General features: G+C 57.7%; 50 protein-coding genes. 33 read left to right on the top strand and 17 right to left on the bottom strand.

All coding sequences use genetic code 11. The features are described 5' to 3' along the window. The first annotated feature begins 167 nt into the window (after window positions 1-167). Window positions 168-812 carry a class I SAM-dependent methyltransferase gene (locus QMX84_RS11505; RefSeq protein ID WP_262126833.1) on the top strand — a complete coding sequence of 215 codons (645 nt, stop codon included), beginning with the start codon at window positions 168-170 and terminating at the stop codon, window positions 810-812. On the opposite strand, the gene ampC is transcribed toward QMX84_RS11505, so the two are convergent. Beyond that, window positions 809-1,966, bottom strand: a complete 1,158-nt coding sequence (gene ampC, locus QMX84_RS11510; protein ID WP_262126834.1) for a class C beta-lactamase — start codon at window positions 1,964-1,966, stop codon at window positions 809-811. The genes QMX84_RS11505 and ampC overlap by 4 nt on opposite strands. 290 nt (window positions 1,967-2,256) lie before the next feature. Between ampC and rnd the strand changes: the two genes are divergently transcribed. The 3 genes from rnd to QMX84_RS11525 all read left to right on the top strand — a co-directional run bounded on the left by rnd (window position 2,257) and on the right by QMX84_RS11525 (window position 4,715). Then, window positions 2,257-3,390: a ribonuclease D gene (rnd, locus tag QMX84_RS11515; protein WP_048368653.1), complete on the top strand. Its 1,134-nt coding sequence runs from the start codon at window positions 2,257-2,259 to the stop codon at window positions 3,388-3,390. Then, on the top strand, window positions 3,387-3,680 hold the full coding sequence (locus QMX84_RS11520; protein ID WP_282363845.1) for a YcgL domain-containing protein: 294 nt from the start codon (window positions 3,387-3,389) through the stop codon (window positions 3,678-3,680). Before rnd ends, QMX84_RS11520 begins: the two co-directional genes overlap by 4 nt. Window positions 3,681-3,782: 102 nt before the next feature. Then, complete coding sequence (locus QMX84_RS11525; RefSeq protein ID WP_262126837.1) at window positions 3,783-4,715, top strand: D-2-hydroxyacid dehydrogenase; 933 nt, start codon at window positions 3,783-3,785, stop codon at window positions 4,713-4,715. Between the two features lie 567 nt (window positions 4,716-5,282). On the opposite strand, the gene QMX84_RS11530 is transcribed toward QMX84_RS11525, so the two are convergent. After that, the gene (locus tag QMX84_RS11530) at window positions 5,283-5,876 is read right to left on the bottom strand and encodes a nitroreductase family protein (RefSeq protein ID WP_262126838.1); all 594 of its coding nucleotides are present in this window, start codon (window positions 5,874-5,876) and stop codon (window positions 5,283-5,285) included. A gap of 156 nt (window positions 5,877-6,032) precedes the next feature. Here QMX84_RS11530 and QMX84_RS11535 point away from each other — a divergent pair, with 156 nt between their 5' ends. The 11 genes from QMX84_RS11535 (at window position 6,033) to QMX84_RS11585 (ending at window position 21,330) form a co-directional block, all read left to right on the top strand. Then, on the top strand, window positions 6,033-6,482 hold the full coding sequence (locus tag QMX84_RS11535) for a YcgN family cysteine cluster protein (protein ID WP_048368649.1): 450 nt from the start codon (window positions 6,033-6,035) through the stop codon (window positions 6,480-6,482). A gap of 27 nt (window positions 6,483-6,509) precedes the next feature. Then, on the top strand, window positions 6,510-7,742 hold the full coding sequence (locus tag QMX84_RS11540; protein ID WP_282363846.1) for a hypothetical protein: 1,233 nt from the start codon (window positions 6,510-6,512) through the stop codon (window positions 7,740-7,742). Window positions 7,743-7,860: 118 nt separating this feature from the next. Beyond that, window positions 7,861-8,865 (top strand): RHS repeat-associated core domain-containing protein, encoded by a 1,005-nt coding sequence (locus tag QMX84_RS11545; RefSeq protein ID WP_262126840.1) that lies wholly within the window; start codon window positions 7,861-7,863, stop codon window positions 8,863-8,865. A 406-nt stretch (window positions 8,866-9,271) separates the two neighbouring features. Further along, window positions 9,272-11,656 carry a hypothetical protein gene (locus QMX84_RS11550; RefSeq protein ID WP_262126841.1) on the top strand — a complete coding sequence of 795 codons (2,385 nt, stop codon included), beginning with the start codon at window positions 9,272-9,274 and terminating at the stop codon, window positions 11,654-11,656. A gap of 75 nt (window positions 11,657-11,731) precedes the next feature. Next, window positions 11,732-13,144: a hypothetical protein gene (locus QMX84_RS11555; RefSeq protein WP_262126842.1), complete on the top strand. Its 1,413-nt coding sequence runs from the start codon at window positions 11,732-11,734 to the stop codon at window positions 13,142-13,144. 284 nt (window positions 13,145-13,428) lie between these two features. Next, a complete protein-coding gene (kdpF, locus tag QMX84_RS11560) occupies window positions 13,429-13,518 on the top strand; it encodes a K(+)-transporting ATPase subunit F (protein ID WP_048368646.1) in 90 nt (29 codons plus the stop codon). An 8-nt stretch (window positions 13,519-13,526) separates the two neighbouring features. After that, window positions 13,527-15,221: a potassium-transporting ATPase subunit KdpA gene (kdpA, locus tag QMX84_RS11565; protein WP_282363847.1), complete on the top strand. Its 1,695-nt coding sequence runs from the start codon at window positions 13,527-13,529 to the stop codon at window positions 15,219-15,221. A 10-nt stretch (window positions 15,222-15,231) separates the two neighbouring features. After that, a complete protein-coding gene (kdpB, locus tag QMX84_RS11570; protein ID WP_262126845.1) occupies window positions 15,232-17,304 on the top strand; it encodes a potassium-transporting ATPase subunit KdpB in 2,073 nt (690 codons plus the stop codon). Window positions 17,305-17,325: 21 nt separating this feature from the next. After that, a complete protein-coding gene (gene kdpC, locus QMX84_RS11575) occupies window positions 17,326-17,874 on the top strand; it encodes a potassium-transporting ATPase subunit KdpC (protein WP_262126846.1) in 549 nt (182 codons plus the stop codon). 66 nt (window positions 17,875-17,940) lie between these two features. Next, the gene (locus tag QMX84_RS11580; RefSeq protein WP_282363848.1) at window positions 17,941-20,607 is read left to right on the top strand and encodes a sensor histidine kinase KdpD; all 2,667 of its coding nucleotides are present in this window, start codon (window positions 17,941-17,943) and stop codon (window positions 20,605-20,607) included. A 36-nt stretch (window positions 20,608-20,643) separates the two neighbouring features. Beyond that, on the top strand, window positions 20,644-21,330 hold the full coding sequence (locus QMX84_RS11585; protein WP_262126848.1) for a response regulator: 687 nt from the start codon (window positions 20,644-20,646) through the stop codon (window positions 21,328-21,330). 7 nt (window positions 21,331-21,337) lie between these two features. Here QMX84_RS11585 and QMX84_RS11590 read toward each other — a convergent pair whose 3' ends face one another. Next, window positions 21,338-22,396: a patatin-like phospholipase family protein gene (locus QMX84_RS11590; RefSeq protein WP_262126849.1), complete on the bottom strand. Its 1,059-nt coding sequence runs from the start codon at window positions 22,394-22,396 to the stop codon at window positions 21,338-21,340. 165 nt (window positions 22,397-22,561) lie between these two features. Between QMX84_RS11590 and QMX84_RS11595 the strand changes: the two genes are divergently transcribed. The 3 genes from QMX84_RS11595 (at window position 22,562) to QMX84_RS11605 (ending at window position 24,596) form a co-directional block, all read left to right on the top strand. After that, a complete protein-coding gene (locus tag QMX84_RS11595) occupies window positions 22,562-22,840 on the top strand; it encodes a hypothetical protein (protein WP_153334620.1) in 279 nt (92 codons plus the stop codon). Between the two features lie 28 nt (window positions 22,841-22,868). Continuing rightward, window positions 22,869-23,618, top strand: coding sequence for a CHAD domain-containing protein (locus QMX84_RS11600; protein WP_153334618.1), 750 nt, complete (start codon window positions 22,869-22,871; stop codon window positions 23,616-23,618). Window positions 23,619-23,798: 180 nt separating this feature from the next. Then, a complete protein-coding gene (locus tag QMX84_RS11605) occupies window positions 23,799-24,596 on the top strand; it encodes a thioesterase family protein (RefSeq protein WP_123750347.1) in 798 nt (265 codons plus the stop codon). On the opposite strand, the gene QMX84_RS11610 is transcribed toward QMX84_RS11605, so the two are convergent. From QMX84_RS11610 to QMX84_RS11620, 3 genes are all read right to left on the bottom strand, one after another. Beyond that, complete coding sequence (locus QMX84_RS11610) at window positions 24,593-24,859, bottom strand: DUF3040 domain-containing protein (protein WP_123750348.1); 267 nt, start codon at window positions 24,857-24,859, stop codon at window positions 24,593-24,595. The genes QMX84_RS11605 and QMX84_RS11610 overlap by 4 nt on opposite strands. Before the next feature lie 100 nt (window positions 24,860-24,959). Next, window positions 24,960-26,441 (bottom strand): methyl-accepting chemotaxis protein, encoded by a 1,482-nt coding sequence (locus QMX84_RS11615; protein ID WP_282363849.1) that lies wholly within the window; start codon window positions 26,439-26,441, stop codon window positions 24,960-24,962. Between the two features lie 165 nt (window positions 26,442-26,606). Continuing rightward, entirely contained in the window at window positions 26,607-27,416 is an 810-nt protein-coding gene (locus QMX84_RS11620; protein WP_282363850.1) for a TatD family hydrolase, read from the bottom strand. A gap of 237 nt (window positions 27,417-27,653) precedes the next feature. Here QMX84_RS11620 and QMX84_RS11625 point away from each other — a divergent pair, with 237 nt between their 5' ends. Beyond that, a complete protein-coding gene (locus QMX84_RS11625; protein WP_123750351.1) occupies window positions 27,654-29,072 on the top strand; it encodes a transglycosylase SLT domain-containing protein in 1,419 nt (472 codons plus the stop codon). A gap of 100 nt (window positions 29,073-29,172) precedes the next feature. Further along, window positions 29,173-29,607, top strand: a complete 435-nt coding sequence (locus tag QMX84_RS11630) for a DoxX family protein (RefSeq protein WP_262126855.1) — start codon at window positions 29,173-29,175, stop codon at window positions 29,605-29,607. Window positions 29,608-29,686: 79 nt separating this feature from the next. Here QMX84_RS11630 and QMX84_RS11635 read toward each other — a convergent pair whose 3' ends face one another. Continuing rightward, window positions 29,687-31,363 carry an acid phosphatase gene (locus QMX84_RS11635; protein WP_262126856.1) on the bottom strand — a complete coding sequence of 559 codons (1,677 nt, stop codon included), beginning with the start codon at window positions 31,361-31,363 and terminating at the stop codon, window positions 29,687-29,689. Between the two features lie 331 nt (window positions 31,364-31,694). Here QMX84_RS11635 and QMX84_RS11640 point away from each other — a divergent pair, with 331 nt between their 5' ends. Continuing rightward, on the top strand, window positions 31,695-32,003 hold the full coding sequence (locus tag QMX84_RS11640) for a class I SAM-dependent methyltransferase (protein ID WP_153334603.1): 309 nt from the start codon (window positions 31,695-31,697) through the stop codon (window positions 32,001-32,003). A 48-nt stretch (window positions 32,004-32,051) separates the two neighbouring features. Here QMX84_RS11640 and QMX84_RS11645 read toward each other — a convergent pair whose 3' ends face one another. The 4 genes from QMX84_RS11645 to QMX84_RS11660 all read right to left on the bottom strand — a co-directional run bounded on the left by QMX84_RS11645 (window position 32,052) and on the right by QMX84_RS11660 (window position 36,186). Beyond that, the gene (locus QMX84_RS11645; RefSeq protein WP_262126857.1) at window positions 32,052-32,339 is read right to left on the bottom strand and encodes a hypothetical protein; all 288 of its coding nucleotides are present in this window, start codon (window positions 32,337-32,339) and stop codon (window positions 32,052-32,054) included. 127 nt (window positions 32,340-32,466) lie between these two features. Further along, window positions 32,467-32,964, bottom strand: coding sequence for a transcription elongation factor GreB (gene greB, locus QMX84_RS11650; RefSeq protein WP_153334599.1), 498 nt, complete (start codon window positions 32,962-32,964; stop codon window positions 32,467-32,469). A 34-nt stretch (window positions 32,965-32,998) separates the two neighbouring features. After that, on the bottom strand, window positions 32,999-35,503 hold the full coding sequence (locus QMX84_RS11655) for an ABC transporter permease (protein ID WP_282363851.1): 2,505 nt from the start codon (window positions 35,501-35,503) through the stop codon (window positions 32,999-33,001). Beyond that, the gene (locus tag QMX84_RS11660; RefSeq protein ID WP_048368628.1) at window positions 35,503-36,186 is read right to left on the bottom strand and encodes an ABC transporter ATP-binding protein; all 684 of its coding nucleotides are present in this window, start codon (window positions 36,184-36,186) and stop codon (window positions 35,503-35,505) included. The genes QMX84_RS11655 and QMX84_RS11660 overlap by 1 nt, the downstream gene beginning before the upstream one ends. Window positions 36,187-36,196: 10 nt before the next feature. Between QMX84_RS11660 and QMX84_RS11665 the strand changes: the two genes are divergently transcribed. From QMX84_RS11665 to QMX84_RS11675, 3 genes are all read left to right on the top strand, one after another. Continuing rightward, complete coding sequence (locus QMX84_RS11665) at window positions 36,197-36,802, top strand: arylesterase (RefSeq protein WP_048368627.1); 606 nt, start codon at window positions 36,197-36,199, stop codon at window positions 36,800-36,802. Between the two features lie 58 nt (window positions 36,803-36,860). Continuing rightward, complete coding sequence (locus QMX84_RS11670; RefSeq protein ID WP_003446817.1) at window positions 36,861-37,154, top strand: hypothetical protein; 294 nt, start codon at window positions 36,861-36,863, stop codon at window positions 37,152-37,154. A gap of 108 nt (window positions 37,155-37,262) precedes the next feature. Further along, complete coding sequence (locus tag QMX84_RS11675; RefSeq protein WP_262126861.1) at window positions 37,263-38,291, top strand: L,D-transpeptidase family protein; 1,029 nt, start codon at window positions 37,263-37,265, stop codon at window positions 38,289-38,291. 133 nt (window positions 38,292-38,424) lie between these two features. Here the strand turns inward: QMX84_RS11675 and oprI are convergent, their stop codons facing one another. Beyond that, on the bottom strand, window positions 38,425-38,676 hold the full coding sequence (oprI, locus tag QMX84_RS11680; RefSeq protein WP_003172710.1) for an outer membrane lipoprotei OprI: 252 nt from the start codon (window positions 38,674-38,676) through the stop codon (window positions 38,425-38,427). 477 nt (window positions 38,677-39,153) lie between these two features. On the opposite strand from oprI, the gene QMX84_RS11685 reads away from it, so the two are divergent. Beyond that, window positions 39,154-39,435, top strand: a complete 282-nt coding sequence (locus QMX84_RS11685) for a GNAT family N-acetyltransferase (RefSeq protein WP_048368625.1) — start codon at window positions 39,154-39,156, stop codon at window positions 39,433-39,435. Window positions 39,436-39,491: 56 nt separating this feature from the next. On the opposite strand, the gene QMX84_RS11690 is transcribed toward QMX84_RS11685, so the two are convergent. Both QMX84_RS11690 and QMX84_RS11695 read right to left on the bottom strand, forming a co-directional pair. Continuing rightward, window positions 39,492-40,568, bottom strand: coding sequence for a 3-deoxy-7-phosphoheptulonate synthase (locus QMX84_RS11690; RefSeq protein WP_048368800.1), 1,077 nt, complete (start codon window positions 40,566-40,568; stop codon window positions 39,492-39,494). Window positions 40,569-40,699: 131 nt separating this feature from the next. After that, on the bottom strand, window positions 40,700-41,146 hold the full coding sequence (locus QMX84_RS11695; protein ID WP_123750359.1) for a PilZ domain-containing protein: 447 nt from the start codon (window positions 41,144-41,146) through the stop codon (window positions 40,700-40,702). A 58-nt stretch (window positions 41,147-41,204) separates the two neighbouring features. Here QMX84_RS11695 and QMX84_RS11700 point away from each other — a divergent pair, with 58 nt between their 5' ends. The 4 genes from QMX84_RS11700 to QMX84_RS11715 all read left to right on the top strand — a co-directional run bounded on the left by QMX84_RS11700 (window position 41,205) and on the right by QMX84_RS11715 (window position 44,729). Then, window positions 41,205-41,531 carry a thioredoxin gene (locus tag QMX84_RS11700; RefSeq protein ID WP_262126862.1) on the top strand — a complete coding sequence of 109 codons (327 nt, stop codon included), beginning with the start codon at window positions 41,205-41,207 and terminating at the stop codon, window positions 41,529-41,531. A 110-nt stretch (window positions 41,532-41,641) separates the two neighbouring features. After that, the gene (locus QMX84_RS11705) at window positions 41,642-42,142 is read left to right on the top strand and encodes a universal stress protein (protein ID WP_262126863.1); all 501 of its coding nucleotides are present in this window, start codon (window positions 41,642-41,644) and stop codon (window positions 42,140-42,142) included. A gap of 114 nt (window positions 42,143-42,256) precedes the next feature. Continuing rightward, entirely contained in the window at window positions 42,257-43,231 is a 975-nt protein-coding gene (cysB, locus tag QMX84_RS11710; protein ID WP_048368621.1) for an HTH-type transcriptional regulator CysB, read from the top strand. Between the two features lie 172 nt (window positions 43,232-43,403). Beyond that, window positions 43,404-44,729, top strand: a complete 1,326-nt coding sequence (locus tag QMX84_RS11715) for a DUF4329 domain-containing protein (protein ID WP_282363852.1) — start codon at window positions 43,404-43,406, stop codon at window positions 44,727-44,729. Window positions 44,730-44,808: 79 nt separating this feature from the next. Here the strand turns inward: QMX84_RS11715 and QMX84_RS11720 are convergent, their stop codons facing one another. Next, window positions 44,809-45,945: a catalase family protein gene (locus QMX84_RS11720; protein ID WP_282363853.1), complete on the bottom strand. Its 1,137-nt coding sequence runs from the start codon at window positions 45,943-45,945 to the stop codon at window positions 44,809-44,811. 19 nt (window positions 45,946-45,964) lie between these two features. Next, window positions 45,965-47,779, bottom strand: a complete 1,815-nt coding sequence (locus tag QMX84_RS11725; RefSeq protein WP_262126866.1) for a cytochrome c — start codon at window positions 47,777-47,779, stop codon at window positions 45,965-45,967. 267 nt (window positions 47,780-48,046) lie between these two features. On the opposite strand from QMX84_RS11725, the gene QMX84_RS11730 reads away from it, so the two are divergent. The 3 genes from QMX84_RS11730 (at window position 48,047) to QMX84_RS11740 (ending at window position 49,891) form a co-directional block, all read left to right on the top strand. Continuing rightward, window positions 48,047-48,766: an FKBP-type peptidyl-prolyl cis-trans isomerase gene (locus QMX84_RS11730; RefSeq protein ID WP_048368617.1), complete on the top strand. Its 720-nt coding sequence runs from the start codon at window positions 48,047-48,049 to the stop codon at window positions 48,764-48,766. A gap of 409 nt (window positions 48,767-49,175) precedes the next feature. Then, entirely contained in the window at window positions 49,176-49,526 is a 351-nt protein-coding gene (locus QMX84_RS11735; protein ID WP_123750366.1) for a helix-turn-helix transcriptional regulator, read from the top strand. Then, the gene (locus QMX84_RS11740; protein WP_153334579.1) at window positions 49,523-49,891 is read left to right on the top strand and encodes a hypothetical protein; all 369 of its coding nucleotides are present in this window, start codon (window positions 49,523-49,525) and stop codon (window positions 49,889-49,891) included. The genes QMX84_RS11735 and QMX84_RS11740 overlap by 4 nt, the downstream gene beginning before the upstream one ends. 116 nt (window positions 49,892-50,007) lie before the next feature. Here the strand turns inward: QMX84_RS11740 and QMX84_RS11745 are convergent, their stop codons facing one another. Next, the gene (locus QMX84_RS11745; protein ID WP_174479320.1) at window positions 50,008-52,089 is read right to left on the bottom strand and encodes a carboxy terminal-processing peptidase; all 2,082 of its coding nucleotides are present in this window, start codon (window positions 52,087-52,089) and stop codon (window positions 50,008-50,010) included. A gap of 138 nt (window positions 52,090-52,227) precedes the next feature. Between QMX84_RS11745 and QMX84_RS11750 the strand changes: the two genes are divergently transcribed. Continuing rightward, complete coding sequence (locus QMX84_RS11750) at window positions 52,228-53,190, top strand: zinc-binding dehydrogenase (RefSeq protein ID WP_282363854.1); 963 nt, start codon at window positions 52,228-52,230, stop codon at window positions 53,188-53,190. Window positions 53,191-53,265: the final 75 nt, after the last annotated feature.

The following is a 53,265-nucleotide window of genomic DNA, read 5'->3' on the forward strand; positions in this document are numbered from 1 at the left end:
AGCTTGCCTCGCGATCTTTTGATCGTTTAAAAGATCGCGAGGCAAGCTCGCTCCTACAAAATTGCGTGTTTAATCACGCTGCTTTTCATACTTTCCTAACATTTTTTTCACTGGTTGCCCCTTAACCTTTGTGTTGAATATCCCTAAACACAAGAGTTCGCGGGCCCATGTCATCGCAGCTACCTTCCACCATTGAGCTTGAGTTCGCCGAGCGTTACGACCGCGAACATGCGCAGGTCTGCCTGGCCGTGCGGCCATCAGGGCTCGTCCGGCGTCTGGCCGGGTGGCGTGAGCAACGACTGGTTCGCCGGGCACTTAAAGTGGCGGGGGAGCCGGGGCTGGTGTTCGATGTGGCCTGTGGCGTCGGGCGTTTTTGGCCGGTGCTGGCTGAGCACGGCAACCGGGTCATTCTGGCAGCGGACGCTTCGCAAGGCATGCTCGACCATGCACAAACTCATCATCCTGCCAGCCTGCTAAAACGCATCACGCTGTTTAAAAGCTCGGTGTTTTCCATCGATTTGTCTGAAAACGCCGTGGACAGCATTTTTTGCATGCAGCTGTTTCATCACGTCAGTGACAGCGAGCATCGCCTGGCCATTTTGCGTGAACTCTCTCGGGTAAGCCGCGACACGTTGATTGTGTCGGTGTCGGTCGGGCGCACCACCCGCCAGCGTGACAGCCAGCGGGTGGTCATCGGCAAGCATGAGCTTGAAACGCAGTTCGCCCTGGCGGGCTTCAGCATCCTCAAACATTACGATGTGCTGCCCGGCTTTGCGCAGGGCAGCATTTATGTGTTGCGCAAAGGCGCTTAGTTCAGTGCCTTGAAAATCGCGTAGGCCAGTTCTACGCGGGCACTGTTGGGGTAGTTTTTGTTGGCCAGGATGACCACGGCCTGCTGTTTGTCGGGCAGGACCGCGATGTAACCGCCAAAGCCTGAGGTAGAGCCGGTTTTGTTAAGCCATACGGCTTTTTGTGGCGCCAGCGGCGGGTTCAACGCCACAGCCTTGTTGGTCTCGTAGGCCATGGTGTTTGAGTTGCCTTGCAGCAAGTCTGCCTGTGTGACCGGGTAAGGGTATTGCTCCCAAATCAGGTCCTGGGTCATGGGGCCGATCTGGAAGTAGCCGGTGTGTGTGTTCTGCACTGCACGTTCGATCGCCGATGCGGGCTTGCCCGTGTTCAGGTTCAGTTGCGCGAAATGAATCAGGTCGCGAGCGCTGGTCCGCACGCCATAGGCTTCGTCGGCCAGCACGTCCGGGGTGAGCCTGCGCGGCTGGTTCTGCTTGTCATACCCTTGGGCATACAGCGGCATTTTGTCCTGCGGCACGCTCAGATAGGTGCTGCTCAGGCCCAAAGCGGGGTAGAGCATGTTTTGCATGGCCGACTTGAACGGCACCTGCAAGCTCTTGGCGGCGATCACGCCGAGCATGCCAATGCTGGGGTTGGCGTACGTTCGGTGGGTACCGGCTTGATAGGTCGGCTTCCAGTGTTTGAGGTAATCCAGCAGTTGCTCATCGTTTTTTACGTTGTCTGGCACTTGTAAGGGAAAACCCCCGGCCGTGTGCGTTGCCAGATGCAACAGCGGCACTTTGCCGAACGCACTGCCTTGCAACTTCGGCAGGTAGTGGCTGACCGGCTCGGTGAAAGACAGCTTGCCTTCGACTTGCGCGTAGGACGCCAGGGTGGCGGTAAACAGTTTGCTGATCGAACCAACTTCAAACAGCGTGTCGGGGGTTGTTCTGGCATCGGTTTCTTTGGAGGCCAGGCCGAAACTGTAGAACTGCTGTTTGCCCTTGTCGCTGATGGCAATGACCAGGCCAGGCACTTCGTACCGCTGCATCAGCGCTTTCGCGGCTTTTTGCACGCTGTCTTCAATGTCGGGGGCAAAGGGTTCGGCATGGGCAATGCTGGCAAGGGTGCTCAGCGCAAGGGCGCAGGCTGCAGTGGAGAGTGTTCGGGTAATACGCATAGAGGGAAATCCCGATTTATTAGTGTGGGGTGAAGCACAGGTTCAGTTAATAACCTTGTCACGTCATATTTCGTAACGACGCCACTGTGGGTGAATCTTACGGCCGCTATTTTAGAGGTTCCACCGGGCCGGGCCACGGTGGGTGGAAAACGTATCAACAAAAAATAGCGAAGTATTGAAGGTCATCGGCTTTTAACTTGTAGGCTTTTTCGTCGACAAGAGGACGAGTCAATGCGCTGATTGCCACGGTGGCGATATATACTGCGCGCCATTCTTCAAGGGAGAGCCGTGTGGCCATCGATATTCACTGGATTCGCGACAACGATAGCCTCGGCCAACATTGTGCCGAATGGCAACATTTGCCATTCATAGCCCTCGACACCGAATTTATGCGGGTCGATACCTTTTACCCGATTGCCGGGCTGATTCAAATTGGCGACGGCGAGCGGGCTTTTCTGATTGACCCCTTGACCATCGACAACTGGCAGCCGCTGGCTGCACTGCTGGAAAACCCGGCGGTGGTCAAAGTGCTGCATGCGTGCAGTGAAGACCTGGAAGTGCTCTTGCGTCTGACGGGCAGCTTGCCTGCGCCGTTGTTCGACACCCAACTGGCAGCGGCCTATCTGAACCTGGGCTTCTCGATGGGTTATTCGAGGCTGGTCAAAGAGGTGCTCGACCTCGACCTGCCTAAAGGCGAAACCCGTTCTGACTGGTTGCAACGCCCGTTGTCGGAAACGCAGATCAGCTACGCCGCTGAAGATGCCCAGCATCTGGCTGAGGTGTATGTGCAGTTGCGTCCGCGCCTGTCGGATGACAAGTACAACTGGGTGCTGGAGGACGGCGCCGAACTGGTGGCCAACCTGCGCCGTGAGGTCGACCCTTACGAGGTGTACCGAGAGGCCAAACTGGCCTGGAAACTCTCGCGTCAGCAACTCGCGGTGTTGCGCGAAGTGTGCGCCTGGCGTGAGCTGCAAGCCCGTGCCCGGGACCTGCCACGCAACCGTGTGGTGCGTGAGCATGCGCTGTGGCCATTGGCCAAAACCCAGCCAGATAACCTAGTGACCCTGGCGCGCATTGAAGACATGCACCCGCGCACGGTGCGTCAGGATGGCGAGTTCCTGCTGGATCTGATCAAGCGGGCGAGCAGCCTGGGCCCGGACCAATGGCCCCCGGCCGTGCCCGAGCCGTTGCCGGTCGAGGCTGCTGCGCTGGTCAAGCGCCTGCGCGCCATCGGTCAGGCCGAGGCTGAGCGCCTGAACATTGCGCCTGAGCTGATGCTGCGCAAGAAAACCCTCGAAGCCCTGCTTAAAAGCGGCTACCCCGAGGGGCCTTATCAATTGCCCGATTCACTGCGCGGTTGGCGCCGTGAGTTGATGGGCCAGGCGCTGCTTGATTGCCTGGCCGACGCTGGAGAACCGTCTTGAAACATATTTGCTCGATCTACCGCAGCCCAAAACGCAACGGCATGTACCTGTACGTATTAAAAGCCGAAGCACTGGAGCGTGTGCCTGAAACCCTGTTGAGTGGTTTTGGCAAACCGCAGCACGCCTTCGACCTGGTGCTGACCCCGGCGCGCACACTGGCCCGTGAAGACATCGGCAAAGTCCTGGAAAACCTGGTCAATCAGGGCTACCACCTGCAAATGCCGCCGGCCGAAGACGAATACATCGAGCACTTGCCTGAAGAGCTGTTGCGTCGTAACGACCCTGTGTAAAGGCACTGGTGCAGAACAGACTCACTTTGATTGCTGGCGGCTGAACGCAATGGAGCAAACCCGGGCGCGGCGGCTGGCAATGGTTTTAATAAGGTTAGAAGCATGCGTGTCCTGATTGCCGAGCAAGATTACTCGCTGTACGCCCAACTCTTGCAACAAGCGGCCCCTGAACTGCAAGTGCACACCAGCGGCGACTCGGCGCAACTGGCGCAGTTGGCTGCCGACTGCCCGGTGTGGCTGGGCCAGCCAGATCTGATGGCCACCCTGTTGCGCCAAGGGCACACGCCGCAATGGCTGCAATCGACATGGGCCGGGATCACCCCACTACTCGCTGAAGGGTTGGGGCGCGATTACCGGCTGAGCCGTGCGGTCGGTATTTTTGGTCAGGTCATGGCCGAATACGTACTGACCTACATGCTCGGTCACGAACGTGAAGTGATGGCGCGGCTGGTCAGCCAGGTCGAGCGCAAATGGGACAATCGCACGGGCCAGAGCCTGGTCGGGCGCAAGGTCTTGATTGTCGGGGCAGGTGACATCGGCCAGACCGTGGCGCAGTTCCTGCAACCATTCGGCGTTGAACTGTTCGCTATTGCCAGCAGCGCACGGGAACAGGCGCCGTTCACCGAGGTTGCGACCTTGAATGATCTGCCGCGTTTGGTCACGCAGATGGACTACGTGATCAACCTGTTGCCCAACACCCCTGAAACCCACGATTTGTACGATGCCGAACTGTTTGCCCTGTTCAACCCCAACGCCGTCTTCATCAATGCCGGACGGGGTGTGGCGGTGGTGGATGCTGACTTGGTTGAAGCGTTGCGCCTGGGGCACCTGGCTGGCGCCATCATTGACGTCTGCCGTCAGGAGCCATTGCCGGCCAAACACCCGTTCTGGACTGCCTGGGGTCTGCTGCTGACCGGCCACAGCTCGGCACCCACCTCACCGCCGATGATGGTGCAACTGTTTATCGACAACCTGCGCGCGTACCAGGCGGGCGAGCCGCTGCGTGGAGAAGTGGACTTCGAACGCGGGTATTAACGGCTCAATTCACTGAAAACTCACCCCCACTGTAGGAGCGAGCTTGCTCGCGATCTTTTGATCTTGATCTGGCTTTTGATCTTGATCTAAGAGGCCCCGTTAAACCACGCTGGCCGAACGCAGGTGTTGCGAGTGGGTAACCCGGCAGGACGCCGGGTTAGCCGCGACACGGCCAGGGATGGCCGATCGCGGCGGGCCCACGTAGCAAGGCCTGTGGTGAGGGCATGCCGAGCCACAGCGAGGCACCGAGGGGTTGGGGCAAAAAGCGTTTGGTTACTTTGCGCTTTCAAAGTGACGCGCCGTAAGGGCGGAACCCTAAGTGGCCGTTGCCGCAGCAATGGATATGTACAAAAAATCCTCTCTAATCAAGAGCATCCCTCACCCTAGCCCTCTCCCGAAGGAGAGGAAACCGATTGGGGGATGCTGAAGATATTCGCTGTCATGTTTGCTGCGCGACAGCGCGGCGTCGAAGACGGGACGGCCGCTCCTACAGGGTATTGGTTCGACTTAAAAGCTTGGGCGTAGTAGGCCGTTGCGTAGCCAGAGGTGCAGTGCCCTCAAACTCCCTTACAGGCTGAAATCACCCTCAGCGACCAGCTTGCTCAACGGCTCGCGCTGGCTTGGGACTTCCTTGGCTTGCAGGTAGTCCACCAGGCTTGCTTTGTCGCCTATTTTGCCAATGGCAACCATGGCCTGAACCGCGTAACCCTCAGGGATCTTCAGCTCGGTGCGGGCCCGTTCAAAATCCAGACCGCTCATGCCGTGGGTGTGCCAGCCACTCAAGTGCGCTTGCAAGGCCAGTTGGCCCCACGCGGCGCCTGTATCAAAGGCGTGGGTGGGTGCAGGTTTTTCTTCTGTGCTGCCCGGTGCGGCGAAGGTGGTTTTCGACACGATCACCACCAATGCCGCGGCGTGCTTGGCCCAACCTTGGTTGAACTCAACCAGCAGGCTCAAGTAACGCTCAAACTCAGGGGTGCCGCGCAGGGCGAACAAAAAGCGCCAAGGCTGTGCGTTGTACGCCGACGGGGCCCAGCGGGCCGCTTCGAAAAAGCTCAGCAGGGTTGGCTTGTCCAGGGTTGCGTCGGTAAAGGCGCGCGGTGACCAGCGCTGGGTGAATTGCTCGTGAATCGGGTGTTCGGCAACGCGGTTGGAGGTTGGCATTCGAGTTTCCTGAGTGGATTTGACCAGCCGCAAAACTACTGTCATGTCTGCCAGCTGACAAGTCCTGTTACGCCGTCAGTCACAAGCGCTTGGCCCACGGCAGCTTGGGCACTAGACTGGCGGCCTTTTCCACTCCCTGATGTTGATGTTTGAGCCATGGCCGCAATCGTAAAACCCTTCTGGATCCGCAAAACCCTCGATCAACTCGATCAAGAGGAGTGGGAGTCGTTGTGCGACGGCTGTGGCCTGTGCTGCCTGCAAAAACTCGAGGATGAAGAGGACAACAGCGTCTACTACACCCGTATCGCCTGCAAATTGCTCGACATGAAAACCTGCCAGTGCAGCGACTATGCCAACCGCCGTGACAGCGTGCCTGATTGCATCCAGTTGTCACCCGGCAAGGCTGAAGAGTTCAAGTGGCTGCCGCCCACCTGCGGCTACCGGCTGGTCAGCGAGCGCAAGGACTTGCCGCTCTGGCACCACCTGGTCTGCGGGGACCCTGAGGCCGTGCACCATGAGCGCATCTCGCAATCCGGGCGCATGCTGGCCGAGGGCAGCGTGCCGGAAGACGACTGGGAAGATCATCTGATTTTCCGCGCCGGTTAAGTGCCGGAGCGGTGCAAAGGAGTGTGTATGCCGCTGTGTTTTAAATGGCCTTTGGGCGTGTTGCTGATCATCGCCAGCGGCCCGCTGTGGGCGGGCAAAAAAGTCGACCTGGATTACCACGTGCAACTGATGCCGCAGAGCAATCAGGCGCAGGTGCGCGTGACCCTGGCTGATGGCTCTGCGGTGCGTAGCCTGGACTTCGACCTGGGGGTGCCCGACAGTTACAGCGATTTCAAGGCGAACGGGCAATGGCAATTGACCCCGGACCCCGAGCACAGCCGTGGCCTGTGGCATCCGGGGCCGGGCAAGGCCAGCCTCACTTACCGCGTGCAGTTGAATCACCCGCTTAAAAATGGCAGCTACGACACCCTCATGACCCCGACGTGGGCCTTGTTTCGCGGTGAACAGTTGGTCCCGCCTGCAAGCCTCGATCAACAAGACGGTACCGAGTTGGTCTCGCGGCTTGAGTTCGAGTTGCCCAAGGGCTGGAAAAGTGTTGAAACCGCATGGCCACGTATCGGTAAGAACCGCTTTCGTATCGATGATGCTTCCCGGGTGTTTGACCGGCCTACGGGCTGGATGCTCGCTGGCACGCTAGGCACCCGGCGCACCACCCTGGGTGAAACCGAGGTGACCGTGTCGGCGCCAAAAGGGCAGGGCATGCACCGCATGGATGTCATCACCTTGCTGACGTTTGTGTGGCCGCAAGTGCAAGCCGTGTTCCCGCGTAACCCACCTAAACTGTTGATCGTGGGTGCGGCCAGCCCGATGTGGAGAGGCAGTACGGCTGACCACAACTCAATTTATCTCTCCAGCGTCCTGCCGCTGGTCAGCGAAAGCGGCAGCAGCCCGTTGCTGCGCGAAGTGGTGCAAGTGTTTGCCGGCATTAATGCCGAGCCGGGCCATGAGTGGATCGTTGACGGTCTCAGTGAGTACTACGCCATTGAACTGCTGCGCCGTGCGGGCGGCATGAGCGACGAGCGTTATCAGACACTGCAGCATCGGCTCAATGCAGTTGGTAAAGGCGTCACTCATTTGCGCGCAGCGACCGTTAACCAGGCGATGCAGGCCCGTGCGGTGACTGTGTTGCAGGCACTGGACCGCGAAATACGTTTGCAAACCCACAACAAGCGCTCGCTGGATGATGTGAGCCGGGCGCTGATGCGCATGGACAAGGTGAGCACGGGCTCATTTATCCAGCTCAGCGAAAGTGTGCTGGGTGGGAACTCCAGTGTGTTGGACAGCTCGTTATTGCGCTAATGCTCGCATAGCACTGATATTGATTTACATGTTTGGGCACACAACCTAGTCATACCGTCAGGTGTCCCATGCAACCACATGTTTGACACTTCAGTTTCATTTACTGGAGTGTCAAACGATGACGGTTTCAATCATCAGCTTTAACTACGATCCCCTTGATCGCTGCACAGTGTGCGCGCGTTCGGGTGAGCCTGTTAGGTTGCGTTTCTATCAGAGAGATCAGTGGGTAACGGCCATTCAGGGCAACGTGGTCACTTCGCTGTTGCGTAATAATCATCAAGCGCTTGCACAGCTTGACCCTACAGGGACCAGCTTACTGGCAACCGACTTGTCCGGTTCTACCATAAGCCTTGTCAAGCCACTGCATCCGGTTAATAACGTTGTCTCTAGCCCTTATGGTTATTCCCGGTCTCTCGACAGTGCGGGTGCGTTGGTGGGGTTTAACGGCGAATTGCCTGAAGCCATTACCGGTCATTATTTATTGGGCAATGGTCATCGGGCATATAACCCGGTACTGATGCGATTTAACAGCCCTGACTCGCTGAGCCCCTTTGCGAAAGGCGGTATTAATGCCTACGCGTATTGTTCGGGTGATCCGGTCAATTGGCGGGATCCAACGGGGCATATTCGTTTGCCTGCAAAACTGTTGAGTGTTCTTGGAGTGACGGCCTCAAGTGCGGCCAGTGACAATATTGGCTCATGGAAACAAGCTTTCGACCTTGTCAGAAAGTCATTGACACGCAGTGACGCTGTTCCAGAGTCAATTGCATATAGCAGGAATCTCCTGAGTAATGGGCTTGACGAAGTCCCAAAAAATGAACCCTTTATCAAGCGGCTATTCGAAACCAATGAGAACCTTATTTCACACGCAGATCAAAGTCTGAGTGTTCCTCACGCCCGTGCTTATCTGGGCGATGCACACTTAGTAGCTGATGGAAATCTTTCTAACGCCGGTGCACATTCACGTTCAGCCGGGCGTTGGTTCTCGGAAACGACGGGGACTGAACGTGTTGTGGGCACTTTCATGAATTTAGGTGGAGCTTTAATCGCGGGGGGCTTTGATCATCGATTACACATAACAGGTCGTTCGATTCGAAAGGCAGTGGTTAGCATTCGGGTATGAGTATTTGAAGTGTGTATGTTACAAGTAGTTAAGGGCTATATAAGGTGGTTTAAAAGCAGGCGATGTATCCCTCCGGCTAAAATTTACTGGGCGTTTTAAAAAGGGGGGTTCATTACGTTATCAGATTTTTGGTGGGAGCAAAGTACTCAATCTTTCACCTCTGCAGTTTAAACGTTCTGACTGAATTTTTGAAAAACCTAGTACTTCTGTTAGTGTTCAGGGCACGGTAAATAGCGTACAAGTGTCCTTGGTGATGCTTGAATAGTGCCTTGGCTGGGTGTTGATACTCTCTGTTTGTGTCCATAAGAGATGCGCTATGTTTTTTTTAGTTTGTACGATGTCAATATGGAGTGTCTGAACGTGTGCGACATCCTTTAGTGGGATTACTGTGTTTTAAGGGGTGAGTATGAGCAAAAGGCCATTGGGTGATTTGTTAAAGTCCATGCAGGGAAAATCCTGCACGGTAGGTTGGGATGCCGTGGTGATGTACGATCAACGTAAAACTAACGAACTCCTTTATCAGTTATATGTTGAGCGGTACAGCACGGGTGAAGGTATTATTGAACCTGCATCGATGGAGATGGTCTGGGGAGATGGAAGTTATATTGAACATCTTTTTGGTCTGAAATTAGGTGCCCCTAAACTATCCTTTGAAATATCCAGTCTTGAGCAGCCACCGCGCACACGTCTGACCCTGGATATGATCGGCGGTATGATTGTTAGCACTAACACACTCCCGGGTGGGGGTAGATATGTCTCGCGAATAAAACAGGTTTTACCGGTGGGAGGGCCGCAAATATGGATGGATCAACCGCTGACCAAAGGGGTGGTAGGTGCGGGTGGTGAAGTATTGATTGATATAGGTAAAGCCGACAACTTCAAAGCGAACTTTGTTGTCGGCAGCAGTTCTCAAGATGATGTCGGTAGGCTGTTTAAAGAATATTTTAAAGCGCTGAATGTAGAACAAAAGTGCTTTTCGCTGGGAACATTAAACTGTGTACCGAATGGTGTGTTGACACCTCAAAATTTTGAGATAAAAACGAGAGCGTCTGCGCCTTCTGCATTGATGCAGACCCCAGAGTATGGTGATGGGGCGATCATGTTGTTTATTACTTTGGCCGGTGGAAAGGATGGCGTTGCATTCCCAAATGAAACAAGCGACTACCTGATTCCAACGGATCAAAATGGGAATCTTTATACCGGTACTGTCTTGCTGTCGAGCAGCGTATTCATGACGAAAGTGATAAAGCCCGCATTGGAAGCGGCGATAGGAAATGGGCTTGTGTTGGCGCGCGAAGGTTTTGGTGCTGGCATCAGCAGTGGTTTGAAGGCGACTGCAGGTGGAGGTATAACCGGTATTAACTCTCCCTTTTCATACTGGGGGCAAGACAGTATAGGGGGGAACCCTATACTAAAATTTGCTTATGCGAATATTGAAACACTTGCTTATAGATTTCAGGGTGATAGTTCTCATAATTTACGTGTAAGCACCGGGGCTGAAGGTTTGGATGTGCGTGTCAGGTGGGGGACTGCTGGTGTAGATGAGTACATGATAAATAATAGTTGGCGGGTGGGGTATCAATATGACTTTAATATCGAATTGGTGTGTGATCTATTACTTAATACGCTGACGGGAATTGTTAGTTTTGGTGATGCAAGAGTTTTAAAAGAAAGCAGCGAGATCAATTTTCTAAATGATGGTGGAGATTATTGGAATGTGGACGGTAAGGCCGCTAATAAAGCGGCAATTGAAGGGTGTATCAAAGGTGTTCTTAAGAGCGTCATCAAAAAATTTGACATTCCGTCAGTGGATACTTATCTCATTCGAAACCTGTTGTTTCCAGGTCAAAATGCTTTGCAACTGACTCAGGCATTTGTCCCAGGGGATCTTGCCCTGTTTGGTCACATTGATCCTCTTCTGACGTCTGTCTCCATCTCCCCTTTGAGGCACACGATTGAAGCAGGCGGCCACATACAATTTAAGGTGTCTCAAGTATTAAGTAACCCTGGCTGGTCGGTACGAGACGTCGACGCAAAAGTTGAGCAGGTCGGCACAATCAGTTCAACTGGCTACTATACGGCGCCGACACAAGCGCACCTGGCCAGCGGGGTCCTGACAGTAATGATCACCGTGACAGGCGTCTTGCGGGGACAAATAGTGAAAAGCTCTGCATTGATATCGGTCATGCGCAGCCTTATTCAGGTTAGCGATTTATTTTTAACGTGTGATCTCAATAAAACCAAGGAACTGTCAGCCACCGCACTGGATAATGCACCGCTGACGTTTACTTTAATGACTCCCGAGTGGGGGTCTACATTGACCGAGGTATCAGGTCAAGTCAATCAACGGCTGTATACCGCCGGTGGCATAGTTAGTTCGGATGTATCTTACCCGGTGGATGTCATTGAGGTGAAAAATGGCAATGCAACGGCGTATATTCATGTGCTTATTCAGCATAATCCTTTAACTGCGCCAGTAGGAATAGAGGCGTTGAGTGAGTCGGAGCAGAGGAGTTTGAAATTTAACCTATTAGGGAGTAAGGGACCTTTAACACCTGCCCGTTGGACTTTATTGGCCGGCGAAGGCAGCCTTGATAAGGACAGTGGTGTTTATACTGAGCCGGACACGGTCGCTCCAGGCAGCTTTGCTGTCATAGCCGGAGTTTTTGGAACTGATGATGTGTCGGTGCATGGTTTTATGGCGGTGCCATTACCGTTGTCTCAGTATGTCGATATTATTAATTCTATGAATAATGCAGTTCAGCTGTCACACCTTGATATCAATAGATAGTGTTCTGTTGCTGTGCACCCAGTGAGTGTCATCGGTATCTCTGTGTAACCGGAAAATCTTCAGAGGGTATATACAATGAATGTGTCAATAGCCAATAGCAAGGCCGTGGAAAACCTGACTTCAGGTGACGTAGAACACTGGATGACAACGAATCATTCTGTGTTGGCTACGTTAAAATTACATGAGTTGAAAATCCCTTCAACTATGCATTCCGGTACGTTTGAATTCGATGCCCAAGCGTACACACGTAGTACTCCTGATTCATCTGGAGCGCTTTGGGGTATCCAGATTGAGGCCGGTGTCAGGGCTCTGGATTTACGTATTTGCCAAATCGGGGCCGGGCAGTGGGTATTTCACTACAACCACCAACCTTCCGCTAATACAGTGCAGAGCTTGATAGATTGGTGTAATGCCTATTACAGCGTGTCTGATTCAACTGCTATCAATGAAATCCTTGTTTTAAATATCCGTGATTGTTATTCGCTCAGCGGAGCATTCGATTATGTACAGCTGAAAAATCTTTTCGTCAATGGCTTGCAGGCAACGGGTTTGATACCCCGCAGTGCGGCTCTTTTAACCTTGGGTCAAATGACCCATGATTATGGGGGGAAAAACATAATTCTCAGTTGGGATAAATGTTCAGAGGATGATTTAATATGGCCTTGTCGTTGGCAAGGCTGGATCAATACAGTGGTGCCTGCAGGTGTCAATCAGAAAGCTATCATGCAGATGTATGTCATTCATAATACAGTGACACAGCTTTCATCAACATTGTTCGTGGCGAATGCCCATTCTCACTCTTTGAGTAATAGGCCGCCAGTGGCAGGGCTGGAGCTAGATCATGCTTTGATTCAAGCATGTATATCGGCCAATCTTAATCAGGCACCTCCTGCCCCTCCCGTTGTTGAAAGTAGTCAGTATGATTTCGCCTTGCAGACACTGTCTCTGACGATTACACCGGGTTTCAATACGTCACACTATCAGATCAGTATAAACGCTGGGAGTAATATTATTTATCCGCACACCTTGTCAGAAGGCCGCCATAGAATAACAGTGTCGCTCGCGCTTAATCGGATGTATCAACTGAGCATTAAGCGTGTAGATGCCCATGGGCGAACGCCGAATGGTATTTTAGTAGACATTGATACCAGTACAACCAAAGACACTGACAACCCTGGAAATATCGATGGCCCGGATGGGCCTTGGATAGTTGGGGCAACACGTAATGGCGACATTGCAGGTTACGCATACTGGGGTACTCATGACCTCAGCCCCTATGATCACGCCCTGATTAAAATATATCGCTCGCAAGATATAAATGAAGGCATAGCCACTGGTCCGGCCATTTTTGAAAAAACCCTTAATAACTCCGCAACCAGTGTTACCTTTTACCCACTGGAAGTCGGCACGGATTATGTAGTGACGCTGGTGGGTGTCTTTTCAAATCTGACTAAAACCAAGGCATCCTGGAAAAAAGTTTCTTACTAAACACTCACGGACCCAGCCTCGATTTCCGAGATTAGCTCGAAGAGTGTGAGTTGGCAGGCGTTATTTGCAGATCATTAAGGGGTTTGCGCAGGTCAGTATTTCTTCGGGATGAACGCGCCTATCGGCGTAGATAAATCTCCCTGACGTCAGAGTTTATTAAGTGTGGCGTTAAAGGATTTTTACACCTTCTTTACGCCCCCGCATCCCTCTCGATCTCGATCCTTTACGCCCACATTGCACACACTCTTCCTACACGCGGCAGGTGCCGCTTTGGGAGAGTTGTCATGGGCGTTCTGGATGGGGTGTCCCTGCTGCTGGCAGTGGGGCTGTTCGTTTATCTGTTGGTTGCGCTGTTGCGCGCAGATCAGAACTAGGAGCGGATATGCACAGTTATGACTATGCGCTGATTCTGGCCTTCTTCGTTCTGGTGTTACTGCCAGCACCGTGGCTGGGGCGCTTTTATTACAAAGTGATGGAAGGTCAGCGTACCTGGATGACCCCGGTACTGGGGCCCGTCGAAAACGTTTGCTATCGCATTGCCGGGGTTGACCCGAACAGCGAGCAAAGCTGGGTCAAATACATGCTGGCGCTGCTGGCCTTTAACCTCGCGGGCTTTGTCATCTTGTTCGCGATTCTGCTGTTTCAGCAGTACCTGCCACTCAACCCGCAGCATTTACCGGGGCAAGAGTGGACGCTGGCGTTCAACACGGCGGTGAGCTTTGTCACCAACACCAACTGGCAGAGTTATAGCGGCGAAGCGTCGCTCAGCTACCTCAGCCAAATGGTCGGCCTGACCGTGCAAAACTTTGTCAGTGCGGCCACCGGCCTGGCGGTATTGGTTGCGCTGTGTCGCGGTATCAGCCGCCGTTCAAGCAAAACGCTGGGTAACTTCTGGGCGGACATGACCCGCGCCACGCTGTATGGCCTGTTGCCGTTGTGCCTGGTGCTGGCGGTGTTCCTGGTGTGGCAGGGCGTGCCGCAAACCTTTGCGCACTATGTCAACGCTGTGACGATGCAAGGTGTCGACCAAGTGATCCCGCTGGGCCCGGCTGCCAGCCAGATTGCGATCAAGCAACTGGGCACCAATGGCGGTGGTTTCTTCGGTGCCAACTCGGCGCATCCGTTCGAGAACCCGACAGCCTGGAGCAACCTGTTTGAACTGGCGTCGATCATCCTGATCCCGGTGGCGCTGGTGTTCACCTTTGGCCATTACGTCAAAGACTTGCGCCAAAGCCGGGCAATCATGGCCTGCATGCTGGCGTTGTTCCTGATCGGCGGCGGCACCGCGCTGTACGCTGAGTACCAGCCTAACCCGACGCTGAACAGCCCGCTGGTTGAGCACACTGCGCCGCTGGAAGGCAAGGAAGTCCGCTTCGGCACCACCGCCACAGTGCTGTGGGCCGAGACCACTACCGCCGCTTCCAATGGTTCGGTGAACGCTATGCACGACAGCCTCAACCCTGTGAGCGGGATGGTGGCGATGGTCAACATGATGGTCGGCGAAGTGATCTTCGGCGGTGTCGGTGCCGGGCTCTACGGCATGTTGCTCAACGTGCTGATCGCGGTGTTCCTCGCTGGCCTGATGATCGGCCGCACCCCGGAGTACCTCGGTAAAAAGCTGCAAGCCAAAGAAGTGCAATTGCTGGTGGTGACCCTGCTGGTGATGCCGGTGGGTGTGCTGGTGCTGGCCGCTATTGCGGCGGTATTGCCCAGTGCAGTGGCAGCGGTGAGTAACCCCGGCCCACACGGTTTCAGCCAGATTTTGTACGCCTTTACCTCGGCCAGTGCCAACAACGGCTCGGCGTTTGGCGGGCTCAGTGGCAACACGCCGTTTTACAACCTGATGCTGAGCCTGGGCATGTTGCTCGGACGTTTCGGTTACATCCTCCCGGTACTGGCCCTGGCGGGCAGTCTGGCGATGAAGAAAACCGCACCGGTTGGCCAAAACACCTTCCCGACCCACGGCCCGCTGTTTGTGGCACTGCTGACCGTGACCATTTTGCTGGTAGGCGGCCTGACCTTCTTGCCGACGCTGGCACTGGGTCCCATCGCTGAACAACTGACTATGGGCTTCTAAGGAGACGATCATGACTATGCCTGCTCCTGTTTCAAAATTGACGCCTACGCCTGAAACCCAGGCGCCGCAAACCCCTAAAACGGCGTTTGCCGACCTCTGGCGCCCGGCGTTGCTGCAAGCCTTTGTCAAACTCGACCCGCGCCAGCTGAAACGCTCGCCAGTGATGCTGGTGGTTGAGCTGACCGCCATTTTTACCTCGGTGTTGTGCTTTATGCCCGAGGCGTCGGTGCCGACCACGGTGGCCGTGCAAATCGCCATCTGGCTGTGGTTCACCGTGTTGTTTGCCAACTTTGCCGAAGCCCTGGCCGAAGGCCGCGGTAAAGCCCGTGCCGACAGCCTCAAGGCCGGGAGCGAGGGCTTGAGTGCACGCCGCCGGACCACCACGGGCAGCTTTGAAATCGTGCCGGCCACCCGCCTGCGCAAAGGTGATGTGGTGCGCGTTGAGGCCGGGGAGATGATCCCCGGTGACGGCGAGGTGATCGAAGGGATTGCCGCCGTCAACGAGGCCGCGATTACCGGCGAGTCTGCGCCGGTGATTCGTGAGTCGGGCGGGGATCGCTCGGCGGTCACCGGCAACACTCGGTTGGTGTCGGACTGGCTGCTGGTGCGCATCAGCACCAACCCCGGCGAGTCGACCCTGGACCGCATGATTGCCTTGGTTGAAGGCGCCAAGCGGCAGAAAACCCCGAACGAAATCGCCCTGGATATTCTGCTGATCGGTCTGACCCTGATCTTCCTGATCGTGGTGGTGACCCTGCAACCGTTTGCCTTCTATGCCGGTGGCAGCCTGCCGCTGGTGTTTCTGGTGGCACTGTTGGTCACGCTGATCCCGACCACCATTGGTGGCTTGCTGTCCGCCATCGGTATCGCCGGTATGGACCGTCTGGTGCGCCTTAACGTGATCGCCAAATCGGGTCGTGCGGTTGAAGCGGCGGGTGACGTGCATGTACTGATGCTCGACAAGACCGGCACCATCACCTTTGGTAATCGCCGTTGCGCCGCTCTGTATGCCTCACCCGGTGTGACCGCCAAAGAGCTGGCCGAAGGGGCGCTGCGTGCTTCGCTGGCGGACGACACAGCAGAAGGCAAGTCCATCGTCGAATTCATTCGCGGCTTGCACAGCTTCACTGAGCCTGCGGCCGAGGAATTCACAGCGGTGCCGTTTACCGCCGAAACACGCTTGTCGGGTATCGACTACCACGGCCGGGTGTACCGAAAAGGCGCGGTGGATTCGGTGCTGGCGTTTGTTGGTATGAAACGTCACGAAGTGCTGCCTGCGTTGTCCCGTGAAATCGACAAAATCGCACAAAGTGGCGGCACCCCGTTGCTGGTCTGTGGCCAGGGCCGCTTGCTCGGCGCGATCCACCTCAAGGACGTGGTCAAACCCGGTATTCGCGAGCGCTTTGCCGAACTGCGCAAGCTGGGCATTCGGACCGTGATGGTGACCGGCGACAACCCGTTGACCGCCGCCGCAATCGCAGCCGAAGCCGGGGTGGATGATGTGCTGGCCGAGGCCACGCCTGAGAAAAAACTGGCGCGCATTCGCCACGAGCAAAACGACGGCCGCTTGGTAGCGATGTGCGGCGACGGCGCCAACGACGCCCCGGCGCTGGCTCAGGCTGACGTGGGCATGGCGATGAACGACGGCACTCAGGCGGCGCGTGAAGCGGCCAACATGGTTGACCTCGATAGCGACCCGACCAAGCTGCTGGACGTGGTGCAAATCGGTAAGGAACTGCTGGTGACGCGAGGCGCGCTGACGACCTTTTCGATCGCCAACGACGTGGCCAAATACTTCGCGATACTGCCGGCGCTGTTTGCCTCGATCTACCCGCAGTTGGGCGTGCTCAACATCATGCACCTGGCCAGCCCGCAGAGCGCGATTCTTTCGGCCATCGTGTTCAACGCGCTGATCATCGTGGTGTTGATCCCCTTGGCCCTGCGCGGGGTGCGGGTACAGGCGGCCAGCGCTGCACACCTGCTGCGTCGCAATTTGCTGATCTATGGCGTGGGCGGGCTGGTGGTGCCGTTTATCGGCATCAAGCTGATCGACATGCTGCTCACTGCGCTGCACTTGGTTTAAGCGTTTTCGGAGGGATTGATCATGGCAAATTTATTACGTCCGGCCTTGAGCCTGATGCTGTTGATGACCGTCATTACCGGCGTGGCTTACCCGCTGGTCGTGACCGGGATCGCCCAAGTGGCGTTCCCGCAACAAGCCAACGGCAGCCTGGTGCGTGACAGCACTGGGCAGGTCAAGGGCTCAGCATTGATTGCGCAAGACTTTACCGGTGATGACTGGTTCCACCCACGGCCTTCGGCGGGCGCGTTTGCCACGGTGTCGAGCTCGGCGAGCAACCTGGCGCCGAGCAACCCGGCCCTGGCCACACGGGTCAAGGAGAGTGCAGCGCAGCTTGCCATGCCGGACCAGGGCCCGGTGCCGATGGCCATGCTGACCACGTCGGGCAGCGGTCTGGACCCGCACTTGCCACCGGAGGCAATTCGCTATCAACTGGTACGGGTTGCAGCGGCTCGGCACTTGCCGGTACAAACGGTTGAACAGTTGCTTGAACAACACATCGAACAACCGTTGATAGGCCCGCCGGTGGTCAATGTGCTGTTGCTGAACCAGGCGTTGGCGCAGTTGCAGTAAATCTCCTGAAGGAGCGAACTTTAAAAGCTCGCTCCTGCAGTTTCAGGTATTCATCAGGACAAACCCATGAGCCATTCCGGTCGCGCCGATGCGTTGTTAGCTGACTTGCCACGCGCAGGCCGTGGCCGGCTCAAAGTGTTCTTGGGCGCGGCCCCCGGCGTTGGCAAAACGTACGCCATGCTGCAGGCCGCGCACACCCAATTGCGTCAAGGGGTCACGTTGTTGGCCGGGGTGGTCGAAACCCATGGCCGTGCTGAAACCGAAGTGTTGCTCAACGGCTTGCCCCAACTGGCCATGTTGCGCTCGGAGTACCGCGGCGTGCAGCTTGAAGAAATGGACCTCGATGGGCTGCTCGCGGCCAAGCCCAAGCTGGTGCTGGTCGATGAACTGGCGCACAGCAATGCCCCCGGCAGCCGCCATGCCAAGCGCTGGCAAGACGTGCAGGAACTGCTGGCAGCGGGCATCGACGTCTACACCACGGTCAACGTTCAACATCTCGAAAGCCTCAACGACCAGGTGCGCGGTATCACCGGGGTGCAAGTGCGTGAAACGGTGCCCGACTGGATCGTCCAGGAAGCCTATGAGCTGCTGCTGATCGACCTGCCACCCCGTGAGCTGCTGGAGCGGCTGCGCGAAGGCAAAGTCTATGTGCCTGAGCAGGCCCGTGCGGCCATCGATGCGTTTTTCTCCCAGACCAACCTCAATGCCCTGCGCGAACTGGCGATGCAGACCGCCGCCGTGTACGTCGACGATGAGCTGGACAAAGGCTATCGCCAGCAAGGGCAATCGGCCCCGGCGCTGCGTGGGCGGCTGTTGGTGGGCGTGGACGGTGATGTGCATGCCGAGCGTTTGGTCCGCCATGCCAGCCGGGTCGCAGAGCGGCGGCATTTGCCCTGGAGCCTGGTGCATGTGGACAACGGCACGGTGCGTGACGAGCAATCGCGTTTGCGCCTGCAGAGTGCTCAGCAATTGGCCGAGCGCCTGGGCGGCGAAGTGGTGTTGCTGCGAGCGGGCGAGGTGGCCAAAACCTTGATTCAGCACGCCAGCGAGCGTCGGGCCAGTCTGCTGCTGGTGGGCCAGTCGCGGTTGACCTGGCGCCGCCGGATGTTTGGCGGCGGGCTGGCCGCACGCTTGCTGCGCGATGCCCATGGCCTGGAAATCAACGTGCTCGATCACGAGCAATCGCCCGCGCCCGTGGTGACCCGTGGCAAGCACACGCTGGTGTGGTTTGACTATGGTCTGGCGCTGGTGGCCACGGTGCTTGCCAGCGCCTTGGCCTGGGGGGTTTCCAGTGTGCTGGCGCTGCCCAACATCTCTCTGGTGTTCCTTGCGGCGGTGTTGCTGGTGGCGGTGCGCAGCAGCCTTGGGCCAGCGCTGGCCTGTGCGGCGATGTCATTTCTGGCTTATGACTTTCTGTTTATCCCGCCCAATTTCTCGTTCAGCATCCAGCGCGAAGAAGACGTGCTCACGCTGTTGTTCTTTTTGTTGATGGCGGCCCTCACCGGTAACCTGGCCGCGCGCCAGCGTCGACAACTACAGGCCTTGCGCGACACCCAGGAAGAAACCACGCAGTTGCTCGACTTGTCGCGCAAGCTCACCGCCGCCACGGATCGCCAGGCGGTCATCAATGCCGCCGCCCAGCATTTGAGTGGCTGGAAAGAACTTAACATGTGCCTGCTCAAGCGCGATGACAACGGCGACTGGACCATCGAAACCGGTGGCCCTTTGCATTTCAACGAAGCCGAGCGCGCCGCTGCGGACTGGGCCTGGGCGCACCTTCAACCGGCAGGCAAAGGCACGGGCACGTTGCCCATGGGCAATTGGTGGTGGTGGCCGATCAGCGCTGAAGAAGGGCCGCTGGCCTTGCTGGGCGTCAGCCCCAAAGACGGGCAAACCCTCAGTGGCCAACGTCGGCGCCTGTTGATGGCCTTGAGTCAACCGCTGGCCCAGGCGCTGGCCCGTGCGCGGTTGGCGCAAGACCTGGAAGCGGCGCGCCTGCATGGCGAAACCGAGCAACTGCGCAGCGCCTTGCTGGCGTCGGTGTCCCATGACTTGCGCACCCCGCTGACCACCATGCGCGGCAGCATCGACACGCTGCTGGCGCTAGGCGAGGCTATCGCGCTGGAAGATCGACGTGAGTTGCTCGAAGGCACCCGCGATGAGGCTGAGCGTCTGGATCGCTACATCCAGAACCTGCTGGACATGACCCGCCTGGGCCACGGTGCCTTGAAACTGGCCCGTGACTGGGTGTCACCCGCCGACATCGTGGGCAGTGCCTTGAACCGGCTGCGCGCTGTACTGGCGCCGTTGCAGGTGCAAGTGGAGGTGCCGCCGCAACTGCCGCTGTTGCATGTGCATGCGGCGTTGATCGAACAGGCCTTGGTCAATGTGCTGGAGAACGCTGCACGCTTTTCTCCGCCCCATGGGCAGCTGCGCCTGAGCGCCGGGGCGCAAGACGCTGAGCTGTGGTTTGCGGTGAGTGATCAAGGGCCGGGCATTCCCGAAGAGGACCGCGCCAAGATTTTTGACATGTTTTATACCGCTGCCCGTGGTGACCGAGGCGGGCAGGGCACCGGGCTTGGCCTGGCCATCTGCCTGGGCATGGTCGGCGCCCATGGCGGGCGCATCACTGTGGCTGAAGGCATCGACGGGCAAGGCACCTGTATCACCCTGTATTTGCCGCTGCGCGATCAACCGGCCATGGATCAGGAAGAGGCGGAGCGTGAAGACTGATACTCTTTGGCCCTACTTTTGTTGCGATGAATTGCCATGAGCCAGCCTGCGACGATTTTGGTCATTGATGACGAACCTCAGATCCGCAAGTTTTTGCGCATCAGCCTGGTGTCCCAGGGCTACACCGTGCTTGAGGCGGCGACCGGAGCCGAAGGCTTGAGCCAGGCGGCGTTGAACAAACCGGACGTCATGGTGCTCGACCTCGGCTTGCCGGACATGGACGGCCAGCAGGTGTTATGCGAGTTTCGCGAGTGGTCGACGGCGCCGGTGCTGGTGTTGTCAGTGCGCGCCAGCGAAGCGCAAAAAGTCCAGGCGCTGGACGGTGGCGCCAATGACTACGTGACCAAGCCGTTTGGCATTCAGGAGTTTTTGGCGCGCATCCGCGCCTTGTTGCGTCAGGCTCCCAGCGGAGAAACCCGGCAAGCGGCAGTTGAACTGGGCCCCTTGATCATTGATCTGGCGTTTCGCCGGGTGCTGCTCGACGGCGTAGAAGTGGGCCTGACCCGCAAGGAATACGCGGTGCTGGCGCAACTGGCGAGCCATCCGGGGCGGGTAATTACCCAGCAGCAATTGCTCAAGGACATCTGGGGCCCGAGCCATGTCGAGAACAGCCATTATCTGCGGATCGTGATCGGGCATTTACGGCAAAAACTGGCCGATGATCCGACCTCGCCGCGTTTTATCGCCACCGAGGCCGGTGTGGGCTACCGGCTGTTGAGCTGACGCCGCGTCAGGGTTGCGAGCGCTGGTCAGCTTCATAGCGGTCCAGCGTGTCTTTGGCAATTTCCCGGCCTAGGGCGATCAGTTCGGCGGCCTTGTAAAACTCAAAGAAGCGGCACACCCGTTTTGGCACGTTGATCAAAATATCCGGCGGGTATCCGGCGATTTTGTACTGCGCCAAAGAGGTCTGCATCACCTCGAAGCTCTGGTTGATCAGATCCAGCAGCGACGCCGGGCCGACGTTGTCGATGATGACTGAACCCGTGGCGGACTTTGGCGCGCCTTGCGTGTTGGCCCCAAGGGTGGGCGCAGGCTTGGGGGTCGCTGAGTCGATCCAGGGATTAAAGGGCACTTCGGCTTCTGGTTCGGTGGCAGGCTTGAGCATCTCCTGTTCAAGGTCGAGCAGGTGCTCTGCCTGGCGGGTGCGAAACGGAATGTGCGAGCCCAGCGAATTCATCAGGTTGTTAAACCGGCCTTTAAAGGCCGCCGGACGCGGGATCACCGGGAGCTGGTAATGGTTTTGCGTGGTGGAGTTGAGGTTGACGGCGACAATCAGGTCGCAGTGGCTGGACACCACCGGGACGATGGGCAGCGGGTTCAGCAAACCGCCATCGACCAGCATGCGATTGCCCTGCATCACCGGGGTAAACAGGCTGGGGATGGCCGCCGAGGCGCGCATGGCCTGGTGCAGGCAGCCTTCTTGAAACCAGATTTCCTGCTGGTGGGTCAGGTCGGTGGCGACGGCGGTATAAGGGATGCGCAGGTCTTCAATATTGATCTCGCCGACAATGTTGCGAATTTGCCCGAAGACTCTCTCGCCACGAATGGCCCCGAGGCGGAAACTCACGTCCACCAGACGCAGTACATCCAGATAATCCAGGCTTTGAATCCAGTCGCGGTACTGGTCAAGCTTGCCGGCGGCATAAATCCCGCCCACCACGGCGCCCATCGAACAACCTGCAATGCAGGCAATCTCGTAACCCCGGCTTTCAAGCTCTTCAATGACCCCGATGTGGGCATAGCCCCGCGCGCCTCCGGAGCCCAATACCAGTGCAATACGTTTCTTCATGAGCCGGTCCTTTGCACGACAAGTGCTTACAATGCCTTTTTGTGTGAGTCAGTGACAGCTCAAAGCGGTTTGGCGAGCTAGTCTTGCTCCACGACGTTTTGCGTTACGGCACTTTTAGGCCGGTTGCCCGTCTTAGCACTGAACAATTATTTGAGGATTTGCCCCATGAAAGCTTGGATCTGTGTGCCATTAATGGCGATTGCTTTGGTCGGTTGCGCGGGCAAGAAGGTTTATCGTGACAGTTGCGGCACGCAGCTGGACGCGGCCTGGCACGAACTGGACCTGGCCAAGGCCGAAGGCTTTGCCGGTACGGTCAGCTATTCCAAAGCCCTGTCTTTGCTGACGGCGGCGAAAACTCAGCAACAATTCGAGGCCTTTGAAGGCTGCACGACCAAGGCCGAGAAGGCGCGCTTCTATATCCAGGAGTCCCGCGCCGGGCGTTGAGGCGCCAACCTGACGAGGGAGAGTAAGGATGTCTGATTTGGTTAATCGGATCGTAGCTAACTGCTTGCGCCTGGAGGTCAAGTTGTTGGCCTGCCAGGCGCGTTTAGAGGCCCAAACCGATCCTGAAGCACTGCATGACCTGCGCACCACGGTCCGTCGTTTGCGCAGCCTGTTACGTCCGCTGCGGGGGTTGCCGGGCGTGGTCCAGCTTGAAATGTCGGCCTCGCAGGTCGGCGTTTTGACAACCCCGCTGCGTGACCTTGAAGTGTTGGCGGCGCACCTGGAGCAACAGGGCCACCCGACCTTGGCCAAGCGCCGGTTAACCCAATTGGCCGGCAGCTACCCGCGGGTGGCGGCCAGTACTGAGCTGTCGCAATTGCTGATGATCCTCGAGGCGTTCCCACGCTTTTTGCGCGCCAGCGAGCGCGAGCGCTTGTTGCGCGGGTTGCGCCAACGCATTGAGGCGATTTTGGCCAAGCAATGGCAGGCGCTGCACAAAGCCCTGAAAGACCCGGCCCACGACCGGCATAAGGTCCGATTGTTGATCAAGCGTGTGCGTTATGGCGCCGAGGCCTATCCCGAGCTGGACCGCGTGCCCAAGGCCGTGATGAAACACCTGAAAGACGCGCAAAAGGCCTTGGGTGAATGGCATGACGCCTGGCAGTGGCTCGCTCAGGCAGAGCAACAGCCCGATCTGCAACCGTGCGTTGAGCAATGGCGCGCCACCTTGGCCCGAGGCGAGAAACGCGCGGACCGGGTGTTGGCCAAATTGCGCTAAGCACCTCTGTAGGAGCGAGCTTGCCTCGCGATCTTTTGATCTTTAAAAGATCGCAGCCTTCGTGCCTCGGCAGCTCCTACGGATTTGTGTTTTTCACTGCTTCATTTGGCGCATATAGGCGCTGTGCCGAGGCGGGCGGGTCAGTAGTATCACGGCCTATTGTTCAGCGTTGAGGTGTGTATGCAGTTTTCTGAATTGGTCGACGCTGTACGTAAAAACCCCCTGGATGTGACCATCACTGAAGATTGGGGGCAGGGGCGGGCCAGTTTTGGTGGGCTGATGGTGGCGTTGCAGTACGAAGCCATGCGCGCTCAAGTGTCCAGCGAGCGTGCGTTGCGCTCATTGGCGGTGACGTTTGTCGGGCCCGCCGAGCCGGGTGTGCCGGTGAGTTTTGAAGTCGAGGTGCTCCGCGAAGGCAAGGCGGTGAGCCAGGTGCTGGGCCGGGCCGTGCAAAACGGCCAGGTGGTGACTCTGGTGCAAGGCAGCTTTGGTGGCGCCCGCGAGTCTGCGGTGAAGGTGGACAGCTTGCCTGCCCCTGACATGAAAGCCCCAGAGCAATGCCCGCTATTGCCCTACATCAAAGGGGTGACTCCGGAATTCATGCGGCACTTGTCGATGGCGTTTGCCGTGGGCGCCATTCCGTTTACCGGGCGGGGCACACGTGAAATGGGCGGTTGGGTGCGTTTTGCTGGTGAGGTGGCAAAGCAACCGCTCACAGAAACCCACTTGCTGGCGTTGATCGACACCTGGCCGCCGGCGTTGTTGCCGTTGCTCAACAAACCCACGGCGGGCAGCACGCTGACCTGGACGGTGGAGTTTGTGCAGCCGCTGCCCGCCGCCAACACCCTGGACTGGTGCAAATACCTGGCGGTGATCGAACATGCCCGTGACGGCTACGGCCATGTGGCAGCCAATCTGTGGGCGCCCAATGGCGAACTGATTGCAATCAGTCGCCAGACCGTCGCCATCTTCGGTTAAAACGTTTTGCTGCGCTGTGCTTGCTGAGCCTTGGCATCCAGCTGGCGGCTCTGGCGCTGAATGGCCATGCCCGCAAACAGCGCCACCAGGCCAATCACCGCGCTTGAGGCGTTGTTGCTGAACACGCCGGTAGCCAATAGCAGGAACGCCAACACCATCATCGCCACAGCCAGCAGGCTCAGCGCCTGATGGCTGGCACTGTGGGTGCCTTGTGGGTTAGAGCGCCATTGCCAGGCGGGTAGATCAGGATGACGTTTGCCCATGATTTCTCTCCTTGGTTCAAGGGTTCAGTCTTGTCTGAACCGGATGAGCCAAGAATAGGGGCGAGCTCGGTGAACGGCGAATCAACTCTGGCTATAGGCCTTATAGCTTTAACTGACCAATGGCCCGGTTCAGCTCTCCGGCCAGGGTCGCCAACTGATTGCTGGTGGTTGCCGAATCGACGGTTTGTTGCACGGTGTCTTCAGTGACATCACGGATACTGACCACGGCGCGGTTCATTTCTTCGGCCACCTGGCTTTGCTGCTCGGCCGCGACCGCGATTTGCGTATTGCTTTCGCGCATTTGCGCCACCGCGTGGGTGATCTCGGCCAAGGCTGCGCCTGCTTCCTGAGCCTGTTGCACGCAATCATCGGCCTTGAACGAGCTCTCTTGCATAAAGTCCACGGCATCCCGGGTGCCGGCCTGCAAGGCTGAAACCATCGTGGTGATTTCGTCAGTGGAGGTTTGCACGCGCTTGGCCAAGTGCCGCACTTCGTCGGCCACCACGGCAAAGCCACGGCCCATGTCGCCCGCACGGGCGGCCTCGATGGCGGCGTTGAGCGCCAGCAGGTTGGTTTGTTCAGCGATGCTGTGGATCACACTGACCACGCTATTGATCTGCTGGCTGTCCTGGGCCAGTTGCTGAATCATCTCGGCGGTTTTTTGCACGCCATCGGACAGGTTGGCAATGGAGGTTTGCACGCGGCTGACCACTTGCTGCCCGCTGCCGGCCAGGTCGTCGGCGGTTTGCGACAAATCACGGGTGGCACCTGCGTGCTGAGCGATGTGATGGACTGTGGCAGTCATCTCATTGATGGCCGTGGCGGCCTGGTCCGTCTCGCTTTGCTGGCCGAGCATGCCGTGTTGCACTTCGTTCATGCTGCTGGCCAGGCGCGCGGCCCCGGCATCCAGTTGCGCGGCGGTGTCTGCCACGGTGTTGACCACCCGCTGATAACCGGCCTGCATGGCATTGAAGGCGCTGGCCATCTGGCCGACCTCATCGTTGCAGGCCAACGGCACACGGGCCGACAAATCGCCGGTTTTTTCGACATGCAGCATCACATCCTTGAGGGTGTTGAGCTGGCTGAGCAGAAAACGAATCAACAATTGAGAAGCGCAGAGCATGGCCAGCATCAGCACCAGGACGGCCGCTGCATAATTGGGCAAACGCTCGACGAACACTTGCGCCAGGCTGGGCGCATAGGCCAGCACGGCGACCTTCTGACCATTCTCGCGGCTGACCACCTCTGCCCCGGACAGCGGGTTTTGCCCGAACAAAGGCATGTGATTGAGCGATACCCAGCCGTTGGCGTCGCTTAATTGCGGCAACGCCTGACCGTTGACGGTCGGCACGGTATTGGGCACCAGTAGCAGCAGGTCTTGGGCTTCGGGCAGTGGCTGATTGGCCGGCCACACGCTGAGCAGGTGCGCCTGAGCCTTGGCATTGGCGTGGGCGGCGTTGCTGCGTGATTGCTGTTCGAGTTGAACGGCGTACAGCACCAGCAGCAACGTGGTGACGAAGGCCACCGCATTCACAGCCCAGAATTTGTATTTAAGCGAGATGTTGCTAAGCCAGGCACCCATGGAAGGTCTTCTCTGATGTGGCGAACACAATATTGGCAAGGTGCCATCATTGTGCCGCTACTTTATGAAGACAATGTTGATATGGGTCAAGCTGTCCGATACAAGGAGGACCCGGCTTGGGAAGATCAAAAGATCGCGAGGCAAGCTCGCTCCTACAGATTTGGGTTATGCGTCCGGCGCCGGCAACCTGAAGAATGCCCGGGCGCAGGCGGTGGTGTGGGCGGCCAGGTCGTCTTCGGATTCGGCGCGGTGCACGGCCACTTCGCGCAGCACTTCGGGCAGATAAGCCGGCTCGTTACGGCCACTTTTGGGCTTGGGGCGCAAGGTGCGCGGAAGCAGGTACGGCGCATCGCTCTCAAGCATTAAGCGACCGCGCGGGATGTCGCGGACCAGCGGGTGCAGGTGGGTGCCGCGGCGCTCGTCACAAATCCAGCCGGTAATGCCGATGTGCAGGTCCAGGTCGAGGTAGCTGAACAATGCCCGCTGCTCGCCGGTAAAACAGTGCACAACCGCTGCCGGCAGGTGGTCGCGGTAATTGCGCAGGATTTCCAGCAGACGCTGGTTGGCGTCGCGCTCGTGCAGGAAGACGGGCAATTGCAGCTCCACGGCCAGCGCCAAGTGCTCTTCAAGCACTTTCTCTTGTTGTGCACGCGGCGAGAAGTCGCGGTTGAAGTCCAGCCCGCATTCGCCCACGGCTCGCACGTTCGGCTCTTTGAGCAACGCGCGCAGGCGCTGGGCGCTGTCGCCGTTCCAGTCGCTGGCCGAATGCGGGTGAATGCCCGCCGTGGCGAACAGCCGTTGGCCGTTTTCGTCCAGTTCACGGCACAGTTGCAAGGCCTGTTCGCTGCCTTCAACGCTGGTGCCGGTGAGGACCAGTTGGGCGACGCCAGCAGCGTACGCACGGTCCAGTACGGCTTGGTGCTTGCCGTCGAAACTGGAGTTGGTCAGGTTGACGCCGATATCGATGAGTTGCATGGTTCTACCTCAGGCCACAGGCCGTGAAGCATATCAGAGCTGTAGTTTTATAAGAAAAACCAAGAACTACAGACGGTTATGGTTGTCTTTGAATGCCGCAACAACGCAATGCCTTTTTCATTTCAGGGTGCATTGGCTGTATTGCGCTCTGTTTCCAGCGCTGAAATTCCCCCAATGGGGTGACCGATTGTCGGGTAATCCGATGCGGCGCGGGACTGTATTCTTTCCGGAGAACGGATGACGAGACCTACGTTATTGATTGCGCTGTGCCTGTTGCTGTTGCCGCTCCCGGCAATGGCGCGATTGGCTGGGCCTCTGCAAGTCGGGCAGCCAAGCCAGGTCCGCGATCTGGCGCAGATTCGCAGCAGTCAGGTGTTGCGTGTGCTAGTGAATCAAAGCCGCAACAGCTCCGGCGAAGTGCAGGGCCAGGACATCGGTGTTGAATACCATCGCCTGCGCGCTTTCGAGCAATACCTGAATGCCAGCGCCCGCGACGGGCACGAAATCACCCTCAAGATCATTCCCAAGGCCAAGGATCAGTTACTCGGTGCGCTCATGCGTGGCGAAGGCGACTTGATGGCGCCGGGTGAGTTGCTGGACGTCAAGCCCAGCCATGCGGTGAGCCCGAGTGATCCTGTGGTCGATCGGGTGCCGTTGTTGCTGGTCGGGAAGAAGGGCGAGCGGCGTTTTACCCGGTTTGAACAACTGTCCGGGCGCACAGTGGCATTGACCACCGGCAGCGCGGCCGGTGAGTCCATCAGCCTGATCAATCAAAAGCTCGCGCTGCGCAAATTGCCCCCGGTGAAGGTGGAGTGGGTCGACCCGAGCCTTGCAGTGGAAGATGTACTGGAGATGGTCCAGGCCGGGATCTTTCATCTGACCATTGTCGAAAAGCCGATTGCCGAGCGTTGGGCCACGCTGATGCCCAAGCTGCGTTTTGACCGCCAGGTGTTGATTAGCGAGCCGGCCGCGATGCGCTGGTTTGTACGCCGCGATGCGGCCATGTTGCACGCCAGTGTCGACAAGTTCCTGGCCAGTTATAAAGCCCCGTCCAATCAGGATCTGGCGTTTGAGAAGGTTTACCGAGGCTTGTACCGGGTGCATTACCCGTTGGCCAAAACGGACCGGCAAAAACTTGAAAAACTGCGCCCGGTGCTGCAAAAACATGCACGGCAACAGGGTATGGACTGGCTGAACCTGGCCGCGCTGGCCTTCAAGGAATCTGCCCTGGACCCCGGAGCACGAGGCTCGGGTGGCGCGACGGGGCTGCTACAAATTACCCCTTCGGCGGCACAGCGGGTCGGGGTCAATGACATCAAGAATGTCGATAACAATGTGCAGGCCGGTGCCAAGTACTTATCGATGATCCGCCGTAAATTTTTTTCCAGCCCTAAACTCAATGAACGTGAGCGCATGGCCTTTGTGCTGGCGGCTTACAACATGGGCCCTGAGCGGGTGCAGGCCATGCGGGCGGAGGCCAAGCGCCGGGGTTTGAACCCCAATCAATGGTTTTTTCAGGTAGAGCGTATTGCCATGGAGCAGATGGGCATGAGCGCCGTCAGCTATGTTAATAGCGTGAATAAATACTATTTGGCATTCGACCGCGAGCGCGACTCTTTGGAGCCGGCAGCAGGGCGGGTTGCTTCTCGCAAGTAATCGAATAATTCGATTGTAATTCGGGGTTTATTCGACTTTTAACATGATAAAAACTGATTAATATGGCGTCCATTCCCCACCTGATTTGAAGGAACGCACCATGAGCAAATTGATCCAGACTGTTCTCGCCACCCGTGCTGGCTACGGCTTAACCGTGCTGAGGGTGTTTGTCGGCATCATCTTCGCGGCCCATGGCTCGCAAAAGCTTTTTGGCTGGTTTGGTGGGGGCGGCCTGGCGGGCACCGCACAATGGATGGAAAGCATCGGTCTGGCACCGGGCACCTTGATGGCACTGTTGTCGGGCGGGACTGAGTTCTTTGGCGGGCTGGCCTTGATTATCGGTTTGCTGGCACGCCCGGCGGCCTTGGGCTTGTCGTTCACTTTGTTGGTGGCCATTTTCTCGGTGCACATCCACAACGGGCTGTTTATGGCCAACAACGGCTATGAGTTTGCCCTGGCCTTGCTCGGCGGCACGCTGGCGGTGTTGCTTGAAGGTGCTGGCAAACTCTCGGCTGATCGGGCCATCGCTGGCTAATCGCGAGCTTTTCGCTGGCCATAAAAAATCCGCAGCCCGGTACAAGGGCTGCGGATTTTTTGTGTGTGGCGGGTCAGCTTCAGAACATCAGCGCGTTGGTCATATCGCCCATGGGCGTTTGGCCGCGGGCTTTCATGGCATCGTCACGGTGTTTAAGGCCGTCGAGGGTTTCCAGTTGGTGCACGCGGGTGATCAAGCGCAGGACCGACGCCGTGTCATAGACCGTGTGGTCGACCGTGCCTTTGCGCGCAAACGGTGACACCACCAACGCCGGGATGCGTGTGCCCGGGCCCCAGCGATCGCCCTTGGGCGGCGCAATGTGGTCCCACCAGCCGCCGTTTTCGTCCACGGTCAGCACGATGACCATGTTTTCCCATTGCGGGCTGTTGCGCAGCACTTTGAGTACGCGGTCCAGGTGCCGGTCTCCCGCCGCCACGTCGGCATAACCGGCGTGCAGGTTGAGGTTACCCTGAGGTTTGTAGAACGACACGGCTGGCAGCTTGCCGGCTTCGGCATCGGCGAGGAAGCGGTTGCTGCTGCTTTCGTCGCCCAGGCCGCCATCACGCAGGCGTTTGCTGCGCTCAGCCGGGTGTTCCGGGCCTTGACGGGTGAAGTAGTTGAACGGCTGATGGTGGTACTGGAAGTTCGGGATCTTGGGGATACCGCCGGAGTCTTTGTACTCGTCGAGCGTGGCTTGCCAGGCACCGGCGTACCAGGCCCAGTCGATGTTCTTTTTGCTCAGTTTGTCGCCAATGTGTTCATGGTTTTGCGGCACCAACACGCTGGGCAGGTCGGGCTTGGAGTAGTCCGGGCGCTCGGGGTCACGTATCCAGGTCGGCCAGTAGGGCGGGGCCATGGTGTTGACCGCGTAGCCGTCAGGCGTAATCGCGCTGGGGCCAAACTGCGGGGCGCCGGTCATGGCGCTTTCTGGGGATTTATCCAGCGGCTTGAGACGCGTGCCTTTGGGGTCGTCGCCTTGCAGGGTCGCGATCTGACTCTTGGCCACAGAGTTGGCGGCGTCCGGGTAAACCGGCACGGCGGCACTGATCAAGTACTGGTGGTTGAGGAACGAGCCGCCAAAAGCGCCCTGGAAGAAGTTGTCACATAGTACGAATTCACGGGCGACATCCCACAAGCGCAGGGAATATTGCGACTGCGCGTAGTGGCCCATGGGCAAACCACCGGAGTCGCCCCAGGCCACAAACTGGTCATTTTTGCCGTCGTTGATTTGCATTTGGTTTTGATAAAACACGTGCCACAGGTCACGGGTCACCAGGCTCAACGGCAGGTCTTCCTGATTCGGGCCTTTGAGAGCGAAAGGTGCGTTGGGCAGATTTTCCTGGAACTGCACGCCTTGTGGATACGTGACACCGTCAACCGTTTGCGGGCCTACCTGCAAGACGCCGCCCCAGGCCGGTGGCAGGGTGTTGAGCAGGCTGCCATCGCGGTCGCGCTGCTGATAGTCCGCAGGCTTGAGCGCCGACAAGGGTTTTTCGACGCCGGGGAAGTTGGCGAACAAGTTGTTGAAACTGCGGTTCTCGGCGTAAATCACCACGATGGTTTTCACCTGTTCGTGGAGTTTTTTGTCCAGCTCGGTAGGGGTCAGCGGTTCAGCCGCGACGGGGGTGTCATGCGGGGTGTTTGCGTACACGTTTAAGGTCGCCGCACCGACACCGAGCGCGGCTGCTCCGGCGAGGAAGCGACGGCGGCTGGCATCGGCAGGGAGTTGGGTGTCCTTGTCTTTTTCGTCGCTCATTACGGAGTCCTGTTAACTGTTACAAAACATTTTCGGCGGCAGCGTAACAAGGGATTATGACGGCGGGGTTTCAAATGATCGAATTCAACTTGGCGCAGACGCATTCTTCATCTAAGCGTGCATTAATTCATGGGGGCATCTGGTACGGGGTTTTCGCAGCATATGATTCTTGACAGTTGTAACCGGCTTTATCTAGGATGTTTCTTGCGCCGATTTAAACAGCTACTTGCGGGGCGCCAGGGTGTCAAAAGACGCTCGAAATACCGCTAAAGCGCTGGTTCGGTGTTGCCTCTCACCTGCCACGCAGAACCTTGAGGCGGAGAACCGATACATGAGTCAACCACGTCCTTTCGTTCGTCTAGCGCCGATCACGGCCAATCAGACTTCGCGCAACCCAAAAATCCTCCTGGGCGGTAAACATCAGCCAACGCTGCTGCGTTATCTGGACGGCTGGCCGCGTCGCAAAGGGCAAACTTCAGCGTTTTTGATTCAGTTTGTTGAGGTCGGCGACGAGCTGACGCGTTTTGCCGCCGACAGTTTTGACCTGGCAGTGATTCAGTCGCCTTCAAGCGAAAATGCCGAGTTGGTCATTCGCAACCTTATACGCGTGTCACGCCAGGGTTTAATCACGTTGCGTTAATGAACAGGGTCGCCATCAGCTTTGCTTAACAGGTAAAGCTGAAACGGATCAAGTTTCAAACTGGTGATAAGACGACCATCCAAACTTCACGCACTGTTCAAAATTCGAGTTGGCCATGAGTTCTTCTGCCGTCGAGTAAGTCGAACGAAACGGCAATGTTGGCACCCAATGCCCGCTAAACGGTGTGATGCAGTCTTTGTAAAGATAGGGCCCCTTGCCTGGTAGCCGTTTTATCTCAGCCTCAGTCCAGTCGGAGCTGCTTGCGCTTGCTGTTGCGGGGGTGATGACGAGCACACTCAATGAAAGTGCTGCGAAGAGGCGGGTTAAAAGTGTCATTAATTTATTCCATTAAATAATGTAAGTGGTTTGTAGTCCTCAGCTTAGTTTCGTGGGCTCAACGCTCAATGAGACAACTGCCACGCTGTTTGTAAGAAACGCCCCGGATAAACAGCGGTGCTGTTAATCAGGGGTACTCAATAGCCACGATATACACGCACTGTTCGCCGGTCGGCGTTTGTACCCGAACTTCGGCATCCAGCGCTTTGCCAATCAAGGCGCGGGCCAGGGGCGAGTCGATGCTGATCAGGCCCTGTTTAAGGTCCAGCTCATCGGGGCCGACGATGCGGTAGCGTGACTGTTTGCCGTCTTCATCTTCAATCGTGACCCAGGCGCCGAAATATACTTTGTTCGGGTCGCCGGGTTTTTCGCTGACCACTTTCAGGCTTTCAAGGCGTTTGGTGAGAAAGCGCACGCGGCTGTCGATCTCGCGCAGCATCTTTTTGCCATAAGTGTATTCAGCGTTTTCCGAGCGATCGCCTTGTGCCGCTGCTTCGCTGACCGATTGCGTGACCTGTGGCCTGCGCACATGCCACAGCTCATGCAGTTCGGCGCGCATCCGCGCTTCACCTTCCGGGGTGATCAGCGCGGTGCCAGCAGGGCGGGGTGGTCGATAGCGGCTCATGGTCAATCCGTTGGCAGAGAAGGGCGCGAGTCTATCAGCCCTCGCGCAGCACTGTCAGCGGGCTGGCATTGAGGGCGCGGCGTGTGCCAAACACTCCGGCGCCGCCAACCATTACGGCGCCGAGTAACGGCAACAGCAACAACCATGGATGCGGGTGCCAGGGCAGGTCAAAGGCATAGCGGTACAGCACCAGGCTGACCAGTTCTGCGCCCACCGCAGCCAGCAAGCCGCTGGTGGCACCGAGCAAACCGAACTCGATGCGCCGAGCCTTGATCAGCAGTTGCCGTTCGGCTCCCAATGCCCGCAGCAAGGCACCTTGGCGGATGCGTTCGTCGAGGGTGGATTGCAGGCCGGAAAACAGCACTGTCATCCCCGCCGCCAGAACGAACAACAGCACGTACTCAATGGCAATCGTGACTTGCGCCAGAATGCTGCGCAGCTGTTCGAGCAAGGCATCAATAGGCAGGATGGTCACCGCCGGGAAGCTGCGCGACAGCTCAATGATTTGCGTGTCGTGACCCGGGGCCAGGTAAAAACTGGTGAGGTAGGTGGTTGGCAAGTCCTGCAGGGTGCCAGGCTGGAAGATCATGAAGAAGTTGGGCTGGAAATTGTCCCAGTTAATGCTGCGCAAACTGGTGACTTGCGCCTCACGGTTAACCCCGGCAACCGTAAACACAAGATGGTCGCCCAGCTTGAGTTTCAGGCTTTCGGCCACTTTGGCTTCAACTGACACCCCTGGCACGCCCTGTGGCGGTTGCGCCGACCACCACTGGCCTGCGGTCAGCTCGTTGCCTTCGGGCAGGTCAGCGGCCCAAGTCAGGCTCAGGTCGCGCTGTACGGCCTTGTCGCCGCTGGAGTCTTTGGTGACGATTTCTTGCACCGGCTCGCCATTGATGCTGATCAGGCGCCCCGGCACCACCGGGTAGATCGGCGCAGCCTGGGCCTGGAGTTCGTGCAGGCGGGCACCAAAGGCGTCCTTGTCAGTGGGCAAGATATTCAGCGCAAAGTAGTTGGGTGCATCTTTGGGCAACTGGCTTTGCCAGGTGTCGAGCAGTTCGCCGCGCAACAAGGCAATCAGCGCCATCGACAGCAGGATCAAACCAAACGCCAGGGCCTGACCGGCTGCGGCCAGAGGCTGGCGCAGCAGTTGGCCCAAGCCCAGACGCCAAGGCAGGGAGGCACGGGCCAGCCCACGGCGAAGGCCCTTGAGGCCCAGCAGCAACAGGCCGCCGAGTATCAGTGCGGCAATCACGCCGCCGCCGAGCAGGGCGAAGGTCAGCACCAGGTCCAGGCTCATGCGCCACATGATCAGGCCCAGCGCGAGCAAGGCGGCCCCGTACACCGTCCAGGTGCTGGCCGGGATTGGCAGAATGTCACGGCGCAAAACGCGCAGCGGCGGCACACGGCCCAGGGCGGCCAGCGGCGGTAGAGCGAAACCGGCCAGTGCGACCAGCCCGGTACCCATGCCGGCCAGTGCGGGCATCACGCCACCGGGTGGTACATCCGCCGGGAGCAAGTCGTGCAGCAAAGCGAACAAACCCAGTTGCGCCAGCCAGCCGAGCAGGGCGCCGGTTACGCTGGCCAGCAGCCCGAGCATCGCCAGTTGCAGACTGAACAGCCAGAGTGTTTCGCGGCGGGACAAGCCCAGGCAGCGCAGCAATGCGCTGGCATCAAAGCGCCGATTGGCAAAGCGGGTTGCAGACAGGGCAACCGCCACCCCGGCGAGCAATACCGCTACCAGGCTGGCCATATTCAGATAGCGTTCGGCCTTGCCGAGTGCGCCGCCGATTTGCTGGTTGCCATCACGCCCGTCGAGCAAGCGCTGGTTGGCTTCAAGGCCCGGCTGGATGACGTCACGGTAGGACTGTAGCGCCGGTGCTTCGCCGCGCCATAGCTCGCGGAAGCTGACCCGGCTGCCGGGCTGTACGATGCCGGTCGCTTGCAGGTCATCCAGATTGATCAGGACCCGTGGGGTCAGGCTGTAAAAGTTACCGGCACGGTCGGGTTCGTAGGTCAGAACACGGGTGATCTTGACGGTTTTTGAGCCGACATCAATGTCGTCACCGACCTTGAGATCCAATGCAGTCAACAGCCGCGGCTCAACCCAGGCTTGCCCGGACTTAGGCCCGCCGCCGGGTTGTTCTTCGCCGTAGGGCTGCGCCGCGCTTTTGAGTTGGCCGCGCAGGGGGTAGGCGTCATCGGCGGCTTTGATGCTGGACAGCTGAATACCGTTGTCTGTGGCAATTACGCTGGAAAACTCGACGATTTGCGCGTGTTTGAGTCCCAGTTCGTTGCCCACGCGAATTTGCTCTTCGCGAGCCGGTGAGCTGCCTTCGAGCACAAGGTCGGCCCCCAGAAACTCGGTGGCACGTAAAACCATCGCGCCGTTGAGGCGAGCGCCGAAGTAACCGATGGCGGTGCTGGCGGCGACGGCCACCAGTACGGCAAAAAACAGCACGCGTAACTCACCGGCGCGCGCATCACGCAGGAGTTGGCGCAGGGCGAGACTGAGCAGACGGACCAGCGGCAAACGTGCCATCAAGGCTCCAGAGGGCCGACCAGATGGCCGGCGTCAAGACGGATCAGGCGTCGGCAGCGATGAGCCAGACGTTCGTCATGGGTCACCAGTACCAGTGTGGTGCCCTGTTCTTTGTTCAGCTCAAACAGCAACTCGGTAATGCGCTCGCCCGTGTGGCTGTCGAGGTTACCGGTCGGTTCGTCGGCAAACAGCACGTCCGGGTTGGCGGCAAAGGCCCGTGCGATGGCAACGCGTTGCTGCTCGCCGCCCGACAACTGGCGCGGTGAATGGCTCAGGCGCTGGCCCAGGCCGACCCGTTCAAGCAAATGCCGCGCCTGTTCGCGGGCGTCTTTGCGGCCATCGAGCTCCAGCGGCAACATGACGTTTTCCAGTGCGTTGAGGCTGTCGAGCAATTGGAATGACTGGAATACGAAGCCAACGTGTTCGGCGCGCACGCGGGCACGCTGATCTTCATCGAGGGTGCTGAGTGCATGCCCGGCCAGAATGACTTCGCCCTGGCTCGGCAGGTCCAGACCTGCGAGCAAACCGAGCAGGGTGGATTTGCCCGAGCCGGAGGCGCCGACGATGGCCAGGCTGTCGCCTTTGCGCAGTTCCAGGCTTAAGGGGTGCAGGATGGTTAACTCGCCTTCCGCGCTGAGAACCACTTTGCTAAGGTTCTGCGCGGTGAGAATACTTTCGCCCATGGAGAATCCAATGCGTACGTGGTTTTTAAGTGCTGCTCTAGCCCTGATGTGTATAGCGCAGAATGCAGCTGCAGGAACAATCTTGATCGTCGGCGATAGTATCAGCGCGGCTTTAGGCCTGGATACCCGTCTGGGATGGGCATCTTTGCTGCAGCAGCGGCTTAAGGAGCAAGGCTACGATGACCAGGTGGTCAATGCCTCTATCAGTGGCGACACCAGCGCAGGCGGGCTCGCGCGGTTACCGGCGCTACTTGCGGAGCATAAGCCGCAGGTGGTGATTATTGAGCTGGGCGCCAACGATGGGCTGCGCGGCCAGCCGCCAGCACAATTGAAACAAAATCTTGCCGCGATGGTCGACGACTCGCAAAAAGCAGGTGCCAAAGTGCTGCTGTTGGGCATGTTGTTGCCGCCCAATTATGGTCGGCGCTATACCGACGCTTTTGCCAAGGTCTACAGCGATCTGGGCAGCGAGAAAAAGGTCGCGCTGGTGCCGTTTTTCCTGGAGGGCGTCGGCGGGCATCCCGAGTTTATCCAGGCTGATGGCCTCCATCCGAAGGCCAATGCACAGGGCCGTTTGCTCGATAATGTGTGGCCAACCCTAAAACCACTGCTTTGATGCTTTTCTAGTGGCATGGTTTCGGCTAATGTGGCGCCCCCCCGATTTGGAGCCCCTGATGTCGCGTCCTGCCTGGTCTTTATATGCTTATCAACTGATCGAGCCCGATGAGCAGCTCGATTTGTTCGCCTGCCAGGAGGTACGGGTACATTTGGTCACGCGCCAATTGGAGCTGGGTGGCACGATTGACCGCACCCTGTGTGGTTCATTGCTGCCTGCGCAGCCGCGTTGGTCGGATGTCACGCGCAAGGTGTTTCAGGATCACCGGCTTTGCCCGCTGTGCCGGGCAATCATTGAGTCTCAACGCCGCGGCACTGAGCCGATCTGGCCTGAATTACGCTTTGAGTTGTGATGTAACCTGTCTGAAACCTTAAGACTCAATACGACGCCTCCCGGCTTTTCAAGGTGGCGTGTACACTCTCTTTTTTGTCCCCTGTTGATTATGCGAAGGGTCTTCCGGATGTTCTCGCGCTTACCTGCTGTCACCCGTTATCTGTCAGTTGCCGCACTGTGTGTTGCGGGTCCCGTTCATGCGCTTGAATTTCCGCTGCCGCCACCGGGTGAAGATGTGGTCGGGCAGGTGCAAGTCATCAAGGGCAAATACGAAGACTCTTTCTCGGACCTTGGCAACCAGTACGAACTGGGCTACTCCGAAATGATTGCCGCCAACCCCGGTGTGGATGCCTGGCTGCCCGTCAAAAAGAACCTCGACGGCTCGATCGTTGACACCGAAATTGTGTTGCCGACCCAGTTCATCCTGCCGCCGGGCAAGCGCGAAGGCATCGTGATCAACCTTGCCGAGTACCGCTTGTATTATTTCCCCAAAGGTCAGAACAAGGTGTACACCTTTCCGTTGGGGATCGGTCGTGAAGGCTGGGGCTCGCCTTTGGGTCTGACCAAGGTCACGGCCAAAACGCCAAATCCGACCTGGACGCCTCCTGCTTCGATCAAGGCCGAACACGCCGCCAATGGTGACCCGCTGCCTAACGTTGTGCCGGCAGGGCCGGACAACCCGCTGGGGCCGTTCAAGTTCACCCTGGGCATGCCGGGTTACCTGATCCATGGTTCCAACGCCAAGTTTGGCATCGGCACGGGTACCAGCCATGGCTGTTTCCGCATGCTGAACAAAAACGTGCTCGAGATGGCCAGCATGGTGCCGGTGGGCACGCCCGTTCGCATCATCAATGAACCGTACAAACTCGGTGTCAGTGGCGGCAAGGTTTTCCTTGAAGTGCACGAGCCGTTGAATGTCAAAGATGGCTCTTTGCTAGCCAAAAGTGACAAGTCGCATTTGACTCCGGAAGATCTGCAGAACAAGTACGCAGGCTTTATCAACTTCCTGCTTAAGCATAAAGACCTGGAAAAGGTCATCCAGATCGACAAAGACAAAGCGTTCCCTGTGGTCGGTGCCGAAACCGGCATACCTCAGGAGATTGGTGTCGCCAACACCACGGTGCAACAGGGTCAGTCGCTGGACTACGTTCAGTAGCGCACCCACGCACTAAAACAGCCGCCACGGTTAACGCCCTGGCGGTTTTTTATTGCCTGCTTAGTTGCTGACAGGCATAAAAAAAGCCGACCCATAAAAATGGGTCGGCTTCGATAATAATCCCGAGGGACTATTACTTGCGGCTAGCTTTTTCAAGCATACGCAGAGCACGTTCGTTAGCTTCATCAGCAGTCTGTTGTGCTTTTTGAGCAGCAGCCAGAGCTTCGTCAGCTTTGCGGTAGGCTTCGTCAGCACGAGCCTGGGAACGAGCTGCTGCGTCTTCAGTTGCAGTCAGACGGGCTTCAGTTTCTTTAGATACGCTGCTGCAACCGGTAGCCAGAACTGCGGCCAATGCCAGAGCAGAGAATTTCAGAACGTTGTTCATCGTGTTCCCCTTCAAGGACTTTCTAATTAAAGCTGCTCCTTCAACATGAGGAAACAGCCGGCGTACATACTACCCATTACTTGTAGTAAGTAAACTGACCTAGCGCAAGAACCAAAAAAAATATTTGGCAATCAATGCCAATGGGCTAGATTTAACAGATCGTGTCCGAGAAAACTGCCCGTATTTGGTCGTCTTGAGCAAGCGGCTTGCGAATATAAAGACCGCGTGAAGTGACTTCAAGAGGGCGCCTGCGTCATAGATAAGTCTTTTGCGTGCGTGCACACACTGAGCATCAATTGCGAGAGCGACTATTCTTAATTTTGCCTGTCGGCGTGCCTGCCGTTGTCAGTGTGCCTGTTGCAGAAGCTGTTCCGGTTGCTGTGTAACGGCAATGACACAGGGCCAGTATCTGGGTTCCCTCGGCACAAAAACATGAGTAAGGTAGAGGTCACAGTCCAAGACCCGCGAGGAGTAATGATGAGCGAGGCGCTGTCCATCCACCATGACCAGGCAGGTCACCAGTTTGAGACCACTGTCGACGGTCACCGTGCCTACCTGACCTACATGGACTTGGGTAAGCAGACTCTGGATATTTACCGCACCTTTGTGCCCAATGCGTTGCGTGGGCGAGGCATTGCGGCCGCGTTGACCGAGCAGGCGCTCGATTACGCCGAAAAAATGGGCTACGAGGTGATTCCCTCGTGTTCCTACGTTGAACGCTATATGGAGCGCCACAAGCGCACTCAGGCCAAAACCTGAAATAGCACTCATAAAAAACGCCGGGCTAGCCCGGCGTTTTTGTGTGCGCTTAAAAATCAGCCGCGAGCCCGCTTGGGCAGGACGTCCTTGAGCTTGGCGTGCATGCTGCGCAAGGTGTTTTCAGTGCTCGCCCAGTCGATGCAGGCATCGGTGATCGAGACACCGTACTGCAAATCTTCAAGGTTTTTAGGGATCGCTTGGCAGCCCCAGTTCAGGTGGCTTTCAACCATCAGGCCGATGATCGACTGGTTGCCTTCAAGGATCTGATTGGCCACGTTCTCCATCACCAGCGGTTGCAGTGCCGGGTCTTTGTTGGAGTTGGCGTGGCTGCAGTCGACCATGATGTTCGGAGTGATTTTAGCCTTGGTCAGGGCTTGCTCGCAGAGCGCCACGCTGACCGAGTCATAGTTTGGCTTACCGTTACCACCGCGCAATACCACATGACCGTAGGCGTTGCCTTTGGTGGTGACGATGGACACGCCGCCTTCCTGGTTGATACCCAGGAAACGGTGCGGGCTCGACACTGACTGCAAGGCGTTGATCGCAACGGTCAGGCCACCATCGGTGCCGTTTTTAAAGCCAACTGCCGAAGACAGGCCAGAGGCCATTTCGCGGTGAGTTTGCGACTCGGTGGTACGCGCACCAATGGCAGACCAGCTGATGAGGTCTTGCAGGTATTGCGGAGAAATCGGGTCCAGGGCTTCAGTAGCGGTTGGCAGGCCCATTTCGGCCAGGTCCAGAAGCAATTTACGGCCGATGTGCAGACCGTCTTCGATTTTGAACGAGTCGTCCAGGTACGGGTCGTTGATAAGGCCTTTCCAGCCCACGGTGGTCCGTGGTTTTTCGAAATAAACCCGCATGACCAGATACAGCGTGTCGCTGACTTCAGCCGCAAGTACCTTCAGGCGCTCAGCATATTCATGAGCCGCCTTGAGGTCGTGGATCGAGCAAGGCCCGATGACAACGAACAGGCGATGGTCTTTGCCATCCAGGATGTTGCGAATGACCTCACGCCCTTTGTTCACGGTCTGCAGCGCTGTAGCGCTGAGAGGGATCTCGCGCTTGAGCCGTTCAGGTGTGATCAGGGTTTCGTTGGAGGCAACGTTAAGGTCGTCGATCGGTAAATCAGCCATCGTGTTACTCGTCAGGTCACGGGTGCCGGCCGCCAGCGATCCCCGTGCGGCGGAGCACAGCTTGATTGAGCGCATCGGGGAGCGGAACCTTAACGCGTTAACCGGTTATTCGACAATGGGCATACAGCGGTTTAATCCAGTGCAGGTTGTGCCAGGGCCTGCTCCAGGGTTTCCTGAGAAAACTCCACCGCGTGCAGGTTGACCCATTCCAGGGCCAGCGCATCCTTGTTTTCGAAGGGCAGGTTGAGTTGATTGCGCTGGCGGCAATAGTGTTCGATCTGACACACCTGCTCACCCATGCGCGCACCAAACAGGGTCTGGTCATCGGTAAAGGCCACCCCGACGCGGTAACCGTCGGCATGTTTTTCACACCAGGCGATATAGCCCGGGTAGTGCGCGGTTTCGCCCAGGGTGGGCATGTACATGTCAACCGCCGTGCCGCGCCTCCAGCCTCTGTCACTGTTGCACGCAACACCACCGAGGCTGATAGAGTTCAGCTTCTGACGCGAAAGAGCGGGGTGCTTGCGAGGGGTGATCTGAACAGGAACATCATCTGGGTGAGGCAAAAAACGACCCATGTACACAGACTCCAAAGTGCCAGTATTTTGATCTTGTTAGCTGAGTATAGTGACTGAAATGGAACTGACAGACTTTGATGCGGACCAGCGCCTGCTGACACTGCCCGGCACGACCTTGCTGGTGTTCACCAGCACCGGGTGTTCGAGCTGCCGCACGGCGCGCAAAATGTTGCCCGACATGCAGTTACCTATTGATCAACTGTGCTGGATTGACGCCGGTGACAACGGTGGCCTGGTCGAGCGTTACGAGATCTTCCACCTTCCTGCGTTGTTTGTCGTGCGTGACGGTGCTTTTTACGGTGAATTGAAGTCGCGCTTGAGTGAAGGGGAGCTGGCCCATCACCTTAAACTGGCCTTGCTGCTTGAGCCCGACGAACTGCCTTGAACCCTGTGCGACCTCAACTGCGCGTGTAAGTCATCGCACGGGTCATCGAACTTGTCCGGGCGCTGCTAAGCTGAATTCATCTCGGCCATAACGCCTGTCGAGGAGGTCGTATGATTCGCTCGATACTGTTCGCCACAGACCTCGGTATTTATGCTCCGGTTGTGATGCAGCACGCTTTGGGGCTGGCCCGCAGTTTCAAGGCAGACTTGTATGTACTTCACGTTGTGGAGCCCATGGGGCTGTTCGCCGAATCGGTATTGCAAAGTTATCTGGATGAGCAGGCGTTGCAGGAACTGCAGCGCCAGGGTATGACCGCCATGCTGTCCAATATTGAACAGCGCGTGTTCGACAGTCTTCAAGATGAACTGGACGAAGGTGCGCAGGAGCTCGCCTTGATCCGCTCGGTCAAGGTGGTTCAGGGCGAACCCGCCCACGTCATTCTGGAGGAGTCGCGCAAGCTGGGGGTTGACCTGGTGATCCTCGGCAGTCACGGCCAGTCTACAGGCGCAAACAGCCACTTGGGGCACAACGCAAGCCGCGTCGTAGAGCAGGCGCAGGTGCCGGTGTACCTGGTACCGTTGGTGCAACGTCGGCGGCGCACTGATGGGTGAAGGTGACGAACTGCTAAAAACGATAAAAAAGTTCTAGATTTATTCTTCTGACCTTCCATATAGTTATATATCGCCGCCGATACTCATGGCGCCTATTTGCTCTGAGGGATGCATATGAAGCTTCAACAACTGCGCTACATCTGGGAAGTGGCGCACCACGACCTCAACGTTTCAGCTACCGCTCAGAGTCTCTACACCTCACAGCCGGGGATCAGCAAACAGATCCGCTTGCTGGAAGACGAACTCGGCGTTGAAGTATTTGCGCGCAGTGGCAAGCACCTGACCCGCGTCACACCGGCGGGCGAGCGCATCATCACCACCGCCGGTGAAATCCTGCGCAAGGTTGAGAGCATCAAGCAGATCGCTCAAGAGTTTTCCAACGAGAAAAAAGGCACGTTGTCGATTGCCACCACGCACACCCAGGCGCGTTATGCGCTGCCGCCGGTCATCAGCAACTTTATCAAGCAATACCCGGACGTCGCCTTGCATATGCATCAGGGCTCGCCGATGCAAATTGCTGAAATGGCCGCTGATGGCACCGTCGATTTTGCCATTGCCACTGAAGCGCTGGAGCTGTTCGGCGATCTCGTAATGATGCCGTGCTACCGCTGGAACCGTTGCGTGGTCGTGCCGCAAGGCCACCCGCTGACCAAACTGCCGAAGCTGACCCTTGAGGCCCTGGCTGAATACCCGATTGTGACTTACGTCTTTGGTTTTACCGGCCGTTCCAAGCTCGATGAAGCCTTCAGCCATCGCGGCCTGACCCCCAAAGTGGTGTTCACCGCAGCTGACGCTGACGTGATCAAGACTTACGTACGCCTGGGCCTGGGCGTCGGCATCGTGGCCAAGATGGCGGTAGACACCAACCTGGACAAAGACCTGGTGGTGCTGGATGCCAGCGAGCTGTTTGAATCGAGCATCACCAAGATTGGTTTCCGTCGCGGCACCTTCCTGCGCGGTTTCATGTGCGATTTCATTGAGAAATTTGCGCCGCATCTGACCCGCGAAGTGATGGCCAAGGCCATTGCCTGCCATAACAAGCAGGAACTCGAAGACCTGTTTGAAGGGGTTGAACTGCCGGTTCATTGAGTGGGCTGACGGCCCGCGGATGGGCCAGTTGAACCCGTGACGGTGGTGGCGTGTGAGCCATGACCGTCACTACCCCACTAACGCACGTGCTGCCATGAATACCTTGAAACTCGACGCGTGATTTCATGCCGGGCGAACAGCGCTCGGTCCACGCCAAGACAAGGATCTTTTCATGAGTACCCGCGCGCAAACTGCTTCTGTATTAATCCCGTCGTTAAGCCCCGCCTTCATCAGTGCCGATGATGCGGCGGTGTATGCCCATGAGCTCATTGCGGCCATCAAGAATGGCATTGTCTACGGCGGCTTTATACTCGCCAGGCAGAACCGCTATTACGCCACCCTGCCACATGCGGGTTCCAGCACGTCCTTTGACCCTGCCGACGTGCTGTCATTGTCTGATGAGGGATTATTCCTGCCGATACAGGGCTACACCATTGAAGGGATGTATCACTCCAATACCTCCATTCAGCGGATGCCTTGGCAGGTGCACGAGGAAAGCGAGTTGCAAGACAACTTCTTTTCGATTCACGACCTCAATCAAGCCATTCGATACAAACACAATTACCCGCGCTTCTATTTGTCCTGCCCCGACAAGTGCGTGTTGAGCTACATCGCCAGTGGCTCGGACCTTGAGAAAGCCTTGTTGCCTTTGCTCTCGCGTAAACGTGCGCAATACCCCGGGGCGTTTGAAAGAGCCTATGACCTGGGGTTGTTGATGCCCTCTGACCTGATTGGTTTGATTTGCCTGGCGGGGGAACTCAGCATTGTGCTGGCGGGGGCGCACTGGGATCGACGTACCCGGCTGGGCGCGAACTGGAAGGCTGATCAGCAGAAGGGGCGGACCTCGGTCGACAAGCCGGCACTGTGTTCCAGCGTGTACAGCGACGTACTGGACGCGGTGAAGGCTGTTCATCAGGGCATGCTCTTGCGCAAACACACGCAATTTGCCGGGTTTGTGCTCAAGCAACTGGACGCTGACGTGTACGTTTATACCCGTGCATTAGAAACGCCTTTTTTTGAATTTGACTGGGATGTGGTGTTCCCCAAGGATCCCAGCGGAGTGCCGGTGGTGCCCGAGGGTTACCGCATCGTCGGGGTTTACTTGTCAGGTGAAGAACCGGATGCGCTGTTGCATGACACTACCAACGAGTTGTTTGGTGATTTCTTTTCCCCCAGCGCGCTGCTGACCAGTTTGTTGCTGGCGCGCGCAACACCTGGCTGCGACGTCTTCTTTTGCGCGCGGGAGGGCGGATTGCTGCGTTATCAGAGCGACGCGACAGAGTCAGAAGCAGAGTTGGTCACACTGTTGAGCCGCACTCACGCGACCGTGCCAGATATTGAAGCGAGCCTTTTCCCTTACGACCGTAATGCACAAAGCTACGTCCACCGAGTGGCCGAAGCAGGCAAGCTGGAGGTCATGACGACTGACGAGGTATGGACACAAGAGGGAAGGATCGGCCCTGACTGGGCGCCGTTTGCCGTGTCGCCAACGTTGTAGGAGCGAGCTTGCCTCGCGAGCTGTTGATCGTAAAAAGATCGCGAGACGAGCTCGCTCCTACAGTGTGTGGCGGGACGTTTTATTGCTCGGCGTTACGGCTGTGGCGGTACTCGCTGACCGAGTCATACACGGCTTTGCGCAGGCGGTTGATACCGCCAATCGGCCGGTGTTCTTCAATGCCGTGCCATGGGCTGAACGACAGGTTGTCACACGCCAGGTTCTGGCTCGGGGTGTCGAAGTCTTGCGGCTCTACGGTGATGCGCGCCACGGTTTCGAATGGCGCATCAGACTCCTTCCATTCAACACTGGTGTCTTCAATCGGCATGTAGCGGTTGGCATCCTGACGCTGAATCTGCAACACAAAACAGGCCGGCGTGCGATCTGTGCTGAGCTGCTGAGTCAACGCACTGCGCAAGAAGTTCGGCAGGTCCTGATTCTGTTTGGGCAGGGTGTACGCCGGGCAGTTGTCTGCGTCCGGCGCCACTCTGAATTTGGCATTGGCCGTCCCGAACTTGTAAGGCGACACCGAGTAGTAGGTGGTTTGTGTCGGGCTGGCGGGTGCGGGGGCCAGGGTGGCCAAGGCAATAAACAAGTGCCGCACTTGCCAGCTGCGCGGGTCCCAGGACGGGAAAAACGCCAGCACTTTTTTGCCGTCGGCCTGGGCCGCGATGTTCTGACGATACTCCGCCACATCGCTGACAAAGAAGTTGGGGTGGTTGAACATCACAAAATCCTGTTCACCGCGCCCTTGCTGGCTGGGCAACAGCTGCGTGCCCGGCACGTCCTGCAACTTGATCGCCATGCCGCGCGCGTCGCGGATGCTGTCAAATTGCGGGTAGGCATTACCGTTGGACAGGCGCATCACGGCTTGCCAGGTTTTGCCCGGCGCCGCAAACACGCCTTGGCGCAAGGCCGGGTCGAGATCATCGAGCACCTTGACCTCGGCTTTGACGCAGCCGTGCGCCTTGGCGTGGGCATCGCGCAGGTAGCGCGTATTCTCGCGATGCTGGTCGACGATTTTGATTGCCGTCTGGATCGTGTCTTGCGTCATCGCGGCTTCACCGGCCGGGATCTGCTCCTGGGCTGACACGGGACCGCGGTACTTCCAGGCATACCAGCCTGTTGTCAGCGCCCAGCCCAGCAGCCCCAGCACGATGAGGGCGAGCAATAGCTTGCCCAGCCAGGTGCCGAGTCGAAGCCATAAAGTGGTCAGCATGCAAACATCCTTTTAATCGTTATTCGTTGGGCAACTGTTGTTCGAGCGGGCCGCCGAGCACTTTCAGGTACTCGATCAACGCCCAGCGCTCTTCAGGTTGCAGCAGGCGACCAATCACGCCGTTGCCCTGTGGCCCGGCCCGGAACTCGTGACCGCTGTTGTGGTTGCCACTGATGCGGGTATCCAGCACAAAGCCGCCATCAAAGGCGTCTGTGCGGTAGCCCAAGTGGCGCGGGTCGTACTCAAAATTGCCGCGATAGAAGGTTTGCGCACGTTCTGACTGCGGCGACAGCAGTTGGTACACCGTCGGCACAGAGCCGTTGTGCAGGTAGGGCGCAGTGGCCCAGATGCCATCCAGCGGGCGAGCCTTGTAGGCGCGCAACTCCAGTACGCCAATCGGCAAGCCAAAGCCGTTGAGGCGTGCTTGCTCTTGCGGGCTGACAGCGGCGTCCTGGTAGGCGCGTTTTTCAACAAAGGCGGTGACATAGGCCAGGCCCTTGGCGACGGACAACTGATGCATGTCCAGCGGCTGCTCGCTCTTGGGGAGGAGGTTGACGTTCATGCTGGCCAGCTCGGCCGGGTCCCACTGCAGGGCGCTGAGGTCATAGCGATTGTCTGCGATGTTGGTGGCGGTATTGGGATCGGTACCGATCACCTCGACCGGCAGCATTTTAAGTTGCTTGACCAGACGGCCGTTTTCTTCAACCACTGCCGGCACGTGGCAACCCGCGCAGTTCTCGGTAAAAAGACGGCGGCCTTTGGCGGCCAGCGGGCGGTCGATTTTGCCGAACAGGTCTTCGGGCCAAACGGGTGGCTTGAGTCGTTGCAGGGTTTCTTCAATCAGGTGCAAGTCGTTGACCCGCACGCTGGACGGGTAGCGCTGGTCGCCTTGCAGCGGCTGACCGTGGCTGTCGAAGAAGTTCAGGGTTGCGCCGACGCCCAAGGCTTCACCGATATTGCGCGCCATCGGTTGCTGGGCCGAACCGTTCCATTGCACCCAGTCGAACGTCCACATGTCCCACAGGTGCGGGTAGTCTACCGGTGCATTGGCCACTCGATAGTTGTCGGGCGAGATCGCGTCGCCGAAGCTGGCATTGGCTATCCGGCCAAAGGCATCGGTGCGCCCCGGGCCTTCGAGCGTCGGGTAAAGACCGCGATGGGTGTCGTTCCAGGCAACGGCCAGAAAGGTGTCCAGCGAGGCCTTGAAGTCCTTGCGCAGCTGCTTGTGCCCGGCGTCATAGTTGTCGCCCAGCACCGTGCGGGCAAAGCGCTCAAACTTCCAGGGGTTGTAATACGTGGCTGCCAGGCTGGCGACCAGCGCCTGGCCAAAGCTGCCGCCGCGCAGGGTCGGTACGCTGGAAGGCAGCACGTGTTGCGCCGGGCCACCGTCAATGCGCAGGGCCTGGCCTTTGTAACGCAGCTCGCCGGTGTGGCAGGCCGCGCAGGTGATGTCCAGGTACTCAACGGGGCTGCCGGGGTTCTGGTGGCGGGTGAAGCCAACGGGCAAGTTGGCCGGGTTGGCGGCGCTGGCTTGTTGCTGCGGGTCGACCAAAAAGCCAAACCGCGCCAAATACTCAGGCGCAGCGAAGCGTTGCGTTGAGAAGGGCAGCTCAAGGGCACTGAACCAGTCGTAATGCAGGCCTTTCACTTGGGTACCTTGGGGCGTGTAGTAATAAAGTTGCCGATCCGCCTCACTCCATTGGTCCTGATAGTGCACGTGCTGCGGCGCGGTGTAAGCAGGCAGTTTTGGGTTGGCGATGAAGTAGACAATCACACACAGCCCTAGCACCAAGGCCACGCCAAGCCCTGACAGCACACGGTAAAACAATCGCAAAATAACGCTCCTTGTAGGAATTTTTTCAGTCTTATGCCTGAGCGAGCGGCTAGCATCAAGTGGCTATCGGTTTGATCGGGGAAGGAAGGGACAGGTTTGACAGCGTGCTTGAAGTGTTAGCAAAAGTTGCGGTAATTATGAATTGTGATTTTGACGTGAACTTATCCGCGAATTGCCTCTCTCATGCCGGTAGCCATTGGTTGCGGCCGCCTGATAAGCTCGCGGCTTTATTCGATTGCCCATTTGGCGCATGAACAAGGAAATAGCATGAAACAGCATCGGTTGGCGGCAGCTGTGGCTCTGGTAAGCCTGGTACTGGCGGGTTGCGACTCGCAGACCAGCGTAGAGCTGAAAACCCCGGCACAAAAAGCCTCTTATGGCATTGGCCTGAACATGGGTAAAAGCCTGGCTCAAGAAGGCATGGATGATCTGGATTCCAAAGCCGTAGCCTTGGGCATCGAAGATGCCGTCGGCAAGAAAGAGCAAAAGCTTAAGGATGACGAACTGATCGAAGCGTTCGCCGCCCTGCAAAAACGCGCTGAAGAGCGTCTGGCCAAGATGAGCGACGAAGCCTCTGCCGCCGGTAAAAAATTCCTCGAAGAAAACGGCAAGAAAGCGGGTGTTGTCACCACCGCTTCTGGCCTGCAGTACGAAGTCATCAAAAAGGCCGATGGCCCACAGCCCAAGCCAACTGACGTGGTGACCGTTCACTACGAAGGCAAGCTGATTGACGGCAAGGTTTTCGACAGCTCGATCGAGCGCGGTAGCCCGATTGACCTGCCAGTCAGCGGCGTGATCCCGGGTTGGGTTGAAGGCCTGCAACTGATGCACGTGGGTGAGAAGTACAAGCTGTACATCCCTAGCGAACTGGCTTACGGCGCACAAAGCCCGAGCCCGGCGATTCCGGCCAACTCGGTGCTGGTATTCGACCTGGAACTGCTGGGCATCAAAGACCCTGCAAAACCAGAGGCCGACGCTGCCAAGTAAGCAGCCTCTGTTTTCACACAACGCCCCGTCCTGACGGGGCGTTGTCGTATCTGGGTCTGGCACGGCTGTTTATCCCCCCGACCAGCGGTTATTTGTCGCATTCGTTCAGGTGGCTAGTAGTTGCTGACCAGCAAGTCAATGAATTTATGGGTTTTTTTATGTGTGTAAAAAATGCCCGATCTAAGCGCAGGCCTTATAGAACGTGGCTTTCAGCGCGAAAAATCTGCTCTGTTCACAAGGTTATCCACAATTTGTGTGGATAACATTTCGCGTTTATCGGGCTTATTCCTGCGGCGAAGGTGAAGACTGCCAAGAAGATCAAAAACCCCAGAGACCTCAGCGGCTGTTAGGATTAAGCTTCTAAGGAAAATTCCGACTTGATCTGTCTAAAAATCTGACGGGGTTAGCAATGGATCTTCAAATCATCAAGCGCAATGGAGAACCCGAATATGCGGTTCTTTCGTGGCAGAGCTACCTGGCGCTACTCAAGGCTGCGGGTATCGATGCTCCGGTAGCGACAGCACTCATCCCTGATACTGAACGACAGCCGCCTGAGCCTGTACAGGCGCTGCCAGGGCTCGATCAACTGCGTGGCCTGCGCGAGGGCAAGGGTTTGGCCCTGGAGGTGCTGGCACGCACTGTAGGCATTAGCCCGTCGTATCTGGGAATGATCGAAACCGGTGAACGTCTGCCGGATCTTGCCATTCGCCGCAGCCTGGCCTGGGAGCTGGGCGTTGCGGGCTGGAGGGAAGCCTCATGAACGTGCGCATCAGTCGTCAACACTGGGATGGGTTACTGGCTGAGCTTGATCAGGCGCGTCGACAGCGCCATTTAGTGACGTACCGGGCGTTGCTGGAGCGTTTGCAGTTGCCCAGCCCGGCCATGTTGACCCTCACCTCGGCGCTGGAGCATCTGGCGGCGATGGACGTGAAGGCGGAGCAGCCGTTACGCAGTTCGCTGGTGATCAGCCAAGGGGCGAGCCGTTTGCCCCGTACCGGTTTCTTCGAATGCGTGGGGCGTCTTGGGCGTTTTTCCGGGCCGCCGGATGGCGTCGCGGCAGCTTCCTGGCACGCCTCGGAAGTGGTTCGGGTGTTTGAACACAGTTACGAGCACGAAGAAGCGTAAAGACAAAAAGGGCGGGCCGCATGATGCGGCCCGCCCTTTTTTACACCAAAACCCCGTAGGAGCGAGCTTGTCTCCCGATCTTTTAAACGTTCAAAAGATCGCGCAACACGTGAAAGTTACTTCTTCGCTGCCTGTGGGTTGAGCTTGAGGTAGTCCAGCAGGACACGCCCGGTTTCACTCAGGTAGGCGTCGTCTTCTGGCTTGGTCTTTTCAGGCTCCACCGGCAAGGCGTCTTCGTCTTCTTTCTTCATTTCTTTGAGCGGTGCTTCGCCTTTGGCCTTGCGGCGGGCGTTTTCCATCACCAACTGCTGGGCATCGATATCGGCGTGTTGTGCGCGACGGTCGGCCTCGTTCAGGCTCACGGTTTTTTCGGCCATCAGCTTGTCGGCCAGGGCCAGCTTGTCGCGGATAAAGATGAACTCGGCATCTTTAGCCACACGCGCATCGTGATCCGCTTTCAGTTGCGCAATAAACGGCTTGAACGGGTCGGCTGCAGGCTTGATCGCAGGGCGGATGGTGTCCCACGGCATGGCCTCAGGCAGTGCACTTTCACCGATTTCCTTGGTGTCGATAATCGACGGGAAGGCGACGTCAGGCAGTACGCCCTGATGCTGGGTGCTCTGCCCGGAAACCCGGTAGAACTTGGCCAGTGTCAGTTTCAGTTCGCCGTGGTTCAGCGGCTGAATGGTTTGCACCGTGCCCTTGCCGAACGTTTGGCCGCCGATAATCAGCGCGCGGTGGTAATCCTGCATGGCCCCGGCAAAAATCTCCGACGCCGATGCCGACAAGCGATTGACCAGCAGCGCCATCGGGCCTTTGTAGAACGCACCCGGGTTTTCGTCTTCAAGTACGTCGACTTTACCGTCAGCGTTGCGCACCAGAACCGTCGGGCCCTTGTCGATAAACAGGCTGGTCAGCTCGGTCGCTTCCTGCAACGAACCGCCACCGTTGTTGCGCAGGTCGATAATCACGCCATCGACTTTTTCATTCTGCAACTCGGTCAGCAGCTTTTTAACGTCGCGGGTCGTGCTCTTGTAGTTCGGGTCACCGGCACGGTAGGCCTTGAAGTCCAGGTAGAACGCCGGGATCTCAATCACGCCCAGTTTGTAGTCTTTGCCATCCTGCTTGAGGTTGAGGATCGACTTTTTCGCCGCCTGCTCTTCAAGCTTCACCGCTTCACGGGTGATGGAGACAATCTTGCTGGTCTGGTCGTTAGGCGCATTGCTCGCCGGAATCACTTCCAGGCGCACCACAGAGCCTTTAGGGCCACGGATCAACTTGACCACTTCGTCCAGACGCCAGCCGATCACGTCGACCATCTCTTTGTCGCCCTGGGCAACGCCGATGATTTTGTCTGCCGGAGCGACTTGTTTGGTCTTGTCGGCGGGGCCCGCCGGCACCAGGCGCACGATCTTCACTTGGTCGTTATCGCTCTGCAACACGGCGCCGATGCCTTCCAGCGACAGGCTCATGTTGATGTCGAAGTTTTCCGCGTTATCTGGCGACAGATAGTTGGTGTGCGGGTCGTAAGACATTGCGAAGGTGTTGATGTACGCCTGGAAGATGTCTTCGCTGCGAGTCTGATCAAGACGGCTCAACTGGTTTTTGTAGCGCTTGGTCAGCAGTTCCTGAATTTTCGACGGCTCTTTGCCAGCGATTTTCAGACGCAGGACTTCGTCCTTGAGACGTTTGCGCCACAGATCGTTGAGTTCGGCTTCGGTCTTGAGCCACGGAGCGTCCTTGCGGTCGATCTGCAGGGTCTCTTTGGTGGTGAAGTCGAACGAGTCCACGCCTTTGTTCAGTTCGCCCAGGGCGAAGTCCAGGCGCGACTTGACGCGATCCAGGTAGCGCTTGTAGATGGTGAAGCCGGGATTGAGATCGCCGCTCTTTAGGAAATCGTCAAACTGGAATTTCCATTTGTCGAATTCGGCGATATCACTGGCCAGAAAGTAACTGCGCGAAGGATCGAGCAGCTTCAGGTAGCTGTCATAGATGATCGCGGAACGTGCGTCATCCAGTGGCGGCTTGCTGTAATGATGGCGTTTGAGCAGCTCAACAACGTTAAGGCTGGCAATTACCTCATCACGATCGGGCTGAAGGTTATCCCAACTGTTAGCGGCGAACGTAGTGGCCGAAAACGGCAAAACGCCTAAGCCAATGAAGAGTGCGAGAGCGGTGCTAGGGAATAAATGCTTCATGCTGAGTCGACGCGGGGGCAATTGATAACGCATATTAGGCCGTCTTTGAAGTCGCCGGTTCCGTAAGAACCGGCCGCATAATGCAAGAAGCCCGGTGCAGCAGCACCGGGCTCAGTCCAGACTCACTATGGAGGCACTGTGAAAGCATTGCAAGGCGTTGAGGGACAAGTGAAGTGGGTTGAAGAACCGAGCCCACGTTGTGATGTAGGACAAATCCGAATTCGTGTGGCGGCAGCGGGCCTTAATCGCGCCGATCTTTTGCAAAGCCAAGGGTTGTATCCGCCGCCACCTGGCGCCAGCCAAATGTTGGGGCTGGAGTGTTCGGGCGTGGTCAGCGAAGTGGGGCCGGGATCTTCCTGGCAAGTCGGAGACCGCGTGTGTGCGCTGTTGGCGGGCGGTGGCATGGCGCAAGAGGTTGTGGTTGATGGGCGCCATGCCTTGCCGGTGCCCGAAGGGTTGTCGCTGATTGAGGCGGCTGCCTTGCCCGAGGTGTACAGCACTGCATGGCTTAATCTGTTCCAATTGGCGGCCCTGAAGCCGGGCGAAAAAGTGTTGCTGCATGCCGGAGCAAGTGGAGTTGGTTCAGCCGCTATTCAGCTGTGCAAAGCCTTTGGCAGCCCGTGCTGGGTGACGGTCGGTTCGGCCGAGCGTCTGGCCTATTGTGAGGCCCTGGGTGCCCAGGGCGGCGCAGTGCGCACCGAAGGGCTGGACAGCCTCAAGGCGCTGGGGCCGTTTGACGTGGTACTCGACCCGGTGGGCGCCAACTATGTGGAGTCCAACCTCAAGTTGTTGGCACTGGACGGGCGCTGGGTGTTGATTGGCTTGATGGGTGGGCGCAAGGCCGAGCTGGATCTGGCCTTGGTGTTGGGCAAGCGCATCCAGTTGCTGGGTTCGACATTGCGCAGCCGCGGCGACCAATTCAAGGCGGATTTGCTGAGTGATCTCAATCAACAAGTGTGGCCGTTGTTTGCCGAAGGCCGTTTGAGCCCGCAGTTGGCCAAAACCTTCCCGATTGAAGAGGCCCAGGCGGCGTTTGCCGAATTGGCCAGCAATCAGGTGTCGGGCAAGCTGGTGCTGGTGATCGACGCGGACTTGGTTTAAGTCATATACGCAATCTGTAGGAGCGAGCTTGCCTCGCGATCTTTTAAAAAGATCAAAAGATCGCGAGGCAAGCTC

Origin of the sequence: Pseudomonas sp. PS01297 (assembly GCF_029959305.1) — a bacterium.
Classification (GTDB): Bacteria; Pseudomonadota; Gammaproteobacteria; order Pseudomonadales; family Pseudomonadaceae; genus Aquipseudomonas; species Aquipseudomonas helleri.

Coding starts and splice junctions, on each gene's coding strand:
- QMX84_RS11505 (WP_262126833.1), top strand. CDS start 168: ATGTCATCGCAGCTACCTTCCACCATTGAGCTTGAGTTCGCCGAGCGT.
- ampC (WP_262126834.1), bottom strand. CDS start 1,966: ATGCGTATTACCCGAACACTCTCCACTGCAGCCTGCGCCCTTGCGCTG.
- QMX84_RS11525 (WP_262126837.1), top strand. CDS start 3,783: ATGCGTGTCCTGATTGCCGAGCAAGATTACTCGCTGTACGCCCAACTC.
- QMX84_RS11530 (WP_262126838.1), bottom strand. CDS start 5,876: ATGCCAACCTCCAACCGCGTTGCCGAACACCCGATTCACGAGCAATTC.
- QMX84_RS11535 (WP_048368649.1), top strand. CDS start 6,033: ATGGCCGCAATCGTAAAACCCTTCTGGATCCGCAAAACCCTCGATCAA.
- QMX84_RS11540 (WP_282363846.1), top strand. CDS start 6,510: ATGCCGCTGTGTTTTAAATGGCCTTTGGGCGTGTTGCTGATCATCGCC.
- QMX84_RS11545 (WP_262126840.1), top strand. CDS start 7,861: ATGACGGTTTCAATCATCAGCTTTAACTACGATCCCCTTGATCGCTGC.
- QMX84_RS11550 (WP_262126841.1), top strand. CDS start 9,272: ATGAGCAAAAGGCCATTGGGTGATTTGTTAAAGTCCATGCAGGGAAAA.
- QMX84_RS11555 (WP_262126842.1), top strand. CDS start 11,732: ATGAATGTGTCAATAGCCAATAGCAAGGCCGTGGAAAACCTGACTTCA.
- kdpF (WP_048368646.1), top strand. CDS start 13,429: ATGGGCGTTCTGGATGGGGTGTCCCTGCTGCTGGCAGTGGGGCTGTTC.
- kdpA (WP_282363847.1), top strand. CDS start 13,527: ATGCACAGTTATGACTATGCGCTGATTCTGGCCTTCTTCGTTCTGGTG.
- kdpB (WP_262126845.1), top strand. CDS start 15,232: ATGACTATGCCTGCTCCTGTTTCAAAATTGACGCCTACGCCTGAAACC.
- kdpC (WP_262126846.1), top strand. CDS start 17,326: ATGGCAAATTTATTACGTCCGGCCTTGAGCCTGATGCTGTTGATGACC.
- QMX84_RS11580 (WP_282363848.1), top strand. CDS start 17,941: ATGAGCCATTCCGGTCGCGCCGATGCGTTGTTAGCTGACTTGCCACGC.
- QMX84_RS11585 (WP_262126848.1), top strand. CDS start 20,644: ATGAGCCAGCCTGCGACGATTTTGGTCATTGATGACGAACCTCAGATC.
- QMX84_RS11590 (WP_262126849.1), bottom strand. CDS start 22,396: ATGAAGAAACGTATTGCACTGGTATTGGGCTCCGGAGGCGCGCGGGGC.
- QMX84_RS11595 (WP_153334620.1), top strand. CDS start 22,562: ATGAAAGCTTGGATCTGTGTGCCATTAATGGCGATTGCTTTGGTCGGT.
- QMX84_RS11600 (WP_153334618.1), top strand. CDS start 22,869: ATGTCTGATTTGGTTAATCGGATCGTAGCTAACTGCTTGCGCCTGGAG.
- QMX84_RS11605 (WP_123750347.1), top strand. CDS start 23,799: ATGCAGTTTTCTGAATTGGTCGACGCTGTACGTAAAAACCCCCTGGAT.
- QMX84_RS11610 (WP_123750348.1), bottom strand. CDS start 24,859: ATGGGCAAACGTCATCCTGATCTACCCGCCTGGCAATGGCGCTCTAAC.
- QMX84_RS11615 (WP_282363849.1), bottom strand. CDS start 26,441: ATGGGTGCCTGGCTTAGCAACATCTCGCTTAAATACAAATTCTGGGCT.
- QMX84_RS11620 (WP_282363850.1), bottom strand. CDS start 27,416: ATGCAACTCATCGATATCGGCGTCAACCTGACCAACTCCAGTTTCGAC.
- QMX84_RS11625 (WP_123750351.1), top strand. CDS start 27,654: ATGACGAGACCTACGTTATTGATTGCGCTGTGCCTGTTGCTGTTGCCG.
- QMX84_RS11630 (WP_262126855.1), top strand. CDS start 29,173: ATGAGCAAATTGATCCAGACTGTTCTCGCCACCCGTGCTGGCTACGGC.
- QMX84_RS11635 (WP_262126856.1), bottom strand. CDS start 31,363: ATGAGCGACGAAAAAGACAAGGACACCCAACTCCCTGCCGATGCCAGC.
- QMX84_RS11640 (WP_153334603.1), top strand. CDS start 31,695: ATGAGTCAACCACGTCCTTTCGTTCGTCTAGCGCCGATCACGGCCAAT.
- QMX84_RS11645 (WP_262126857.1), bottom strand. CDS start 32,339: ATGACACTTTTAACCCGCCTCTTCGCAGCACTTTCATTGAGTGTGCTC.
- greB (WP_153334599.1), bottom strand. CDS start 32,964: ATGAGCCGCTATCGACCACCCCGCCCTGCTGGCACCGCGCTGATCACC.
- QMX84_RS11655 (WP_282363851.1), bottom strand. CDS start 35,503: ATGGCACGTTTGCCGCTGGTCCGTCTGCTCAGTCTCGCCCTGCGCCAA.
- QMX84_RS11660 (WP_048368628.1), bottom strand. CDS start 36,186: ATGGGCGAAAGTATTCTCACCGCGCAGAACCTTAGCAAAGTGGTTCTC.
- QMX84_RS11665 (WP_048368627.1), top strand. CDS start 36,197: ATGCGTACGTGGTTTTTAAGTGCTGCTCTAGCCCTGATGTGTATAGCG.
- QMX84_RS11670 (WP_003446817.1), top strand. CDS start 36,861: ATGTCGCGTCCTGCCTGGTCTTTATATGCTTATCAACTGATCGAGCCC.
- QMX84_RS11675 (WP_262126861.1), top strand. CDS start 37,263: ATGTTCTCGCGCTTACCTGCTGTCACCCGTTATCTGTCAGTTGCCGCA.
- oprI (WP_003172710.1), bottom strand. CDS start 38,676: ATGAACAACGTTCTGAAATTCTCTGCTCTGGCATTGGCCGCAGTTCTG.
- QMX84_RS11685 (WP_048368625.1), top strand. CDS start 39,154: ATGAGCGAGGCGCTGTCCATCCACCATGACCAGGCAGGTCACCAGTTT.
- QMX84_RS11690 (WP_048368800.1), bottom strand. CDS start 40,568: ATGGCTGATTTACCGATCGACGACCTTAACGTTGCCTCCAACGAAACC.
- QMX84_RS11695 (WP_123750359.1), bottom strand. CDS start 41,146: ATGGGTCGTTTTTTGCCTCACCCAGATGATGTTCCTGTTCAGATCACC.
- QMX84_RS11700 (WP_262126862.1), top strand. CDS start 41,205: ATGGAACTGACAGACTTTGATGCGGACCAGCGCCTGCTGACACTGCCC.
- QMX84_RS11705 (WP_262126863.1), top strand. CDS start 41,642: ATGATTCGCTCGATACTGTTCGCCACAGACCTCGGTATTTATGCTCCG.
- cysB (WP_048368621.1), top strand. CDS start 42,257: ATGAAGCTTCAACAACTGCGCTACATCTGGGAAGTGGCGCACCACGAC.
- QMX84_RS11715 (WP_282363852.1), top strand. CDS start 43,404: ATGAGTACCCGCGCGCAAACTGCTTCTGTATTAATCCCGTCGTTAAGC.
- QMX84_RS11720 (WP_282363853.1), bottom strand. CDS start 45,945: ATGCTGACCACTTTATGGCTTCGACTCGGCACCTGGCTGGGCAAGCTA.
- QMX84_RS11730 (WP_048368617.1), top strand. CDS start 48,047: ATGAAACAGCATCGGTTGGCGGCAGCTGTGGCTCTGGTAAGCCTGGTA.
- QMX84_RS11735 (WP_123750366.1), top strand. CDS start 49,176: ATGGATCTTCAAATCATCAAGCGCAATGGAGAACCCGAATATGCGGTT.
- QMX84_RS11740 (WP_153334579.1), top strand. CDS start 49,523: ATGAACGTGCGCATCAGTCGTCAACACTGGGATGGGTTACTGGCTGAG.
- QMX84_RS11745 (WP_174479320.1), bottom strand. CDS start 52,089: ATGAAGCATTTATTCCCTAGCACCGCTCTCGCACTCTTCATTGGCTTA.